Annotated in this window: 41 protein-coding genes and 1 pseudogene; 22 read left to right on the forward strand and 20 right to left on the reverse strand. The window is 70.5% G+C overall.

The genetic code is table 11. The annotated features are described in order from the left end of the window. Positions 1-404 precede the first annotated feature (404 nt). Positions 405-1,361 carry a hypothetical protein gene (locus KBX37_RS17205; protein ID WP_210776961.1) on the forward strand — a complete coding sequence of 319 codons (957 nt, stop codon included), beginning with the start codon at positions 405-407 and terminating at the stop codon, positions 1,359-1,361. Positions 1,362-1,987: 626 nt separating this feature from the next. Here the strand turns inward: KBX37_RS17205 and KBX37_RS17210 are convergent. From KBX37_RS17210 to KBX37_RS17230, 5 genes are all read right to left on the reverse strand, one after another. Further along, the gene (locus KBX37_RS17210) at positions 1,988-2,398 is read right to left on the reverse strand and encodes a hypothetical protein (RefSeq protein WP_210776962.1); all 411 of its coding nucleotides are present in this window, start codon (positions 2,396-2,398) and stop codon (positions 1,988-1,990) included. A 354-nt stretch (positions 2,399-2,752) separates the two neighbouring features. Further along, positions 2,753-4,219 (reverse strand): carboxyl transferase domain-containing protein, encoded by a 1,467-nt coding sequence (locus tag KBX37_RS17215; RefSeq protein WP_210776963.1) that lies wholly within the window; start codon positions 4,217-4,219, stop codon positions 2,753-2,755. Beyond that, a complete protein-coding gene (locus KBX37_RS17220; protein WP_210776964.1) occupies positions 4,216-4,368 on the reverse strand; it encodes a hypothetical protein in 153 nt (50 codons plus the stop codon). Before KBX37_RS17220 ends, KBX37_RS17215 begins: the two co-directional genes overlap by 4 nt. Positions 4,369-4,485: 117 nt before the next feature. Then, positions 4,486-5,511 (reverse strand): LLM class F420-dependent oxidoreductase, encoded by a 1,026-nt coding sequence (locus KBX37_RS17225; RefSeq protein WP_210776965.1) that lies wholly within the window; start codon positions 5,509-5,511, stop codon positions 4,486-4,488. Positions 5,512-5,527: 16 nt separating this feature from the next. Then, positions 5,528-5,944, reverse strand: a complete 417-nt coding sequence (locus KBX37_RS17230; protein WP_210776966.1) for a nuclear transport factor 2 family protein — start codon at positions 5,942-5,944, stop codon at positions 5,528-5,530. Between the two features lie 77 nt (positions 5,945-6,021). Here KBX37_RS17230 and KBX37_RS17235 point away from each other — a divergent pair, with 77 nt between their 5' ends. Continuing rightward, entirely contained in the window at positions 6,022-6,585 is a 564-nt protein-coding gene (locus KBX37_RS17235; protein WP_210776967.1) for a PadR family transcriptional regulator, read from the forward strand. 104 nt (positions 6,586-6,689) lie between these two features. On the opposite strand, the gene KBX37_RS17240 is transcribed toward KBX37_RS17235, so the two are convergent. The 7 genes from KBX37_RS17240 to KBX37_RS17270 form a co-directional block, all read right to left on the reverse strand. Beyond that, the gene (locus KBX37_RS17240; protein ID WP_210776968.1) at positions 6,690-7,376 is read right to left on the reverse strand and encodes a DNA alkylation repair protein; all 687 of its coding nucleotides are present in this window, start codon (positions 7,374-7,376) and stop codon (positions 6,690-6,692) included. A gap of 199 nt (positions 7,377-7,575) precedes the next feature. After that, positions 7,576-9,318, reverse strand: a complete 1,743-nt coding sequence (locus tag KBX37_RS17245; RefSeq protein WP_210776969.1) for a peptidoglycan recognition protein — start codon at positions 9,316-9,318, stop codon at positions 7,576-7,578. 300 nt (positions 9,319-9,618) lie between these two features. Continuing rightward, positions 9,619-10,026: an arsenate reductase ArsC gene (locus tag KBX37_RS17250; protein WP_210776970.1), complete on the reverse strand. Its 408-nt coding sequence runs from the start codon at positions 10,024-10,026 to the stop codon at positions 9,619-9,621. A 181-nt stretch (positions 10,027-10,207) separates the two neighbouring features. Further along, positions 10,208-10,954, reverse strand: coding sequence for an MIP/aquaporin family protein (locus KBX37_RS17255; protein ID WP_210776971.1), 747 nt, complete (start codon positions 10,952-10,954; stop codon positions 10,208-10,210). 58 nt (positions 10,955-11,012) lie between these two features. Next, a complete protein-coding gene (locus KBX37_RS17260; RefSeq protein WP_210776972.1) occupies positions 11,013-11,183 on the reverse strand; it encodes a hypothetical protein in 171 nt (56 codons plus the stop codon). After that, entirely contained in the window at positions 11,176-11,877 is a 702-nt protein-coding gene (locus KBX37_RS17265; RefSeq protein WP_210776973.1) for a helix-turn-helix domain-containing protein, read from the reverse strand. Before KBX37_RS17265 ends, KBX37_RS17260 begins: the two co-directional genes overlap by 8 nt. 219 nt (positions 11,878-12,096) lie before the next feature. Next, positions 12,097-12,426 (reverse strand): helix-turn-helix transcriptional regulator, encoded by a 330-nt coding sequence (locus KBX37_RS17270; RefSeq protein WP_210776974.1) that lies wholly within the window; start codon positions 12,424-12,426, stop codon positions 12,097-12,099. 63 nt (positions 12,427-12,489) lie between these two features. Between KBX37_RS17270 and KBX37_RS17275 the strand changes: the two genes are divergently transcribed. Next, positions 12,490-13,599 carry an NAD(P)/FAD-dependent oxidoreductase gene (locus KBX37_RS17275; protein WP_210776975.1) on the forward strand — a complete coding sequence of 370 codons (1,110 nt, stop codon included), beginning with the start codon at positions 12,490-12,492 and terminating at the stop codon, positions 13,597-13,599. Here KBX37_RS17275 and KBX37_RS17280 read toward each other — a convergent pair. Next, the gene (locus tag KBX37_RS17280; protein ID WP_210776976.1) at positions 13,571-13,948 is read right to left on the reverse strand and encodes a metalloregulator ArsR/SmtB family transcription factor; all 378 of its coding nucleotides are present in this window, start codon (positions 13,946-13,948) and stop codon (positions 13,571-13,573) included. The two genes, KBX37_RS17275 and KBX37_RS17280, sit on opposite strands and share 29 nt — an antisense overlap. A 115-nt stretch (positions 13,949-14,063) precedes the next feature. Between KBX37_RS17280 and KBX37_RS17285 the strand changes: the two genes are divergently transcribed. From KBX37_RS17285 to KBX37_RS17315, 7 genes are all read left to right on the forward strand, one after another. Continuing rightward, positions 14,064-14,408, forward strand: a complete 345-nt coding sequence (locus tag KBX37_RS17285; protein ID WP_374103776.1) for an ArsR/SmtB family transcription factor — start codon at positions 14,064-14,066, stop codon at positions 14,406-14,408. Continuing rightward, entirely contained in the window at positions 14,408-14,905 is a 498-nt protein-coding gene (locus KBX37_RS17290) for a GNAT family N-acetyltransferase (protein ID WP_210776977.1), read from the forward strand. The genes KBX37_RS17285 and KBX37_RS17290 overlap by 1 nt, the downstream gene beginning before the upstream one ends. Before the next feature lie 76 nt (positions 14,906-14,981). Beyond that, positions 14,982-16,400, forward strand: a complete 1,419-nt coding sequence (locus tag KBX37_RS17295) for an FAD-dependent oxidoreductase (RefSeq protein WP_210776978.1) — start codon at positions 14,982-14,984, stop codon at positions 16,398-16,400. Continuing rightward, positions 16,400-17,668 (forward strand): MFS transporter, encoded by a 1,269-nt coding sequence (locus tag KBX37_RS17300; protein WP_210776979.1) that lies wholly within the window; start codon positions 16,400-16,402, stop codon positions 17,666-17,668. The genes KBX37_RS17295 and KBX37_RS17300 overlap by 1 nt, the downstream gene beginning before the upstream one ends. Positions 17,669-17,715: 47 nt before the next feature. After that, on the forward strand, positions 17,716-17,922 hold the full coding sequence (locus tag KBX37_RS17305; RefSeq protein ID WP_210776980.1) for a hypothetical protein: 207 nt from the start codon (positions 17,716-17,718) through the stop codon (positions 17,920-17,922). Between the two features lie 373 nt (positions 17,923-18,295). Beyond that, a complete protein-coding gene (locus KBX37_RS17310; protein ID WP_210776981.1) occupies positions 18,296-19,930 on the forward strand; it encodes a hypothetical protein in 1,635 nt (544 codons plus the stop codon). Positions 19,931-20,200: 270 nt separating this feature from the next. Then, positions 20,201-21,811: an FAD-binding oxidoreductase gene (locus tag KBX37_RS17315; protein WP_210776982.1), complete on the forward strand. Its 1,611-nt coding sequence runs from the start codon at positions 20,201-20,203 to the stop codon at positions 21,809-21,811. Between the two features lie 85 nt (positions 21,812-21,896). Here the strand turns inward: KBX37_RS17315 and KBX37_RS17320 are convergent, their stop codons facing one another. Next, positions 21,897-23,042, reverse strand: a complete 1,146-nt coding sequence (locus KBX37_RS17320; protein WP_210776983.1) for an RNA polymerase sigma factor — start codon at positions 23,040-23,042, stop codon at positions 21,897-21,899. 4 nt (positions 23,043-23,046) lie between these two features. Further along, positions 23,047-23,454, reverse strand: a complete 408-nt coding sequence (locus KBX37_RS17325; RefSeq protein ID WP_210776984.1) for a YciI family protein — start codon at positions 23,452-23,454, stop codon at positions 23,047-23,049. A gap of 268 nt (positions 23,455-23,722) precedes the next feature. On the opposite strand from KBX37_RS17325, the gene KBX37_RS17330 reads away from it, so the two are divergent. The 4 genes and pseudogenes from KBX37_RS17330 to katG all read left to right on the forward strand — a co-directional run bounded on the left by KBX37_RS17330 (position 23,723) and on the right by katG (position 27,737). Further along, entirely contained in the window at positions 23,723-24,127 is a 405-nt protein-coding gene (locus KBX37_RS17330) for a hypothetical protein (RefSeq protein WP_210776985.1), read from the forward strand. A gap of 119 nt (positions 24,128-24,246) precedes the next feature. After that, positions 24,247-24,820: pseudogene (locus KBX37_RS35640) on the forward strand (DUF6766 family protein). Positions 24,821-25,008: 188 nt separating this feature from the next. Further along, positions 25,009-25,437: a Fur family transcriptional regulator gene (locus KBX37_RS17340; RefSeq protein WP_210776986.1), complete on the forward strand. Its 429-nt coding sequence runs from the start codon at positions 25,009-25,011 to the stop codon at positions 25,435-25,437. A 23-nt stretch (positions 25,438-25,460) separates the two neighbouring features. Further along, a complete protein-coding gene (katG, locus tag KBX37_RS17345; RefSeq protein ID WP_210776987.1) occupies positions 25,461-27,737 on the forward strand; it encodes a catalase/peroxidase HPI in 2,277 nt (758 codons plus the stop codon). A gap of 109 nt (positions 27,738-27,846) precedes the next feature. Here katG and KBX37_RS17350 read toward each other — a convergent pair whose 3' ends face one another. Then, entirely contained in the window at positions 27,847-28,440 is a 594-nt protein-coding gene (locus KBX37_RS17350; RefSeq protein ID WP_210776988.1) for an NADPH-dependent FMN reductase, read from the reverse strand. A 113-nt stretch (positions 28,441-28,553) separates the two neighbouring features. On the opposite strand from KBX37_RS17350, the gene KBX37_RS17355 reads away from it, so the two are divergent. The 5 genes from KBX37_RS17355 to KBX37_RS17375 all read left to right on the forward strand — a co-directional run bounded on the left by KBX37_RS17355 (position 28,554) and on the right by KBX37_RS17375 (position 33,847). Beyond that, positions 28,554-29,393 (forward strand): helix-turn-helix transcriptional regulator, encoded by an 840-nt coding sequence (locus KBX37_RS17355; protein WP_210776989.1) that lies wholly within the window; start codon positions 28,554-28,556, stop codon positions 29,391-29,393. A gap of 364 nt (positions 29,394-29,757) precedes the next feature. Continuing rightward, positions 29,758-30,981 carry a macrolide family glycosyltransferase gene (locus tag KBX37_RS17360; protein ID WP_210776990.1) on the forward strand — a complete coding sequence of 408 codons (1,224 nt, stop codon included), beginning with the start codon at positions 29,758-29,760 and terminating at the stop codon, positions 30,979-30,981. A gap of 3 nt (positions 30,982-30,984) precedes the next feature. Then, a complete protein-coding gene (locus tag KBX37_RS17365) occupies positions 30,985-31,476 on the forward strand; it encodes a hypothetical protein (RefSeq protein ID WP_210776991.1) in 492 nt (163 codons plus the stop codon). After that, positions 31,473-32,417: a hypothetical protein gene (locus KBX37_RS17370; RefSeq protein ID WP_210776992.1), complete on the forward strand. Its 945-nt coding sequence runs from the start codon at positions 31,473-31,475 to the stop codon at positions 32,415-32,417. Before KBX37_RS17365 ends, KBX37_RS17370 begins: the two co-directional genes overlap by 4 nt. 308 nt (positions 32,418-32,725) lie before the next feature. Next, positions 32,726-33,847, forward strand: coding sequence for an FUSC family protein (locus KBX37_RS17375; protein ID WP_307849101.1), 1,122 nt, complete (start codon positions 32,726-32,728; stop codon positions 33,845-33,847). Positions 33,848-33,956: 109 nt separating this feature from the next. On the opposite strand, the gene KBX37_RS17380 is transcribed toward KBX37_RS17375, so the two are convergent. Next, positions 33,957-36,206, reverse strand: coding sequence for a hypothetical protein (locus KBX37_RS17380; protein ID WP_307849102.1), 2,250 nt, complete (start codon positions 36,204-36,206; stop codon positions 33,957-33,959). A 460-nt stretch (positions 36,207-36,666) separates the two neighbouring features. Here KBX37_RS17380 and KBX37_RS17385 point away from each other — a divergent pair, with 460 nt between their 5' ends. Together KBX37_RS17385 and KBX37_RS17390 are read left to right on the forward strand one after the other, a co-directional pair. Next, a complete protein-coding gene (locus KBX37_RS17385) occupies positions 36,667-38,292 on the forward strand; it encodes a right-handed parallel beta-helix repeat-containing protein (RefSeq protein ID WP_210776995.1) in 1,626 nt (541 codons plus the stop codon). Positions 38,293-38,421: 129 nt separating this feature from the next. After that, positions 38,422-39,009, forward strand: coding sequence for a DinB family protein (locus KBX37_RS17390; RefSeq protein ID WP_210776996.1), 588 nt, complete (start codon positions 38,422-38,424; stop codon positions 39,007-39,009). Positions 39,010-39,046: 37 nt separating this feature from the next. Here KBX37_RS17390 and galE read toward each other — a convergent pair whose 3' ends face one another. The 3 genes from galE to KBX37_RS17405 all read right to left on the reverse strand — a co-directional run bounded on the left by galE (position 39,047) and on the right by KBX37_RS17405 (position 43,531). Then, positions 39,047-40,159, reverse strand: coding sequence for a UDP-glucose 4-epimerase GalE (gene galE / locus KBX37_RS17395; RefSeq protein WP_210776997.1), 1,113 nt, complete (start codon positions 40,157-40,159; stop codon positions 39,047-39,049). Positions 40,160-40,195: 36 nt separating this feature from the next. Continuing rightward, positions 40,196-41,875, reverse strand: a complete 1,680-nt coding sequence (locus KBX37_RS17400; RefSeq protein WP_210776998.1) for a glycosyltransferase family 2 protein — start codon at positions 41,873-41,875, stop codon at positions 40,196-40,198. Between the two features lie 672 nt (positions 41,876-42,547). Then, positions 42,548-43,531, reverse strand: coding sequence for a 2-dehydropantoate 2-reductase (locus tag KBX37_RS17405; protein WP_210776999.1), 984 nt, complete (start codon positions 43,529-43,531; stop codon positions 42,548-42,550). Positions 43,532-43,677: 146 nt separating this feature from the next. On the opposite strand from KBX37_RS17405, the gene KBX37_RS17410 reads away from it, so the two are divergent. Next, positions 43,678-44,907: a serine protease gene (locus KBX37_RS17410; protein WP_210777000.1), complete on the forward strand. Its 1,230-nt coding sequence runs from the start codon at positions 43,678-43,680 to the stop codon at positions 44,905-44,907. Positions 44,908-44,943 lie beyond the last annotated feature (36 nt).

Below are 44,943 nucleotides of genomic sequence, written 5' to 3' on the forward strand. Positions count from 1 at the left end.
CGGCCCAGACCGAAAGCGCTGCACCTGCCCGACGCCGTCTGGATCAACCCACCCGAACCGGCAACCGATCAACCACTACCCCAAGCGGCGTAACACCCACTGGTCCCACCGACCTTGACAAGTTCCGGAGCGTCGGCAGCCGGCAACGCTCAGCCCTGCGGCCCCTACGCTCTCGCCTCGACTGGGAACAGTTCAATGGCTAGCCAACAAAATCTCTCCGGTCCGAGCGCACCTCTCCTGCGGCGGGATGGGCACGTATCGCTGGTCGGCGGTCTACCCAAGACCAAGTGCACACATCTGCGGGTCGCACGGCCATGGCCTGGCGATCGGGTAGCAGGCCGCCGCCGCTACGAGTTGGAGGGCGGCGACCCCAGCCGGGAAGATCAGTGGCTGTGGGTGGCCTGATGGAGGTGTCGAGTCCGATCGACGTGCTGCGGCTCCGGGCCGAGCTCGACACGGTTGCGAGGGTTCAGTTCCAGGTGCCGCTCTCCGAGGCGGACTACCGTACGCTCGCCGCGATTCTGGCGGAGCATCCGTCCGTCACCCTGCGCGCGTATGGCTTTGATGCCGAGTTGTCCACGCTGCGGTTCCTGCGGTGGTTCCCCCACCTTCGCCGCCTCAGCGTGGCCGGCCTGTTCCACCTGACCGACCTGACCCCACTGCACCAGCTGGATGCCGACGTCGAGTTCCTCGACCTTGGCGAGACCCGCAAACCCCTCGACCTCACCCCGGCCACCGCGTTCCGGGGCCTGCGTGAACTCAGGATCGCATCACATCGCCGCGGCCTCGCGGACCTACTCCACACCAACCCCAACCTGCAGGGCCTCGCAATGTGGAGACTTCCGGTCGACCGAATCCTCCCAGCCGTCACGCTGCCGCACCTGCAGTCGCTGTCACTCACCCTCGGCTCCCTGACCGACGCCGAATGGCTCACCCAGATCCCCACCCTGCGCTACCTCGCGCTCCGCGACGTCCGCCGGCTCACCAACCTCGAACCGGTGACGCGCCTAACCGCGCTGCAATGGCTCATCCTGCACGCCCTGACCATCGACCAACTGCCCGACTTCAGCCCCAGCACCGCGCTGCTCCGCGTCGACCTCAATGGCATGCGGCGCCTACGCCAGCCCAACGCACTTGACAGGCTCGCCGCCGCACCCCGACTCCAAGACCTCAGGGTCACCCAGTCGTCGCTACCGGTCGAGGCGTTCATCCCGTTTACCAGCCACCCCACCCTGGCCCATGTTGGCGTCGGCCTCGGCAGCGAACGCCGCAACCTTGCCGCCGAACACCTGCTCGGACGGACACCACCACGCGGCGACGAATACTTCGCCGCGACCCACAATCTCCTGTACATCCTGTAAGCCAACGCGGCCGACGACAGCCGCGACCGCCGCCGCCCGGTCAACACCCCCCCGTTCGCGCTCACCGTCGAATCGGTCGGTTACCTATGTCTCGGCGACACTGGTGCCGCTCCGCATCTAAGATCGACGTACTCTCATGGCTGCAATCAGCGCGCCGAGGTGTCGATCAGCTGGCGGACGAATATCGCGCATCAGTCAACGGACAGGGCTTGCCGCGTTGCGTTGGCGAATTGACCTCTTAGGGATCAAGGCGGCCCGCAACGCGGGCCGCGCCGGTCCGGCCCCGGCCTGCTGGCGACCTCCGGCCGGCATCGGCCGGGCCGGCCGGCCACACTTCGGGCAACCAGTACCTAGAAGACCTCGGGGCTCCGCCCCGAACCCCGATCCTCCTCGGAGATCAGCCGCGGATCACCTCGCCGGGCACCACAAGGGCTACCAGCTTCCCCGGACGGGGACCAGGTCGTACGTCCGGCAGGGCGCTCCACCTGGTCCCCGTCCGGGGAGGCTGGACGGTCTGGCGACTGCCCGACGAAGAGATCTGCTCCAACTTACGAATCGCTGATCCACCCATCCGGCTCAGTAGCCGTTCACGTGAGTGGCTGCGGGATCGACAGACACGAAGCCAGCTAGATCAGGCCTGAGTCAAGTAGCTCGTACGCCCACGTCACCCGATGCTGGATCTCTGGCGGGCCCCCGGCGCGCAGCTCGTCGAGGACGATGCGGACCTGCTGCTTGTTAGTCGACATCAGCTCAAGGATTGTGGACTGGAGCCCATCTTGGTCGTCGCCAAGGTTCCGAGCGGATGCCGCGATCAACAGCGGCAGGACATCAATCCCGCCAAGACCCGCCAAGATGTCGGCGATGACATCGCGGCCATAGGAATGACCCGTGTTTAAAAAGCTGTCGAGTTCGGCCGCCAGCAGGGGTATCAGAGCCTTGTCGCCACTCGCCGTGATCTCGTCCACAAGCTGGTAGGCCAGCGTGCTGTCATCGTCGGGGTCGTCGATGCAGTGGAGCAGCTCTGCCATGGTTGCCACGGGCAGAAGATACAGACCGCTCCGCTCCAGCCCAGCCCCCTACCCACCCGCAGTACAGCCATCCGTACAGCCAAGTCCCCCAGCGGGACACCGACGCGAGCCGACATCGATGGACGGCCAGACCAGGAGCGAGAGGCCTCGACCAGCCATCGGCGATCTTCTTCTTATCCCAGGGCCGCCGCCTGGTCGTGGTAGTCCGACGGTGGATAGGCCGGTTGAACCAGGACCTGGTCACCATCGGTTTGCGGGCAGGGAACCGTGCCGGCCGTGTCAGCGGCCGGATGAGCGAGTGTCGGCCCCCCGGGCCGACGGGTGACCGGCGGACGGGCAGCCGAATGAACGGGTTCCATTCGGTCAGAGTTGGCGGTAACGGACCCGGCGGGTCTGGAGCCGCTCCGCCGGGTCGACGTCGAGCAGGGTGGCCAGCTCGTGCGCCAGTACCGCCCCCAGCCGGTCGAGGAACGCCGCGGGCTCCTCGGCGGCGTCGGGTCGCTCGGCCACGATCCGGTCCACAATGCCCCTTGCCCGCAGGTCCTGCGCGCGGATGCCCTGCGCGGCGGCGACCTGCGGCGCCCGCTCGACGGTGCGATGGAGGATCGCCGACGCGCCCTCCGGCGGCAGCGGCGAGAGCCAGCCGTGCGCTGCGGCGATGACCCGGTCGGCCGGCAGCAGGGCCAAGGCGGCGCCGCCGCTGCCCTGACCCAACAACACGCACAGGGTCGGCACCGGCAGGGTGACCAGATCGGCAAGGCACTGGGCGATCTCTCCGGCCAGGCCGCCCTCCTCGGCCTGTGGCGACAGGGCGGCGCCCGGCGTGTCGACGACGGTGACGACGGGCAGCCCCAACTCTGCGGCGAGCTTGAACCCCCGCCGGACGGCCCGCAGGCCGGCGGGGTCAGGCGGGCTGTCGCGCCGGTCGTGTCCGACGACCATGGCGGGGGCTTCCCCGAAGCGGGCCAGCGCCACGATCACACCGGCGCCGGTTTCGCCGCTCTGCGTCCCGTGCAACGGCACGACATCCCGGCCGGCGTGTCTCAGCAGTCGGCGGATTCCGGGACGGTCGGCCCGGCGGGATCGCCGGACGGCGTCCCAGGCGGTGCGTTCGCCGGGCGGGTCCTCCACCGGGCTCGGCGGACGGGGGAGACGGCGCGGCGCGCTGAGAGTGGCCAGCGCTCGGTCGGCCAGCGCCGCCACCTGCTCCGGCGCAACGACCGCGTCGATCAGACCGTGTTTGTGGAGGTTCTCGGCGACCTGCACGCCGGCCGGGAACGGCGAGCCGGTCAGCGCCTCGTGCACCTTCGGCCCGAGGAAGCCGATCAGCGCGCCCGGCTCGGCGACTGTCAGGTGCCCGAGGGACCCCCAGGACGCGTACACGCCGCCGGTTGTCGGGTGCCGCAGATAGACGAGGTATGGCAGCCCCGCGGCCTTGTGCGCGGTGATCGCCTGGCTGATCTTCACCATCTGCAGGAACGCGATCGAGCCTTCCTGCATCCGGGTGCCGCCGCTCGCGGGCGCGGCGAGCAACGGAATCCGCGCGGCGGTCGCCCGCTCGACGGCCCGGGTGAGCCGCTCGGCCGCCGCGACGCCAATCGAGCCGCCGAGAAATGCGAACTCGCCGGCGATGACGGCGACCCGCCGCCCGCCGAGCCGGCCCGCGCCGGTGATGACCGCCTCGTCGACGCCGGTAGTCCGGCGCGCGGCGGCCAGGGCAGCCGCATAGTCTGCGTCGAGCGGGGCCGGATCGGCCACCGCCTCATCCCACGACACCCATGTGCCGGGGTCGATGACCAGTTCGATCAGGTCCCGTGCCGATCTCCTCACCCCCGGTCGACCTCCGGGTACGGGCGGCCGCCGGAGAGCCGTGCATGGTCCGGACCGCGGTCGAAGGATGACTCCTCACCGGTGCGCCGGCTCCACAGCGTCGGGCAGAGTGCTTCCGAGGCGGCCTCGTCAACCTCGTCGCCAGCCATGATCACACCATAGTCGTCGCGGGCCGCGGCAATGGAGAGAGAAGAAGACCTCGGAAGATTGGTTCTCGTCAAGGGGACTCCGCGCAGGGGAGGTGCCTTGCAGGTCGACCCGTGTCGTCAGTCGACCAGCTCGGCGATCTGGCGCAGCTGCCGTGGGCCGCCCGAAACCAGCAGAGTGGTGATCACGCACTCGCGCCACCGCTGTAGCTCGTCCTTGATCTTCGCGGTCGGCCCGATCAGCGCGATGTCCTCGACCAGTGCGGTCGGCACGGCCGCGATCGCCTCCTGCTTGTTGCCCGCAAGGTACGCCTCGGTGATGACGTCGCACTCCCGCTCATAGCCGAGGCGGGCGATGACGTCCCGGTGAAAGTTGGCCGACTTGGCACCCATGCCGCCGACGTACAGCGCGATGAAGGGCCGGATCCGATCGGCCGCCCGCTCCACGTCGTTGTCGATGACGATCGGCACTGTCGCGGCGATCTCGAACTCGTCCGGGCCGCGGCGGGCGCCCGGTCGGGCGAAGCCCTCGGCCAGCGCGCTGCGGTAGAAGCCGTCCGCCTTGGGGGAGAAGAACAACGGCAGCCAGCCGTCGGCGATCTCGGCGGCCAGCGCCACGTTCTTCGGCCCCTCGGCGGCGAGGAAGATCGGGATGTCGGTGCGCAGCGGGTGGACCGTGGACTTCAGTGGCTTGCCGAGGCCGGTGCCGCCGCGCTGCGGCAGCTGGTAGAAGTCACCGTCGTACTGGACCGGGCCGGTGCGGGCGAGGACGGTGCGGATGATCTCGATGTACTCCCGGGTGCGGGCCAGCGGCCGCGGGTACGGCTGGCCGTACCATCCCTCCACGACCTGCGGGCCGGAGGCGCCGAGCCCGAGGATGAACCGACCGCCGGACAGGTGGTCGAGGGTGAGCGCCGCCATCGCGGCGGCGGTCGGCGTACGGGCCGAGATCTGCATGATGTTGGTACCCAGCCGCACCCGGGAGGTGCTGGCGCCCCACCAGGCGAGCGGGGTCAGGCAGTCCGACCCGTACGCCTCGGCGGCCCAGACCGAGTCGAAGCCGAGGCGGTCGGCCTCCGCGATGGCTTCCGTGACGCCCGCGGGTGGGCCGGAGGACCAGTAGCCGGTGGTGTACCCGAGTTTCATTGCGCGACCTTCCGTGTCACGGGGCGATGCCGTCGGCGGCGAGACCGGCGACGACCGCCTCGCTCAACGTGTTGACGGCGGACAGGGGGCGGACCATGACCGTGAACTCCTCGATCAGACCGTCGTCGCCGAGCTGGAGCAGGTCGAGGCCGTGGATCTGCTTGCCGCGCACGGTCGCGCGGAAGATGAGGATGTGCGACTCCACCGGCCGGCCCGCCGTGCCGATCTCGGCCTCGCCGGCCAGCTGTCCGACGTACCGAAAGTCCTCGAAGGTGCGCAGGAGGACGCCGAGGAGCCCGTGAACGGCCTGCGCCCCCTGAAACGGGGTGAACTTCACTGGGCTGTAGAAGCGCACGTCCGGGCTGAACAGCCCGTCGAACGCGGCGAGGTCCCGGTCCTCCACGGCGGCCCGGAACCGCTCGACGGTCGTCACGGCTGCCTCCTCTATAGTCAACGATAGGAGTAGTCATATCACTGACTATGCGACGAGGGAAGCGGGAGGTTGCGCCGATGGCGCTGCGCCACGCGGTGCTGGCGGCACTGCTCGACGGCGAGTACAGCGGATATCAGCTGGCCAAGGTCTTCGACGTGTCGCTGGCGAACTTCTGGTACGCGGTGCCCCAGCAGCTCTACGGCGAACTGGCCAAGCTGGAGCGCGAGGGGCTGATCGCCGGCCGGAAGGTCATCCAGCACGACCGGCCCAACAAGCGACTGTTCACGGTCACCGACGCCGGCCTCGCGGAGCTGGCCGCGTTCACCGCGGCGCCGTCGAAACCGACGTCCATCCGGGAGGACCTGCTCGTCATGGTCCAGGCCGTCGACCGGCTGGACCCGGCCCCGGTCATCGCCCAGCTCGAGGAGCGGGCGGTCGCGGCCGCGGCGAAGGTGGAGATCTTCGACCGGATGCTCCGGCGGTTGCGTGGCGAGCTGGACGAGGAGACGTTCCTGCGCGAAGGCGACCGGATCGGGCCGTACCTGACGTGTCTGCGCGGCCGCCGGTTCGAGCAGGAGAACCGCGAGTGGTGCGAGCAGGCCGCGGCGCTGCTGCGCGCCCGGGCGACGCTGCCGGCCTGACCCCGCTGTCAGTGCCATCAGCGCAGGGTGGGGCGCTACGAACCAACGTGGCTCGGATCGGGTGCCGCGTTCTGGGGGAGTAGCGGCACGAGTGTGAGACCTTCCTACTTGTCGTGCTGTCGGCGCACCATCTCGGTGATCCAGGTGGGCGCGAACGGAGATGTGCAGCCCGGGGAGGTCGGGTAGTCCTTGAGCACCTCCAGGCGCTCGCCGATGTCGATTGCGCGGGCACGGTGCGCGGCGTGCTCGATCCCGATCTGAGCCAGGCAGTGGTTCATCGCCCACTGCAGGCGATCCGGGGCGTCTTTCATCTCCGCCTCGATGACGTCGAGCAGTCCTGCGAGATCCAGTTCCTCGGGCTTCTTCGCCACGCGTTCGGTGGTCAACGCCCAGCCGGCACTCGCGACCACCGGATCCGGATCGGCGGACCAGGCCAGGCGCAGCTCCTCGGAGTGCGGGTTCTTCTTCACCACGTAGTTCACGAGCCAGTCGTGCACCTTGGGTGCGCGCGCCTCGCGCAACATGACGTCCAACTCGTCACGCTCGAACGCCTTCGGGCGGCAGATCAGGATCGCCAGCAGTCTCGCCGCGGTGTCACCCGTCGCCCAGAGCTGGCACGCGAGTTCCTGCTGCGTCTTCAGCCGCTTCGCGACCGCGCGCAGCTTGCTGAGGTGCACACCGTGATCGTCACCGTGTCTCTCGTTCACCTCGCGGATCTTCGGGTCATCGAGCTCGGCCAGCTCGGCCATCACCTCGGCCACCCTCGCCTCGGTCGGCGTCGTCTCGGCCACCTCGGCCTCCTGTCCATCACGTGCGGAATGCAGCCTACGACGGAAAGTCGGCCTCCTGTCGTCCACGCCGGTTCGGCGACAGCCACCGACGGCCCTCTGACCTTGTGGAGTTGGCAGGCTGACCGTCCGCGACCGGTACGCGCGTGCCTGAGCCGCGCGTACCGGTGCCGACTCGTCGCCGACGTCGCCCACGCGTCGGTCAGCGAGTCTTCCTCTCCGTCCCGATGGTCGGCTGGGCGGTGTCGCCGATGACGGACTGTGCGGTGGTGGTGTCGGTCCACCCCAGGCGGTGCACGGCACGGATCTGCAGGGTGTGCGCGCCGGGCGTGACCGTGACCGTGGCCGAGCGGGCGGTGCCCGCCGTGGTGAGCAGCACCTTCCCGTCCACCAGCACCTCGAAGCTCTTGATGAGGTGACTCGCCGTGCCCACCGACCAGGAGGCGGTGAACGTGCCCCGGGTGTGGTAGGTGGTGCCGGACTTGCGGCCGGTGAGGCCGGCGAGTGCCAGCCCGGAAATCTTGGCCGCCCTGGTCCGGATTCCGCTCAGCTGGGCGTAGAGCGAGTCGCCCGGGCACTCCGTCGCCACCGCGTCGCGGTGACCGGAGATGCGGTTCATCACCACGGACTCACCGAGGTCGTACTTGCCGTCGACCCCGGACACCAGGGTCACCTTGCCGTACGGGTCGTTGCCGTACTGGCCGAGCTTGTACGCCGCGACCTGCGCGACGGCGTCCTGGACGACGGTGGGCGCGCCGGAGGTGATGTACGTCCCGAGCACGGCGATCGCGGCGGTGTTCGTGTTGAAGCCGTAGGTGTGCGCCCCGGTCACTGGCTTGTCGATGCCGCCCTTGCGGCCTTCGAAGATCACGCCGCACTTGTCGACGAGGAAGTTGTAGCCGATGTCGTTCCAGCCGTTGCTCTTGACGTGGTAGACCTCGATGCCGCGGACGATGGCGGCCGAGTCGGTGCAGCTGTAGGTGCTGGTGCCGGCAGTGTGGTGCACGAAGAACGCCTTGACCGTGGTCCCGTACGTCGGTGGGTCCAGCACGATCGACTCGTCGGCCTTCCACCCCGCGCGGGTGACCACCTTCGGGGCGGGGATCGGGTTCGGGGGCGTGCTGGGGCTGGGCGACACGGTGGGTGAGCTGGTGGTGGGCGCCGGCGCGGAGGTGGTGGTCGGCGCGGGCGCGGTGGTGTCGGCCGGCGCCGGGGCGGTGGTCTCGACCGGCGCCGTCGTGGTGGCGGTGTCGGTGGGCGCGGGCGCGGTTGTCGTGGTGTCGGTCGGCGCCGGCTCGGTCGTCGTGGTGTCGGTCGGTGCCGGGTCGGTGGAGGTGGGCTCCAGTGCCTGTACCTCGGCGACCGGCTGGAGGCGCTCGGGGCGGACGTGCACGGCACCAGCCCCGGCGGCCTTGCGGCGCTTCGGCTGGCCCGGGTCAACAAGCTCCAGGCGCAGTCCGGCAGGCAGCCGGTGGCTGCCGTTGCCGCCAGCGGTTCTGGCGCGCACCTCGACTGCGTCGGAGGGACCGACCCACAGCGGGTCCGTGCCGCCGCGCGCCTTTCCGGAGGTCGCCTCGGCACCCGGCTCCGGTCCGAAGTGGTTGTCCAGATCCAGCGGCAGCCAGCCCGACCAGCCGCCGCCGACCGCCCGAGTCCGGACGGAGATGGTGCCCTCGAAATCGATCTTCGGGTTCGCCCAGGTCACCCCGACCATGGCGAAGCGGTCGGTCTCCCGCTGCGCGATGGCCACCTCCCGGTCGTCAGCGGTCGGGAAGTCCACGGTATGCAGCGCCGTGGTGACCGGCCCCTCCGCGGCTGCCCACTCGGCACCGTCCTCGCCGAGGCCGACCACGACCAGGCCGACCGTTCCGGCCACAGCGGTGGCCACCAGGCCGGCCCCGACGCCGGCCGTCCGGCGGCTCCAGCGGATCCCCGTCAATCTCACAGCTGAGTCCCTCCGTAATGATCTACCGGAGGGCTCAGCGCCGGTAATGTCCGGAGCGTTACGCGCTCAAGCTGATACGGCGAATCGAGATGTGCCTCCATCGAGCTGGCGGTGCGACCGCACGCCATCTCCTCGCCGTCCGGCTTCCTTGGATCCGCTGCACCGAATGGACCGTCTGGCGGCGGATCCGGCGGATCCGGAGCCGAAGATGATCAAGCGGTGCGGGTCGGACCCGAGGGACTCCTGCTCAGTGTGCAGCCGCCCGCCGACGGTGGTCGGCGGGCGGCGAGGGGGACGGGGTCAGGCGGTGCGGCGCAGGTCGGTGAGCAGCTGCTCCACTCGGCTGCGGATCTCGTCGCGGATGGGGCGTACGGCCTCGATGCCCTTGCCGGCCGGGTCCTCGAGCTTCCAGTCCTCGTACCGCTTGCCCGGGAAGATGGGGCAGGCGTCACCGCAGCCCATGGTCACGATGACGTCCGAGGATTCGGCCGTGGCGTACTCGAGGAGCTTGGGGGTCTGATCGGTGATGTCGATGCCGACCTCCCGCATGGCCTGCACGGCGGCGGGGTTGACCGTCTCGGCGGGGGCGGAGCCGGCGGAGCGAACCTCGACGGCCTCGCCGGCGAGGTGGCGCAGCCAGCCGGCGGCCATCTGGGAGCGGCCGGCGTTGTGCACGCACACGAAAAGGACGCTGGGCTTGTCGGACATCAGGAGCCTTCCTTGCAGTACGGGTCGCAGGGCCGGTTCACCGGCGCCTCCGAGTGGGCTGTGGGCAGGGGCCGGTCAGGGTCGCTGTTGCGGTCGAGCAGCCGGTGACGGCCGGCCGGACGCGGCGGATTGACCAGGGCGCGATACGAGTTGTCTGCGCCACCGTGCGCCGGGTTGGTGCTCATGGGCGGTGGTCGAGCGCCCGGTCGCGCTCGTCGGTAGGCACGACCACCTGGTCTGCGGCCTGCCCGGCGTCGGGGTAGAGCGCGGCCAGGAGACCGATGCCCACGGCGAGGCCGACGAGTTGGGCGATGATGAAGCCGGGCACGGACGCGGGGGCGATGCCGGCGAAGGTGTCGGTGAACGCCCGCCCGATCGTGACCGCCGGGTTGGCGAACGAGGTCGACGAGGTGAACCAGTAGGCGGCACCGATGTAGGCGCCGACCGCGGCGGGGGCGACGGGGGAGCGCCCGGACCGGGCCAGGGCGAAGATCAGCAGGATCAGGCCGGTGGTGGCGACGACCTCGCCGAGCCAGAGGTGCCCGGCGGTGCGGTCCTTGGCGGAGAAGTCGACGGCGGCCAGGTCGAACATCAGGTTCGCCAGGATCGACCCGCCGACCGCTCCAGCGACCTGGGCGGCGACGTAGCCGCCGAGGTCCCGGCCGGTCAGCCCGGTGCCGGCGCGGCGGCCGAGGAACCAGTCGGCGGCGGAGATGACCGGGTTGAAGTGGGCCCCGGAGACCGGGCCGAAGATCAGGATCAGCGCGCCGAGGGCGAACGCGGTGGCGATCGAGTTCTCCAGCAGTTGGAGGCCGACGTCGCCGGGGGAGAGCGCGGTGGCCATGATGCCGGAGCCGACCACGGCGGTGACCAGCAGGGCGGTGCCGGTGAACTCTGCCAGCAGGCGCCGCCAAAGTGCGATGGTCATCAGTCTGTACTCTCCCGTTGCAGTGAGGTCCCGAGCCGCTTCTCGGCCGGGGCGAGGGCTATCGGCTGGCGGGGACGTGCAGCTCGTCGAGGAGCCGGCGGACGCGGCGTTCCGTCTCCGTGCCGGAGGTGCCGTCGAACTCGGCAGCGAGGCGGGTGGCGGCGGTGCGCAGGGCGAGCTGCTGGTCGACGGAGAGGTCCTCGCGCAGGTACGTGCTGGTGTCAGTCATGGCGATCTCCCGAACTCATGGCGGGGGTGACGACGGGGGCGACCCGGTCGACGCGTGCCGCCAGCTCGGCGAACGCCGCCTCGAACGCGGCATCGGTGTCCAGCCGGACCGGGTCGGGCACGGACCAGTGCAGCCGAGGCCGGACCGGTCCGGTGAGTTCCTCGTGGGCGTTGTCGCAAACAGCGATGACGAGGTCGTCATCGCGCACGATGTCCGCGACGTGAGAGGTGCCGGTCGGGTTCAGCGCCAGCCCATGTCGCCGGGCCACAGCCACCGCACGAGGATGAACCCGGTCTGCGGGCTTCGTCCCCGCGGACGTCGCCGAGGTGTGGGCGCGGTCGGACCAGATGGCGGCGGCGAGCTGCGAGCGGGCGGAGTTGCGGGTGCAGACGAACACCACCCGACCGACCCCGGCCAGCGGCGCCGGGGTCAGTGTCGCCAGGGCCGCCGGTCGCAACCGCAGGTAGGTACGACGACGGTCTCCCTCCGACCGGCCACGGACCACCAGGCCGGCCTCGGTGAGGACCTTGACGTGATGGGCAACCAGATTCGTCGGCATCTCCAGGTCGGAGGCGATCTCGCCAGGGGAAGCGTCACCCAGGGTGAGCGCGTCCACGATCGCCAGCCGCGCCGGGTCGCCGAGCGCGGCGTGAATCCGGGCGCGTCCCTGGAGCGAGGCAAGGTCAGTAGCCATTGACTCAATGATTACTGAGTAACTGAAGGAACGTCAAGCGGAAGAAGCGAGTGATCAGGTGGGTGCCCACCGACGCGCCCGGGCCGGGCGGAAGGTGCAGTCGGGTGAGGGCCCTCCTGAAGCCGGTCGGCCAACTCGTGCGCGCCCAACTCGCCCCAGAGAGGCGCCCATCCGGTGGGCAGGGGAGCTTTGGTTGCCGGCTCCGTCCTGAGGCCGCGGTCAGCAGCAGGTCTTCAGGTACGACTGCAGCTCGGCCAACGCCGCGACCGCCCCGTCGCGGTCGGCCCGGTAGTACACGGTCTTCCCGTCGCGCCGCGACGTCACCACGCGCCCGCGGCGCAGCAGGGTCAGCTGTTGCGACGCCGTGGCCTGACTGATCCCCGCGCGTTCGGCCACTTCCCCGACCGACAGCTCGGCACCTCCCGCGAACAGCAGCATGATCCGCTGGCGCGTCGGGCTGCCCAACGCCTTGAGAAACTCCTGCGTGTCCAGCGCCAGCCCGGGCAGTCCGGCGCTGGGCGCGACCGTGGCCGGCTCTGGCTCATCCATGTTTCCCACCTTTCCGTAGCATCGTCATATTGTCATTCAACGAAATAACAATATGATGGTGCGGTGACCCCCTCTTCCGAACCCGTGATCATCGTCGGCGGCGGCCAGTCGGGCCTCGCCGCCGCTCGCGCCGCGCTCTCCGTCGGCCTGCGCCCCGTCGTTCTGCAGGCGGGCGTCGAGACGGTCGGGTCCTGGCCCGACTACTACGACAGCCTCACTCTGTTCTCCCCGGCCCGATACAGTGCGCTGCCCGGCAAGGCGTTCGGCGGTGGAGACCCAGACCGCTACCCCACCCGCGACGAGGTTGTCGCCTACCTGCGCCGCTACGCCGGCAGCCTGGATGCCGACATCCGCACCGGCGTCCGCGTCACCGCCGTGCACCCGCGCCGGGGTGCCGGGTACCTGGTTCGCACGGACACCGGTGACGAGATCCCCGCGGCGGGTGTCGTCGCCGCCAGTGGCTCCTTCGGCAACCCGTATCTTCCGGTGCTTCCCGGTCGGGAGGACTACGCCGGCGAGGTGCGGCACGTCGCGCACTACCGCCGGCCCGAGCCGTACGCCGGCAAGCGGGTCATCGTCGTCGGCGCCGGCAACTCCGCCGTCCAGGTCGCCCACGAACTGGCGTCGCACGCGAGCGTCACGCTGGCCACCAGGGCGCCGATCCAGTTCGTGCCGCAACGTATTCGCGGCCGGGACCTGCATTACTGGCTCCACGTCACCGGCGCGGACCGCCTCCCACGGGCGGTGCTGACCCGCCTCGTCCGGCACTCCGCCGTGCTCGACACCGGCGTCTACCGCGACGCCATCGCCTCCGGACTCCTCGCCCGCCGGGAGATGTTCACCGCCTTCACTCCCGACGGGGTCGTCTGGGCCGACGGCAGCTTCGAGGTGGTCGACGCGGTGATCCTCGCTACCGGCTACCGCCCGAATCTCGACTATCTCGGACCGCTGGGAACCTTGGAGCGCGGGATGCCGCGGCAGGTGGCCGGCGTCTCCACCACCCACCCCGGGCTGGTCTACCTGGGGTTGGAGTTCCAACGCTCGTTCTCGTCGAACACCCTGCGCGGGGTCGGCCGCGACGCCGCCCACGTCGTCGCCGCCTTGGCTGAGCGCGTGTCCGGCGCAACGCCGCGGCGGCGGTGGCTTACCGAGCGGCTGCCGGTTCGACGGTGAGCAGCGCGGCGAGCTGGCGCAGGATGGCCGGCCGGGCCCGGTAGTACACCCAGGTGCCCCGGCGTTCGGCGTCGACCAGCCCTGCTTCGCGCAGCGTCTTGAGGTGATGCGAGATCGTCGGGCCGGTGAGATCGAAGGCGGGGGTGAGGTCGCAGACGCAGGCCTCACCGCCCTCGGCTGAAGCGATCATCGACATCAGCCGCAGCCGTACCGGGTCGCCGAGGGCTTTGAACGCGGGCGCGAGCACCGCGGCGGTCTCGGCCGGTACGCGCCGCTCCGCCAGGGGAGGGCAGCAGGGGGTGTCGGCGGTCAGGTCGACGAGGGTGAGAGGCACCGCTTGCTTCGACATGTCTCTAGGTTGACATCTCTCTAATCAACGTGCAAGTCTCTACTTCGACGGACGTCAAGACAGACAGCTGGCAAGGGGCGCCGTGGTAGGCTTCATCGCCCATCGGCGATAAACGATGAAGGACGTGGTGATGGCGGACGAGCTGCTGGATCGGACGACGGCGCAGACGTACGCGTCGTGGTTCCGCGCCCTCGCGGACCCGACCCGGGTGCAGATCGTGGAGTACCTGGCCCGCCATGCCCGGCCGATGAGCGTGCGGGAGATCGTCACGGCGGTCGGGTTGGCCCAGTCCACCGTCTCACAGCACCTCAAGATCCTCGCCGAGGTGCGGTTCGTGCTGGTGGAGCCGGCTGGAACGGCCCGCCACTACCGGATCAACGACGCGTGTGTCGGCGGCTTTCCCTCCGCCGCCGACGTCGTCATGGGCCGGCCCGCCCCCAGTCCGAACGGAATCTGCTGATGGCCGACAGCACCGTCCGTGCCATGGTCGCCAGCGACGCCGACCGGGTCCTGGCGATCTACCAGGCCGGACTCGACGCCGGCAACGCCAGCTTCGAGACCACCACGCCGACCTGGGCGGCGTTCGACGTCGCGAAACTGCCCGAGCACCGCTTCGTGGCCGTCGACGGCGACGACACCCTGCTCGGCTGGATTGCGGTCTCGCCGACCTCGAACCGGGCGGTCTACGCAGGGGTGGTGGAGCACTCCGTCTACGTGGACCCGGCCGCGCAGGGCCGGGGCGTCGCCCGGCTGCTGCTGCAGACCCTGATCGCCTCCACCGAGGCCGCCGGCATCTGGACGATCCAGTCCGGCGTCTTCCCGGAGAACACCGCCAGCCTCGCCCTGCATCAGCGCGCCGGGTTCCGGGTCATCGGCGTGCGGGAGCGGGTCGGACGGCACCACGGCCGCTGGCGGGACGTCGTCCTGCTGGAGCGCCGCAGTCCCGCCATCACCTGACCAGCACCGGCCCGCAGGACACGGGCCGCCGTCTACCTATTTGATTCGACAGCTCTCTACACAGAGGAGTCATCCGATGAGGGCCCTGGACAACCTTCCCGTCGTGGTCATCGGCGCCGGCCCGGTGGGGCTGGCCGCCGCCGCGAACCTGCACGAACGCCGCATCGCCTTCACCGTCCTGGAAGCCGGCGACTCCGCCGGCGCCGCCGTACGGCAGTGGGGACACGTGCGGGTGTTCTCCCCGTGGCGATACAACATCGACCCCGCTGCCCGCCGCCTCCTGGACGACGCCGGCTGGGTCGGCCCCGACCTCGAGGCGCTGCCCACCGGCGCGGAACTCGCCGCCGACTACCTGCAGCCCCTGGCCGAACTGCCGCAGCTCAAGCCGCACCTGCGCTACGGCGCGCGGGTGGAGGCGATCAGCCGCCTCGGCCTGGACCGGCTGCGCACCGCCGGCCGCGAGCACACGCCGTTCCTGATCCGCCTCGCCGACGGTGACGAGGTCCTGGCCCGGGCGGTGATCGACGCCTCCGGCACCTGGGGCACCCCCAACGTTCTCGGCGCCTCCGGCCTGCCCGCCCGCGGCGAGGCCACCGTCGCCGCGTTCCTGGAGCACGCGCTGCCGGACGTGCTCGGCACTGACCGGGACCGGTTCGCCGGCCGGCACACCCTGGTCGTGGGCGCCGGCCACTCGGCGGCCAACACCCTGCTGTCCCTGGCGGAACTGGCCGCCGGCGAGCCGGGCACCGAGGTGACCTGGGCGATCCGGACCGGCTCACCGGCGCGCACCTACGGCGGCGGAGACGCCGACGCCCTGCCGGCGCGCGGCGCGCTCGGCTCCCGGCTGCGCGCGCACGTCGACGCCGGCCGGATCCGGCTGCTCACCGGCTTCTCCGTGCACACCCTCGCCCCGACCGACGGCCGGGTGAGGGTGGTCGTGCGCCACACCGACGGCGGCGAGGAGTCGATCACGGTGGACCGCATCGTCGCGGCCACCGGCTTCCGCCCGGACCACTCGATCGCCTCCGAGCTGCGCCTGGACCTCGACCCCGTCATGGGCGCCACCCGGGCCCTCGCCCCGCTGATCGACCCCAACGAGCACTCCTGCGGCACCGTCCCCCCGCACGGGGTGGACGAGCTGTCCCACCCGGAGGTCGGCTACTACGCCGTGGGCATGAAGAGCTACGGCCGCGCGCCGACGTTCCTCATGGCCACCGGCTACGAGCAGGTCCGCTCCGTCGTCGCCGCCCTCGCCGGCGACTGGGACGCCGCCCGCGACGTCCAGCTCGACCTGCCCGAAACCGGCGTCTGCAACAGCGACCCTGCCGACTCCGCAACCGGCGACAGCTGCTGCGGACCGGCCCCGACCGGCGACCCGGCAGCGCGCGGGCTCGCCACCGGCATCACCGGTGGCCTGCTGGCGGCGCCGCTGAACCTGGTCACCCTCGACGCTGCCCCCGCAGGCGGCCAGACCGGTGGCTGCTGCGGCAGCTGATGCCCACCACCACGACGGTGCCCGCCGACCCTGCGGTCGGCGGGCACCACGCCCACGGCTGGCGGATCGTCGCCGCCCTCGCCGTCACCTCCACCGTCGGCTACGGCACTCTCTACTACGCCTACGCGGTCCTGCTGCGCCCGATGGCCGTCACCCTCGGTGCGTCCACCACCGCCGTGACCGGCGCGCTGACCGCCTCGGTCCTTGCTGGCGCGGTCATGGCCATCCCGGTGGGACGGTGGCTCGACCACCACGGCGGACGCGCGCTGATGACCGCCGGTTCGATCACCGCCACCGCCCTGCTCGTGGCCTGGTCGCAGGTGCACTCCATCGCCCAGCTCTACGCCGTCATGATCGGCATCGGGATCACCGGCGCGATGGTGCTCTACGAGCCCGCCTTCGCCGTCATCGTCTCCTGGTTCAGCCCGGACCGACGCGCCACCGCCCTGTTGGCTGTCACGATCGTGGCCGGGTTCGCCAGCACCATCTTCATGCCGCTGACCGGCCTGCTGGCCGAACACCTCGGCTGGCGCGGTGCGCTGCTCGTCCTCGCCGTCATCCACGGCATGATCACCGTGCCCCTGCACGCCCTCACCATCCGCCGGCGCCCGTCCTCGGCGACGACGGCCCTTGCCGGCCCGACAGCACCGGATCCCGCCCAGCGGCGTGCGATCGTCAAGGCCGCGATGCGCGATGCCAGGTTCTGGATCCTGGCCGGTACCTTCGTCGCCCAGGGTGCGGCGACAAGCACCATGACCGTTCACCTCGTCGGCTACCTGACCAGCCGCGGCCACCCCGCCACGTTCGCCGCCACCGCCGCCGGCCTGCTCGGTGTCCTGTCGGTCACCGGCAGGCTCATCCTCACCGGCGCCCGCCGACGCCTGCCCGTCACCACCATCGTGGCCGTCGTCTTCGCCACCCAGGCCGGCGCTGTCCTCGCGATGCCGCTGCTCGCCGGCACCCGCACCGGCGCCGTCATCACCGTCGTCGGCTTCGGACTCGGCTTCGGCATCACCAGCCTCGCCACCCCAGCTTTGCTCGCCGACCGCTACGGCACCACCGCCTACGCCACCATCGCCGGACGACTCGCCGCCCCCGTCACCATCGCCAGAGCCACCGCGCCCCTCGCGGCCGCGATCCTCCTGCACACTGCCGGCGGATACCCACCGCTGCTCACCGCCGTCGCCATCAGCTGCGCACTCGCCGTCGTCGGCATCACCACCCGAGCGAGGATCCCCGCGCCACAACCCTCCACTGCCCACACCTGAGAGCGTGACGCGCGTCCATGGACCGCCCGTTGAAGGCTGGGGGAGCCGTGGCCCGCCCGAAGCTGCAGGACCAGCAGCGCGCACACCTGGCGGCAGCGGCGCGACGCGCCATCATCACCCACGGCCTGGCCAACGTCCGGATCCGCGACATCGCCGGCACCACGGTCACCCGCGACCAGGCGCGCCAGTACCTCATCGGTTATGCCAGCTATGCGACCAACACCCAACTCGCGCCGTCGGTCCGCCCCACGTAACTCGACGAGCGCCCGGTGCCGTGACCACTGTGAGCGGCACCGTGTGTCACCTTGCTGAGGCTGCTGATGGTCGCCACGATCGCCCCCCTTCGGCATGGCGCGGGCCACGGCGGTGCCGGTCGGGTGAGCGCCGATGACCTGCGGTGCGGCGCGGGAGGGGCGATCTGATGCGCCCAGCGTGGTATCTGAGATCTCCAATTCGCTCCGCAACCTTGTAGCATGCGGCGGACGACGGCCGGCAGCCGAGCGCGGCTCTGGTACGACTCGGCGGGTGGTGGCACTGCCGGGTCGGGCGGCCGCGGCGCCGGTCAGGCCGGGGTCGAAGTGAGAGAGGAACCTGCTCGGCGTGTTCCAGGAACCGGACCGAACCCGGATGACCGGCGGAAACTCAATCGGCGGGGCGCCAGGCGCCCACCCGCCGGGGGCGTGGGACGCGGACCTGGCCAAGGCGGTGCGGCACGTCGCCGTGCTGCGCACCGGGTTCTACGTTGTCGTGCTGCTGATCGCGCTCGGCGGCCAGGTGTCCGGGGCGATGGAACGGCTCGGCATGCCGTGGTACGTCGCCCTTCCGGCCGTTGGGGCGTTGGAGCTGGGCGGCGTTGTGGTGCTGGCGAACGCCGACGTACGCCGTCGACTGGGCGAACCGGCGATCCTGTCCCGTGTGCTGTCGGCCGGTATCGCCGCCGCCGCGGTCGCCTTCAACTGGCTGGCTCACAGCAACCACCTCGAAGGCGGCTTCTACGCGGGCATGTCCCTGCTCGGCTATCTGGTGTGGCTGATGAACACCGAGAACCAGCGGCGGGACCGGCTGCGTGCCAGGCAGCAGCTGCCCCCCACGACGCCGGCGTACGAACCGGTCGGGCACTGGTTGCGACACCCGTGGCTGACCCGCCGTGCCCGCTCGCTGGCCAAGGCTGACCCCGGCCTCGGGCTGTACGGCTCGCTCGACGCGGCCCGCGCGCAGATACGCGCCGAGCGGCGGCAGGCGGCGCTGAGCAAGGTGTTGCACCGCAAGATCAGCCGAGCGCTGGACGCCACCACCGCGGACATCGCCGTGGCGGTGTACGACCTCGACGAGATCGCCCGGCGGCTGGCCGAGCAGGCGGACTACGACGGGCTCACCGCGCTGATCGCCGCCGATCTGGCACCTGCGCGCGTGCTGGCCGGGAACCTGCCGGCGGGCGGCCGCCGCCGGCGGTGGCGTCGGACCGGCCAACCCGACCCCGTCGCACTGGCCTCGGCCGCGCGGCTGCTCGCCGACGCGCCGGACCCGGTCACGGACGCGGCCCCCGTAGCCCCTGCGGCGGACGCGGCCTCCGGCGGCTCAGCTCGGCCAGAGTCGGCCGGGGACGCCGTTCAGCAGGCGGGCGCTACCGAGCAGGCCGGAGACGGTGCCGAGCGACTGGGATCGGAGCGGTCCCAGGGGGCAACGCCGGACCGTACCGACCGGCCGTTGGAGCGGTCCGAGAGCACGGGCCAGCTCACCTCGACCACGGATCAGCCCGACCCGCCCCGCGCCTCGGACTGGGCGGCGTTGCACGCGGAAATCGCCCCGCTCCTGCCGGCAGCCGCACCGCGCCGAACGCCGCGCAACACAGCAGGCCGGTCGGCCACCAGCCGGGCGGAGGCATTGTCGGCCACGGACGCGCCAGGCTCCGTCGAGGAGCCGGCCGACACCGCGCCGCCGGCAACGACCCGCAGCGCGGCGGCGATGCCGCGGACCGCGGCGGGACGGGCACGTGTCGCCCGCGCCGGCGAGCCGGCGGGCGAGCCGGGGCCGATCGCGTCAGTCACGCGAGAGCTACCTCTTGTGGCCGGGCGGGAGCTGCCGGACCTGGTGGACACCGCGGCCAGCCGTACCACACCACCCGTCGCGACCCCCGACGCCGTGGAAGGGGCCACCGGGCAACGCTCGGCTACGCGACCGCGGCAGCGCCCGGTGGGACGACGCAGCCCCGCGACCGGGCTCGGAGACCGTCCGGCGTCGGTCGAGCACCCGGTCGGCTGAGCCAGTCGGCCCTGACCGAGACATCCTCAACTGCCTGATCAAGGAATACTCCCCGGACCCGTAGCTGAAACCGAGCTTTCGAGCTTCAGCAACCGCCTGGTCGGCGATCCATCGATTCAGGGAGCCTTCTTCAACTGGCTTTGCGGTGGTGGGTGGGTTCGGGTGCCCCGGTAGCGGGTTGCGGCGAGGCTCACGGGAGGACAGCGGTGCCGGCCGTCGAGTACGTTACCGGCGAATCGATCTGGCGATGGTGGACGGCGGGGAGGCCGCATGGCCGGGAAACACCGTTCGTGGTGGGGCTGGGGGCACGTCGAGGATGCAGTGACCGGCGCGGAGGCCACGGCGTTGGCCGACCGGGTGCGTACCCTGCTGCCCGACGTCGACCTGACCGAGCACGTCGCGCCGCCGGTGGCCGAACTCGACCTGCGCCCGCCGCGGGTCGATCCGCCGACGTCGCTCGCCCGGCTGTGCTCGACGGACCCGGCCGACCGGGCGGCGCACACCCACGGCAAGGCGTTTCGGGACGTCGTCCGCAACTTGCACGGGGAGGTCCACGACCCGCCGGACCTGGTGGTCCGGCCGGCGACCGAGCAGGACGTCGTCGACGTGCTGGACTGGTGCGCGGGCCGGGACATCGCGGTGATCCCCTACGGCGGCGGCTCGTCAGTGGTGGGCGGCGTGGAGCCGCGGCTGGACGACGCGTATCCCGCGGCGGTCAGTCTCGACCTCGGGCACCTCGACCGGGTGCTGGAGGTGGACCCGACCAGCCGGGCGGCCCGCATCCAGGCCGGCGTGTTCGGCCCGGCGCTGGAGGACCAGCTCCGGCCGCACGACCTCACGCTGCGGCACTTCCCGCAGTCGTTCGAGTTCTCCACCCTGGGCGGCTGGTTGGCCACCCGTGCCGGCGGTCACTACGCCACCGTCCTGACCCATATCGACGACCTGGTGGAGTCGTTGCGGGTGGTCACCCCGGCGGGCACCAGCCAGTCGCGCCGGCTGCCCGGCTCCGGCGCCGGGCCGTCCCCGGACCGGCTGTTCCTCGGCTCGGAGGGCGCGCTCGGCGTCATCACCGAGGCGTGGATGCGGCTGCAGGACCGGCCGCGCTGGCGGGCGGGCGCCTCGGTGCACTTCACCGACTACGACCGGGCGGTCGAAGCCACCCGGGCCATCGCCCAGTCCGCGCTGCACCCGAGCAACTGCCGGCTGCTCGACCCCGCCGAGGCGCTCCTCAACGCCGGTGCCGCCACCACCGGCGGCGTGCTCGTCCTGGGATTCGAGTCCGCCGACCATCCGGTCACACCGTGGCTGGACCGCGCCGTCGAACTGTGCCGCGACCACGGGGGAACCCTGCCGGAGCCGCCCCGTGGCGACGACTCGGCCGGCCCACCGCAGCGGACCGCCGCCGACGCCTGGCGGTCAGCGTTCCTGCGGATGCCGTACCAGCGCGACGCACTCGCCGCCCGGTCGATGATCGTGGAGACGTTCGAGACCGCCTGCACCTGGGACCGATTCCCCGCCCTACGCGCCGCCGTGCTCGACGCGGCCGGCGACGCGCTCCGCGCCGTCAACGCGACCGGCGTGGTCACCTGCCGCTTCACCCATGTCTACCCGGACGGCCCCGCCCCCTACTTCGGCGTGTACGCCACCGGCCGCTGGGGCGCCACCGTCGACCAGTGGGACCAGATCAAGCATGCCGTCTCCGACGCGCTGCTCGCCGCCGGCGGCACCATCACCCACCACCACGCCGTCGGCCGCGACCACCGACCGTGGTACGACCAGCAGCGTCCGGACCCGGTCGCGCTCGCCATGCGCGCCGCCAAGAGCGCGCTCGACCCGTCCTGGATCCTCAACCCCGGTGTCCTCGTCGATCCCGCCGGCTGACGTGGGCCGGCTCCGCGACGCCTGACTTCCCGGCAAACCTTCGCTGGCGGTGTACGGGGGAGGCAAGCGCCCCGTGACGCAGCCGTCAGCGACACCGGCGGGCGTTGAGCCGGGCGGCCTGGCGCGTCAGGTGGTCGCGTTCGGCGAGGTTGGGGGCCTTGTGGGCTGCCTCGGCGTACAGCCGTGCCGCCGTCGCCAGGTCGCCGTCGCGCTCGTGGAGGTACGCCGCCACCGCCGCGTGGCGGGGCAGTGAGTCGTTCAGCGCCGCGAGCGCCGCCAGCCCGGCGCGCGGTCCGTCGGCCTCGCCGACGGCCACTGCGCGGTTGAGTCGGACGATCGGGCTGTCGGTCAGGCGCGCGAGTTCGTCGTACCACTCGACGATCTGCACCCAGTCGGTCTCCTCGGCGGTGGGCGCGTCAGCGTGCAGTGCCGCGATGGCGGCCTGAGCCTGGAACTCGCCCAGCCGGTCGCGGGCGAGGGCTGTTTGCAGGATCTGGACGCCCTCGGCGATCGACGTGGTGTCCCATCGGCTGCGGTCCTGCTCGGCGAGCGGCACCAGGCTGCCGTCGGGCGCGGTCCGGGTGGCGCGCCGGGCGTGGTGCAGCAGCATGAGGGCGAGCAGCCCCGCCACCTCGGGGTGGTCGATCGCGGCCGCGAGTTGCCGGGTGAGTCGGACGGCCTCGGCGGCGAGGTCGACATCGCCGGAGTAGCCCTCGTTGAAGACCAGGTAGAGGACGCGCAGCACGGTGGCGACGTCGCCGGGCTGGTCGAACCGCACTCCGGAGACGGTGCGCTTGGCCCGGCTGATGCGCTGCGCCATGGTCGCCTCGGGCACCAGGTAGGCGTGGGCGATCTGGCGGGTGGTCAGCCCGCCGACGGCGCGCAGCGTGAGCGCGACCGCGGATGACGGCGTCAGCGACGGGTGGGCGCACCGGAAGTAGAGCTGGAGCGTGTCGTCGACCGCGGGCACTGGACCGGGTGCCGGCTCCTCGTCGACGAGGTCCTCACGCCTGCGGCGGGCGGCGTCGGCCCGGGTCGCGTCGAGGAACCGGCGCCAGGCCACGGTGACCAGCCAGCCCTTCGGGTCCCGCGGCGGGTCGGCCGGCCAGACGCGGAGCGCCTCGACCAGCGCGTCCTGCACGGCGTCCTCGGCCGCCGCGAAGTCGGCTCCGCGGCGGACGAGGATGCCGAGCACCGTCGGCGTGAGGCTCCGGAGCAGGGCCTCGTCCATCAGGTCACTCCGTGATCGTGGGCGGCGCGGTCAGGAAGGGGCGCACCTCGAGCCATTCGTGGATCGGCTTCCCGCCCGCCCCAGGGGCGGCCGACAGCTCCCCGGCCAGCTCGAGGGCGCGCTCGTAGCTGTCGACGTCGATCACCATCCAGCCGGCGATGAGGTCCTTGGTCTCGGCGAACGGGCCGTCGGTGACCGGGGGGCGCCCCTCGCCGTCGTACCGGACGAACGTCCCCTCGGGGGCGAGCGCCTGACCGTCGACGAACTCGCCGGTCTGCTCGAGCCGGGCCGCGAAGTCGTGCATGTACTGCATGTGCGCCGAGATCTCCTCCGGCGTCCACTGGTCCATGGGCACGTCGTTGACCGGAGCCGGAGCGCCGCGGTAGTGCTTGAGCAGCAAGTACTTCGCCATCGTGTTTCTCCTCTGCTGGTGCGACCCATCTTGGTCACCTTCACCGCGGGGACGAAGCCAGCCACCAGTTCTCGACATGGCCGTCCCAAATCTTTGCTCCCTTGCCGCCGCCCGGCCGCCCGGGGCCCCTTTCCCGGCGTACTGACCGACTCGCGAGTCCGTCTGTGCGACGAGTCGACCATCGGCGGCCTGCTGCCTTGGGCCGCCGACTTCGGTGAGTCGGTGATGAATTCGGATTGGAGCGCATCGAGCGGGGGATGATCCCTCCATGCGGGTGGTATGGGTGGCGGTGGGCGCAGCCCTGGCCGTGGTGGCCGTGGCAGGCTGCGGCTCGGCGACCGACCGCGGTGACGCGGCGGTTGCCGTCACCGTGCGGATGGCGGACGCCGTCACCGCGAAGGACGGGTTCGCCGCCTGCGCCCTGCTGGCGCCGGACACCGCGGCCGAGCTTGAGCAGACCGCCGACAAGCCGTGTGCGGAAGCGGTCCTGGAGGCGGACCTGCCCGGGCCGGGCGCGGTCTCGGACAGCCGCGTGTACGGCCAGTGGGCGCAGGTCCGGCTCAACGGCGACACGGTCTTCCTCGCCGTCTTCCCCGGTGGTTGGCGGGTGGTCGCCGCCGGGTGCACCGCTCGCGGCGACGAGCCCTACGACTGCGTGCTGCAGGGCGGCTGAGTCGTGCGAATCCAGTTCGTTCTGTTGCTGCTCGTGGTCGTGGCCGGCCTCGTCTACTTCTCCGCGCTGGGGGTGCTGCACCGGTGAGGAAATTCCTGCGCGACAACTCGCTCGGTCTGGTGTTCGGGCTGCTGTTCCTCATCACGCTGGTCGGTCAGGCGTTCGCCGGGCACGCCGACTTCAACCAGCAGCAACTCAGCGAGGGTCTGCAGCCGGTCTCGTTCGGCCGGTACGTCACGTCGGCAAGCTTCGCCGTCGACGTGACCGAGAACTGGCAGTCGGAGTACCTGCAGTTCTTCCTCTACATCTACCTGACCGTCTGGCTGCTGCAGAAGGGCTCCCCGGAGTCCAAAGAACTCGACAAGGCCGGCCGCGAATCGGATGAGGACCAGATGGTCGGCGCCCACGTTGGGCCTGGTCATGGGCGCGATCTTCGTGCTGTCGTGGCTGGCCCAGTCGGTCAGCGGGGTGGCCGCGTACAACGAGGAGCAACTCGGGAACCGCCAAGACCCGGTGTCCTGGGGCCAGTACCTGCTCCAGCCCGACTTCTGGAACCGCACTCTGCAGAACTGGCAGTCGGAACTGCTGGCCGTCACGTCGATGGTCGTCCTGTCGATCTACCTGCGACAGCGGGGATCCTCGCAATCCAAGCCGGTCGGGGCGGCGCATGCTGCCACCGGAGTGGAAGGCTGAGCGTCTCCACCGGGTCACCCGACCACCATCACGAATCTTCCGGATGACTCCGGCCCGGACGTTGATCCACCAGGCGCGGCTGCCCCGCCTGCTCTACCAGCTGGGCGACGAGGTCTGCGCCGAAAATGTGCGGGTTGGGGCCGAAGCTAAACTGGATTTGTTCCAGAACAGTGGGCTATGGTCAGCACGTGACGTCCGACTTCGTGACCCAGCTGCGGGCGGTCTCGTTGCGCGTGACCCGGCCCCGGTTGGCGGTGCTCGCAGCGCTGCGCGACCACCCGCACGTCGACACCGACACGGTGATCGCGCTGGTACGAGCGGATCAGCCCACGGTCTCCCACCAGGCGGTGTACGACGTGCTTCGGGCGCTCACCGACGCCGGTCTGGTGCGACGCATCCAGCCTGCCGGTGCGACCGCCCGGTATGAGTCGCGGGTGGGGGACAACCACCACCATGTCGTGTGCCGCTCGTGCGGTGCGATCGCCGATGTCGATTGCGCTGTCGGCCATGCTCCCTGTCTCACCGCCTCGGATGACCACGGTTTCGTGGTCGACGAGGCGGAGGTTGTGTATTGGGGCACCTGCCCCGACTGTGCGACCGAACGCACCTCCCAGTGATCCGCCAGCTCGGAAGGAAGTAGATGAGCGACACCCAGGACTACACCCCCTCCAGCGCGCAGGGCGTGGACAAGAAGGAGGCGGCCGGCTGTCCGGTCGCGCACGACTCCGTGACCGCGCACGGCAGTGAGAGCGAGAACCCGGCGATCGACTCGCCGACCCCGAAGACCGGTGGTCGTCCGCGCACCAACCGGGACTGGTGGCCCAACCAGCTCGACCTCTCGGTGCTGCATGCCCATTCGTCCAAGGGCAACCCGCTGGGGGAGAGCTTCAGCTACGCCAAGGAGTTCGCCAAGCTCGACGTCGAGGCTCTTAAGCAGGACATCACCAAGGTCCTCACCACCTCGCAGGACTGGTGGCCGGCCGACTTCGGCCACTACGGCGGCCTGATGATCCGGATGAGCTGGCACGCCGCGGGCACCTACCGCATCCATGACGGCCGTGGCGGCGCCGGCGACGGTGGTCAGCGGTTCGCCCCGCTCAACAGCTGGCCGGACAACGCCAACCTGGACAAGGCCCGCCGGCTGCTCTGGCCGGTCAAGCAGAAGTACGGCCAGAAGATCTCCTGGGCCGACCTGCTGGTGCTCGCCGGCAACGTGGCCCTGGAGTCGATGGGCTTCAAGACCTTCGGTTTCGGCTTCGGCCGGGAGGACGTCTGGGAGCCCGAGGAGATCTTCTGGGGTCCGGAGGACACCTGGCTCGGCGACGAGCGCTACGTGTCCGAGAAGGAGATGTCGCCGGAGGTCGGGGCGACGGAGATGGGTCTCATCTACGTCAACCCGGAGGGCCCCCGCGGCAACGCGGACCCGGCCGCGGCGGCGCACTTCATCCGCGAGACCTTCGCTCGGATGGCGATGAACGACGAGGAGACCGTCGCCCTCATCGCCGGTGGCCACACTTTCGGCAAGACCCACGGCGCCGGTGTCGCCGACGACCACGTGGGCCCCGAGCCCGAGGCCGCCCCGCTGGAGGCGCAGGGCCTCGGCTGGCTGAGCACCTACGGCAGCGGCAAGGGCGGGGACACGATCACCAGCGGTCTCGAGGTGACGTGGACCGACCGGCCGACGCAGTGGAGCAACCGCTTCTTCGAGATCCTCTTCGGCAACGAGTGGGAACTCACCACAAGCCCCGGCGGTGCGAAGCAGTGGGTCGCCAAGGATGCCGAGGCGATCGTCCCGGACGCCCACGACCCGTCGAAGAAGCACAAGCCGACGATGCTCACGACCGACCTGGCGCTCCGCGTCGACCCGACGTACGAGAAGATCTCGCGCCGCTTCCTGGAGAACCCCGACGAGTTCGCGCTGGCGTTCGCCAAGGCCTGGTACAAGCTGCTGCATCGGGACATGGGTCCGGTCAGCCGCTTCCTCGGGCCGTGGGTGCCGGAGCCCCAGCTGTGGCAGGACCCGGTGCCGGCCGTCGACCACGAGCTCGTGGGTGACGCCGACGTCGCCGCCCTCAAGGCGAAGGTCCTGGAATCCGGCCTCACGACCGCCCAGCTGGTCTCCACCGCCTGGGCCTCCGCCGCCAGCTTCCGGTCCACCGACAAGCGCGGCGGCGCCAACGGCGCGCGGATTCGTCTCGAGCCGCAGCGCAGCTGGGAGGTCAACCAGCCCGAGCAGCTCGCGACGGTGCTGCAGACCCTCGAGGGCATCCAGCGGGAGTTCAACGCCGCCGGCGGCGCGAAGATCTCGCTGGCGGACCTGATCGTGCTGGCCGGCTCGGCCGCCGTCGAGAAGGCGGCGCACGACGCCGGCGTCGAGGTGACCGTGCCGTTCCGCCCGGGCCGCACCGACGCCAGTCAGGAGCAGACCGACGTCGAGTCGTTCCGGGTCCTCGAGCCCCGCGCCGACGGGTTCCGCAACTACCTGCGTCCCGGCGAGAAGACCCAGCCGGAGGTGTTGCTTCTCGACCGTGCCTACCTGCTCAACCTGACCGCGCCCGAGATGACCGCCCTCATCGGCGGCCTGCGCTCCCTCGGGGCCAACGTCGGCGGCACGCGGCACGGCGTCCTCACCGACCGGCCCGGCGTGCTCACCAACGACTTCTTCGCCAACCTGCTCTCCCCGGGCACCCGGTGGAAGGCGTCGGAGTCGGACGAGCACGTGTACGAGATCCGGGACCTGGCCACCGATGAGGTGAAGTGGACCGCCACCGCGGTCGACCTCATCTTCGGCTCCAACTCCCAGCTGCGGGCCCTCGCCGAGGTCTACGCCAGCCAGGACGCGCGCGACAAGTTCGTCGCCGACTTCGTCGCAGCCTGGACCAAGGTCATGGAGCTCGACCGGTTCGACCTCGCCTGACCCGGCTCAAGCCGACGAGCCCCGGTCGATCCATCAGCGATCGACCGGGGCTCGCCTGGCACTGGATTCGGTCATCTGGGTCGGGCACGCAGCTGGCCCGGTGAGCCCTTCAGGCCGGGTACGGGACCGAGTTGCGTGCCGCACGCAGGGCGGCAGCCCACCAGGTGAGCTGGTCCAGCAGGGTTTTGGCATATCCGGGCGCCTGGGGGTCCAGCGGCCGGCCGTCTTCCCACGCTGTGCGGTAGTTCGGGAACGCCAGGCCATCGCGGATTGTCACGGCGTGCAGTTCGGTGAGCACGTTCTCCAGGTGGAGGACAGCGTGGCGCCCGCCAGCCGCACCCCCGTAGCTGACGAAAGCGACGGGCTTGGCCGTCCAGTGGGTGAAATGCCAGTCGATGGCGGCCTTCAGGGACGCGGGGTAGCTGTGGTTGTACTCCGGCGTGACCATGATGAATGCGTCCGCGTCCTTGAGGTGGGACGTCAAGGACGCCATTCCGTCGGGGCGCGGGTAGGAGTCGCCGGCGAACTTCGGTGAGGCTGCCGGCAACGACAGCGGGATCTCGGCGTCGGCGAGATCGACGACGTCGATGTCGAACCCGCCGTGCTCGCGCGCTTGGTCGGCGACCCAGGAGGCGACGACAGGCCCGAACCGGCCCTCTCGAACGCTCCCGATGATGATGACCAACTTGTGCTTCTCGCTCATGGCTCCACGGTCCATCGTCCGGACGTCGGCAACCAGACCGGGCGCAGGCTGGCCCTCGTGGGGCCACCCTGCGGGGTTCGATGCGCTGGGGAGACCGCGCTAGGCTCCCGAACATGAGCACGCCGCTGGGCGACTTCATCCGCGCCAAGCGCGACACCATCCAGCCGGAATCGTTCGGACTGCCTGATCGTGGCCGCCGTCGGTCCCCTGGGCTACGACGCTCGGACCTCGCCACGCGTGCCAGGATCAGCGTCGAATACCTCACCCGCATCGAGCAGGGACGAGACCGTAACCCGTCCCCTGCGGTCGTCAATGCTCTTGCGGACGCCTTGAGCCTCGATGCCGCCGAGCGCAATCACCTGCGCCACCTCGCCAAGATCACCGGCGGAGGGTGCGCAGGGCGCGGGCGTCCGGCGCCGCCCAACCGCCAGGTCCGGCCCACCGTGTTGGAGACCCTCCGACTCCTTGAGCCCGGCATCGCATTCGTCACCAACCGCCTGGGAGACGTGCTCGCATACACGCGTCAGTTCGAGCTGCTGATGCGTGGGATCGGGCTGCTCGAGAGCGGGACGCCGAACCTGACGCGCTACGTGTTCACCAATCCGCACGCCCGGACCTTCTTCCCGGACTGGGGCCAGGTGGCCGACGAACGAGCGTTCGAACTGTGGCTCGGGCCGTCTGCGGAGACCTCCGAATGGTTCAGAGCCGAGCTCGCCCCCCTGGCCGGAACGGAGTTCACCCGACGACTCAACCGCCACCTGCCCCCACCGCACGTCCCGCTTCGGGTGAACCACCCCATTGCGCACGAGCTTCGGTGGCAGCGAGAGAAGCTCGAGTTGCCGAAAAACGACGCACAGGAGCTGGTCGTTCTCCTGCCGGCTGATGACGCGACGGCGCGGGCCATGGAGCGGCTGCGTCACCAACCCGACCGTATTCTTCGCGCGGTTATCTAGCTCATGGCATTGGCCCTTTCGCCCATTACCCGCTACCGACAGGCGCTTGCCGCAAAAGGTGAGGACAGGCGCGGCCCGTCAGTCGCGGACCGCGTCGGCGTCCCGCACCGCCCGTTGCAGCGGTGTTGCATCGCATCCGGGCGGCATGTCCGGCCTGTTGAGTGAGCTGCCGAAACGTCGTGACCTCAAGATCGATCCTGGGTGTGGTGCGACTCGACCCGCTTGAACCTGCCCCCAAAATGAGGCGAGTACCTTGTCCCCGGCCCTGTCCCGTCCGGCGGCGTCTACGCTGTTACCGAGAAGGGCGGATCATGATCGTTACATGGTGCCGGGCAGTGACTCCTTCCTTGTCCGGGGTCGGCCGATGAGCGCAATCGCATTCCTCAACATCGCCATGCACGGGCACATCAACCCGACGCTGCCGATCGTGGCCGAGCTTGTTCGTCGTGGCCACTCCGTCACCTACCACACGACGCCCGCCTATTCGGAAAAGATCGCGGCCACCGGCGCGCGAGTGCTCCTCTACTCCGGGGATGACATACCGCTTTCCGGCCCGCCGACGCCGGTCACGCTGATGGAGCAGCTTGCGCGCACCGCCGTACGCGTGCTGCCCGCCGTCCTCACCGATCTGCGCGGCGCCCCGCCCGACCTGATCGTGCACGACTCCGCCTGCCTGTGGGGGCCGGTGGCCGCCCGGGAACTCGACGTGCCCGCAGCGTCGTCGTTCACCACGTTCGCGTTCAGCCGGCACGTGCCCAGCCCCACCCGCGGTTCCTGGGCGTTGCTCGCCGCGGCGGCGGCCCTGCCCCGCCCCGCCGGGGGCTACCTGAGGTCGCGCTGGGAGCTGCGCCGCCGGTACGACACGCGTGCGGTACCCCTGGTCGACCTGGCGAACATCCGTCAGCCGCTCAACCTGGTCTACACCTCGCGGGCGTTCCACCCCGAGGCCGACAGCTTCGACCACTCCTACCGGTTCGTCGGACCGAGCACCGGCGCCCGCCCAGCCGACTCGTCGTTCCCGGTCGACCGGCTGCGGGACCCGGTGCTCTACGCCTCGCTGGGCACGGTGTTCGGCGCCGACCCCCGGTTGCTGCGCAGCTTTGCCGACGCGCTCGCCCCGCTGGATGGCACCGTGATCGTCGCCACCGGACCCACCGATCCCGCCGCGCTCGGTCCGCTGCCGGCGAACGTGATCGCCCACCGCTCCGTGCCGCAGCTGGAGGTGCTGTCCCGCGCCGCGCTGTTCATCACCCACGGCGGGGTGAACAGTGTCAACGAGGCTCTCTCCGCTGGCGTCCCGATGCTGGTGGTCCCGCAGGGCGCCGACCAGTCGTTGGTGGCTTCCCGCATCGTCGAGCTCGATGCCGGCCTCGCGATCCGCACCGAGGACGTCAAGGTGGAGGTCGTGCGCGCCCTCGCCCAGCGACTGCTCGACGAGCCCCGATTCCGGGCCGCCGCGAGCACCCTGCGGGTCGCCCAGCGCGAGGCAGGCGGGTATTCGCGCGCCGCCGACGAACTCGAGCGCTATGTGCAGCAGACCGGCCGGGTCACTCAGCCGGTCTCTGCCGATCTGCCACCGCAGGGCTGACCGATGTCCCCCCTCGTCGTCATCCTGCTGCTGTTCGCCGGGCTGTCCGAGGCCGCCGGGCGTCTCCTGCCCGTGGTGGCACGCCTGTCTGGCGCGTCGCGCACCCGGGTGATCGGGTTGATAATGGCCGGCGCCGTGGTCGACGGCGCGGTATTCGCGCTCTGGCCACTGTCGGCGTGGACCGTTGCCGAGCTGCTGCTGCCCACCTCATCGTCCGGCGAGGCCGCGCTGGTCTGGACACCAGCCCTGGCCGCCCCCTTGCTGCTTGCCGCAGTCCTCGCGTTCCCGCTGCTCGGGCCGCTGCTGCACCTGCTCCTCATGGTGGGAGTGGGGACCGGCCTCGCCACTGCGCTCGCCACGGTGGCCGGTATCGGCTGGTGGGATGCCGCCGGCTGCGTAGCCGTCGCGGGAGTCGGGCTCGGCGTCGCCGTCGAGGGCATCCGCCGCCTGGTCGTGAGGCTCAATACGCCAAGAGCACCGGAGCCACAGACATGATCGAGTTTGCGCTCCTGCTGCTGCTCGGCGGGATCGGACTGGTCCTGCTCGCCGAAGCTCTGCTCGCCCGCTACGAGGTGCTGGTCTATGCCGCAGGCTGGCGGACTCCCACCGTCGCACGCCCCAAGGGCATGCCCCCCGCCCGGGGCGCGGACCCGGACCGCCCCCCGGACGCATACCTGGTCTATCTGGACGGTATCGGGAAACGCCGCTTCCACGACACCCGCGACGGCGGCCGACTGGTCAAGTCCCTGATCGACGGGGCGCCGGAGCTCAGGGTGCTGGGCCAGGTGCAGCCCTACTCCCCGCTGGCCCTTCCGCTCGCCGACCGGCCGGTGTGGGTGTGGCTGCGCCGCCACATCGGGCTGGTGCTGTTCCTGCACAACGTGATGCAGATCTTCGTCGCCGCCGACCGCCGGTACCGTCCCCTGTACAACCGCGCCGTCGGCTCGCAGATCGCCACGCAGCTCCGGCTCGCCGGTTACCGGCGTGACAGCGGGATCCCCGTGGTGATGCTCAGTTACAGCGGCGGCGCCCAGGTCGCCACCGGCGCGGTGCACGAATTGTGGGCCCAGCTCCACTCCCCGCTCTGGCTGATCACTCTGGGCGGGTTCCACAACGGCGCGAACGACATCAGCCACGCCCAGCACCTCGACCGGCTCACCAGTGCCGGCGACCGGATCGAGCGAGTCAGCACGTGGATGTTCCCGCAGCGGTGGCGGCTGTTCCGGTGGAGCGGTTGGAACCGGGCTGACCGGGCAGGGAAGATCACGGTGCACTGGCTCGACCCGGCCACCCACGTCGGTCCGCGCAGCTACATCAGCCCGCAGGCCCGGCTACCCGATGGCCGCAGTTACCTCGACCGCACGGCCGACACCGTGATCGCGCTGATCCGGGATCGCCTCAGCGCGACTGCGAAAACCGACGACCCGCTGTCATGAACGGACGAGGCCGGTGACCTGAAGTAGGACTCCCACCCGGTCGGGGTGCAACGGCAGTACGTCGGCAGCCGTTATTCGTACGGTCGGGGTATTCCGCGCGCAGATCGCCGTTGGCCGTGTGTGGCGCGCAGTCACGGGTAAAGCGCAGCATGCGTCAACAGGTGCCACGGCGCCGAGACCTGAAGCGGAGTCCCGGCTCGCGCTGGGAACGGTTCGTGCGGGCGGGTGGAGGGGGTGCCGCCGAGGACCGGCTCGTCCAACGGCTCAAGGTGCGAGAGCGGGCGGTCCGGGTGTACGGCGGAGGCATCGTGGCCCTACAGGCGGGCATCGCCGCGGTAACCGCCTGGCTGCTGTCGCACGAACTGACCGGCAATCCCAGTCCCGTCTTCGCTCCGCTCGCTGCGGTCGGGACTTTGGCCGTGTCGGTAGGGCAGCGGGTACGGCGGATCGTCGAGCTGGTCGTGGGCGTGGCGCTGGGGGTGCTGGTGGGGGATGCGCTGCTGTCTCTCATAGGCATCGGGCCCTGGCAGCTCGGCCTGGTTGTCGTGATGTCGATCCTCGCAGCCTTTGCCCTCAGCAGTCGGGCGGCGGTGGTGATCCAGACGGCGAGCACCGCAGTACTGATCACCACGTTGAGCCCGCAGGCCCCGAACGTGGAGTTTTCCCGGTTCGTTGACGCGCTGCTCGGCGGTGGTGTCGCACTGGCCACGGCGATCCTCTTGCCGGTCAACCCGTTGAGAGTGGTCAGGCGTGCTGCCGGACCGGCACTGCGAACGCTGGTCGAACAACTGACGGAAACGGCAGCGGCGTTGTGCGAGCGTGATATCGAGCGGGCGATCCGTGCCCGGGACCGACTGCGCGGTAACCAGGAGGAACTCAGGGTATTGCGGGAGGCGGTGGCGGGCGCACGGGAGGTTACCCGACTGTCTCCGTTGTCATGGCGGCACCGGCACGGCGTGCTCAGTCACTACGCCCGAACCGCCGAACCGTTGGAGCGGGCGATGGGCAACAGCGGGACAATGATCCGTCGAGCCGTCACTGTCATTGAGGACAAGGAGCCGGTCCCGGCGGCAATGATCAACGCGATGCTCGCTCTTGCCGGGACGGTGCGGATACTTCGGGACGAGTTTGCGGCTCGACGTGAGCCGCACGATGCGCGGGCGAAAGCCCTGCACGCCGTTCAACATGCCGGCGCAGCGTACGGGGATGACATTGGTTTCTCCGGGACCGTCGTCCTCGCCCAGATACGCACCACGGCCAGCGACCTGCTCGTCGCGTCCGGTCTCGCTCAGGCGGAAGCCAACAGGCGGGTCCGGTGCGCCTTCGGCAGGCTGCCGGATCCGTCGCAACAAGCCCGGCGAAGCGGGCCTACCGGCAATGGCGCTGATCATCCGCGCCTGACGCCGGATGCGTCGGCCGGGCGGCTGTGATCCGGTAGCCCGCCACCGGCCTGGAGCAGCCCGCCACCGGCGTGGAAAGCAGACCCCGACGCCTGGGCGTCAGGGACCGGGCCTGACCGGGGAGGCCGGGGCATCGACTTCATCGTCCGGCCGGTGGGTCGGCCGGATGAGGCTCTGGATCCATCGGCTTGCGGAGGCGCTCGACCAGATCGCGTGCCGCCTCGATGTACGGCTCGTCGGACTCGCGGGGCCCGTGTCCCTTGATCGGTGGTGGGACGCTGTCGCTGGGTGGGACGACCACGTCGCTCGGGTCTCGGAGGCGGCGGTCCACCGTTGCCGCGGGGCCGGTGACGGTGAGCGGCCCGTCTTGCCGGTGGGCGGAGAAGACCCATCCGCCGATCGGGTCGGTGTCGCGCCACAGATTCAACCATCGCCAGCCGACTCGACCACCCACCTCGTGCAGCATGTCGTCGTCGATGTAGGCGGGGAAGAGCCGGGCGTAGAGCCGGCGCAGTGGTGAGCCGTAGGTGAGTAGGGCGACCCGGCCGCTGACGTGCGGCGGCAGTTGGAGGACGGTGGCGGTGACCAGTACGGAGCCGTGGCTGTACCCGGCGATCAGGACGGCGTTGCCGCTTTCGACCAGGTAGGTGATGCGTCGTACCAGCTCCGGCACGGCCCGTTCGGCGTAGCAGGGCGGTGCGAAGGGGTGGGCGGCGCGAGGCCAGAAGGTGGCCAGGTCCCAGAGAACGCCGACGTGGCGCCGGAACCCGGCGGTCCGGTAGGCGAAGATTCCGCCGATGACCAGACTGAGCATGGTCGCCGCGATCAGGTAGCTGCCCATCGCGATGCCGAAGTTGACCAGGCCGGCCGGCACCCCTGCATACCGCTCGATTGCGTCGCCTGGATACAGCCCGAGCAGGTCCAGTGCGGTGGTTGCCGCGCTGAGTCCGGCGAGGCAGGCGTAGACCACGGCCAGCGGTATCAGCCATTCGGTGAACCGGGCCCGGACGATCGCCTGCTGCACCTGCCGCAGCCGGGGCGCGGCCTCCGTCGGCGGGTCCGGGAAGTCGCGGGCGACGATCGCGGCCGCCGCGCGGGAGCGGTTCCGTCGGGAGATCAGGGTCACCACGCCGGCGACGACCAGCGTGATCAGCGCTGCCCGGAAGAAGCCGTAGATCGCCCAGGTGTACGCAGCTGGTGGGCGGGGGATCAGGTCCTGTGGGGCTGATGCGGTGCGGTCCAGGTAGTCGGCCACCCGGTGGACGAGTTCGGCGGAGAACGCCACCGCGAGACCCGCGGCTGCGGTCGCGGTCGCCAGCGCGCCCAGCCCGAGTAGCGGCGGGTGATCCGGCTGTCGGTCCGGGCGCCACAGCAGCGCGGAGGCCAGGGCGGCCAGCAGCCCGGCATGAGCGACGAACAGCCAGGTGAGGGTCGAGCCGTAGCCGGGCAGGCCACCCCCCTCCTGCCAGCGCGTGGGGCTGGTCAGGGCGTGGGCGCAGACCGCGACGGTGAGACCGACGGCGATCGTCCGCAGCAGGCGGGCGGCACCGTCGAGCCGCCGGTTCGCGGGGGCCCGGTCGATCAGCGGGGGGGTGCAGAGCAGGGCCACACAGGTGGCCAGGACGCCTCCCGTTGCTACCGCCAACACGATGGTGATGGCTGAGGCGCCCTGTGCGGCCCGGGCGGCGAGCAGGCTGCCGTCCAGCGTCGCGAACGCCGCAGCGATGTGGATCGAGCGCAGCCGTCCCACCAGTGGCTCGGCGTCCCACTGGCCGATCGTGCTGAGCGGGTGCCCGGACACCGTGCTGTCCGGCGCGCGGAACGCCTTGAACGACCGTCCCGGGCGTGTGCTGGCGAACCAGATCAGGCCGATGGCGGCGGCCGGCACCAGCGCGAGCACCACCAGCCGCAACCCGGTGGGACGTTCAGCCAGCCAGGACAGCCAGCTACGACCGGACAGACAGGCCGAGGAGGACATGCACTGCCAGGCGACCAGGTCCAGCGCGACACCGACGGCGGCAAGTACGTAAAGCGCGGTCAGGGTGAGGCCCAGCACCCGGCACAGAGATCTGACGACCGCGTCGGAAGCCGGGTTCTCCGCGCGCATCCAGACCGCCAGGTTGAGCAGCAGGAACGGCAGCAGGAACAGCAGCGCGAGGCTCCGAACCGCGGTGCCGGAGGGCAGGTCACTCCACCGGTACGCCTCCAGGGTCGCCCCGCTCGGGCCGCTGGCCTCCGAGCAGCCGGGTCGTGGCCGGTAGAAGCCCGCGCTGCGATCCCCCGCGACCTGCTGCACGTTCGGTCGGTCCAACACCTCGGCGGCACCTGCGGCGGCGATCCCGTGCACTCGCAACTCCACCACGTCGTTCGGCGTCGCCGGCCCGCTCACTCGCGCTGGTCCATCTGACATCGACCCTCCGAGACATCCCGGCAGCCCCACCGCAGGTGGCGGGCTGGGGATGGTCCCGCCGGCCGAGTGGAAGGCGGATCTACCCCACCCGAGGGGCTCTAACCCCGGGACGCGGGACTGGTGCCGCCCGGCACGATCACCGTGCCCGCCGACCCCAGGCGGTCAGCGACGGGCAACCCCGGCGCCTGCCTCGCCCGCGGCGCGCCGCGCAGCCAGGAGCCCGTACGTGAATCCGGCGGAGTCCGGGCGGATGACGACTACAAGTACCAGAGTGGCCTAAAATGCCGATACAAGGCGTTTGTTGCGGTATGCAGGGGTTACCGAAGGGCGGTAGGAGTTCTTGCTGGCCGGTACAGATAGGCAACTGAGTGAGGTTGATCTGCGGGCGGACCTGTCCGGCCCGTCAGCCACCCGGCGTTCACGTCGGCGAATCGGCGCGGTGCTGGTGCTGGCGCTGGCGGTGTTCCTTCCCCTGGTTGCGCACGTTCTCGAGCTCAGGTCGAATCGGGGAGTCGCTCCGCCCGTGATCCACACGTTCCATCTCAGCCCGACCGGGGACGATGCCCTCGACGGCTCCTCGCCCGCCACAGCGTGGCGATCGCTGGACAAGGCCGCCGCCTTCGCCTTCAAGCCGGGAGACAAACTCCTGCTCGAAGGAGGTGCGCACTTTCGCGGGAGCCTGACCTTCGGGTCCGGCGAGGGGGGTGACGCGGCAAAACCGGTCGTCGTCAGCACATACGGCGCCGGCCGTGCCACGATCGAGGCCGTCGGCGGCGCGGGGATCAGGGTGCACAACACGGCCGGCATCGAGATCCGCGACTTGGTGATCGTCGGCGGCGGGGCGGACAACAGGACCACCGGCGGGATCGAGCTCTACTCCGATCTGACCGACGGCCGGACACTCGACCACGTGCATATCACCGGGGTCGAGGTGAGCGGATTCAAGAACGGAATCCAGATCGCCGCCGGCCCGAACTCCACCGGCTTCCGTGGCGTACGGATCCGTGCTGCCAACCTGCACGGCAACACGGAGAATGGGCTGAAGAGCTTCGGGCCTCGCTTTGACGCCGCGGCGCCGCGCTACGCGCACGAAGACGTCGTCGTGTCGGAGGTCGAGGCGCACCACAACCCGGGCGACCCGACCAATCGCTTCAACAACACGGGCAGCGGAATCGCGCTCGGAAGTGTGCGAGGCGGGCGCATCGAGCGATCCAGCGCGCATGACAACGGGTGGTTGGCTGCGGCCCCCGAAGGACCGGTCGGCGTCTGGACCTGGGATTCGACCGCCGTGGTCATGGAGCGCAATGTCTCATTCCGCAACCACACAGGCGGCCAGAAGGACGGGGGTGGCTTCGACATGGACCAGAACGTGTCCTCGTCCGTCCTGCAGTACAACCTGTCCTACGAGAACGACGGCGCCGGGTACCTGCTCTACAGCGGCCAGTCCAATGCCGCGCACACCGACAACGTCGTCCGTTTCAACATCAGCATCAACGACGCCCGCAAGCTGCCGGAGTACGCGGGTATCCACCTGGCCGGGTCGGTCAACAACGCCGAGGTCTACCACAACACGGTGGTGATGGAGGCGAAGGGCTGGGCCCCCGCGGCCATCCGGTTGCAGAAGTTCTTTGGTGGCTTGTCCAACATCGTCCTGCGCAACAACCTGATCGTCTCGGGCGAAACCAACCTCGTGCTCGCCGATGAGTTCTCGACGGCCAACGTCCTGTTGCAGGGCAACAACTTCTTCGCCGAATCGGGAACCTGGGCCGTTTCGTGGGCTGGTACGTCCTATGCCGATCTGGAAGGTTGGCGCGCGGCGACCGGGCAGGAACGCCTCGGGGCGAGGGCCGGCGGATCGAGCGCAGACCCGCGCTTCGGCAGGGCCGATCGCTCCGGCTCGCCGGCCCAACGCGCGAAGGCGCTCACGCCGCGCCGCGATTCGCCGCTGGCCGGCCGCGCCCTCAACCTCCGGTCGCTCTTCGATGTCGATCCGGGACCGGTGGACTTCCTCGGCCGACCGCTCGTCGGGGCCGGCACCGTCGGGGCCATCCAGCCCGCCGCCTGAGCGAGGTTCCGCCACTCCGTATGACGCCGTTGCCGACGGCGCCTGGGGTCAGCCCATGGTGGCGGTCGGGGAACGACGGTCGGGCTTGGCGGTGGTGATCGCAGGTTGAGGTCGTCGGGCTCATGCCCCATGATCGATGACGTCGCGAAGACGCACCTGCACAGCGACCTGCGGGAGGTTCGCGACGCGATCCTGTGGAAGCTCGACGGGCTCGGCGAGTACGACATCCGCCGCCCCCTGACCGCGACCGGCACGAATCTTCTCGGCCTGGTGAAGCACCGGTCGGTCTGGGAGGCCAGGTACCTCGGCGAGGTCTTCGGGCGGCCGTTCCCCGAACCCCTGGCTCGCTGGGACGACGCCGAGGCGAGCGGCAGCGACATGTGGGCGACCGAGCACGAGACGCGTGAGGAGATCATCGACCGCTACCGTCGCGTGTGGAAGCACTCAGACGCGACGATCATCGCCCTGGACATCGACTCGCCCGGCTACGTGCCCTGGTGGCCGCGCCCACAGGTCACGCCGTTCGCCATCCTGGTCCACCTCCTCACCGAGACGAACCGGCACGCCGGACACGCCGACATCCTGCGCGAACAGCTCGACGGCTTGACCGGGACAGCAGCCCGATACGCCAGCCGGCAGCCCGACGCGGCCTTCTGGGAAGCCAGCCGCGCGCAGATCGAGCGGGCCGCCAGGGCAGCCGGTCCTACCATTGCCTGAGGCGCGGTCGTAAGCCGGTGATCGTCGCCGTCGAGCGTCAACGATGGTCGGGTGCAGGTGATCTGGGCATCGCGTCCGCATCGAGCGATCGCGCCGTCGGGATGGCGACCGCCCTCGTCAGGTCGTCGTCGAATCCGGCGGGATTCAGCAGCTGGAAGCGCCACGCGTCCCGGCACATCGCGGCGAGGTTCCGGGTCGTGCGCCAGCCCCACTTCCGGGCCGCCGCGCCAGGGTCGGCAACCAGTCTGGCTACGTCACCTTGCCGCCGTTCGACGATGTCGTACGGCAGGGATTTTCCACAGGTCGCACTGACCGCCCGGACGAGCTCAAGGACCGACGTCCCCACGCCGGTGCCGAGATTGAGGGTCTCCAGTCCCGTCACCTCGTCGAGCCGCTCCAGTGCGATGCGGTGCGCCTGGGCGACGTCCATGACATGGATGTAGTCGCGCACCGCCGTACCGTCCGCGGTGGCGTAGTCGCGGCCGAAGATGCTCAGCCGTTCGAGCCTGCCGATGGCGACCTGCATCAGATAGGGCATCACGTTCTGCGGGATGCCGCGGGGGTCCTCGCCGAGCAGCCCGCTGGGATGTGCGCCGACCGGGTTGAAGTATCGCAGCGCATAGGCCGCCAGCTCCCGGTGCTGCCGGCAGGCGTCGGCGATGATCTGTTCACACATCCATTTCGATCTGGCGTACGGGTTCGTCGGCCGTGGCGGGGCCTGCTCGTCGATCGGGATCCGGGCCGCCTCCCCGTAGATGGAACACGATGAGGAGAAGACCAGGCGGTGCACGCCGTTCTCCCGCATGGCTCGCAGCAGGCTCGTCGTGCCACCGACGTTCGTGTCGTAGTAGTCGACGGGGATCCACACCGATTCGCCGACCGCCTTCCGTCCGGCGAAGTGGATGACCGCATCGATGGGGTTCTCCGCAAAGATCGCCGAGAGCGCCCGACGATCACGTACGTCGGCCTCGTAGACGCTCAGCAGCGGGCGGCCCGCCACCTTCTCGACCCGGCTCGGCGCCGCCGGTGAGCTGTTGGAGTAGTTGTCGACAATGCACACCTCGTAGCCATGCTCGAGCAACTCGACGCAGGTGTGGCTCCCGATGAAGCCGGCCCCGCCGGTCACCAGGACAGTCTTCAAACCAGACATGAGAAATTCCTTCCTGTGCGTCCGCGCAGCGGGGCGTTATCGGATATGGAGCGGCACTGCGGCGTAGGAGTAGCCGGCGATGGCCGCCGCGAGCGGGAGGAGCGCCACCACGCCGACCAGCAGGGGTCCGGCGGCGGTCGGGACGACTGACCGCACGCGCAGCCCGGCGGCCCGGGCTGCCTCCACCACATGCAGAGCGGGTACGGCGAGGCCCGCCGCCGCGTAGCAGAGGGCGCCGAGAATGCAGAGGAAGACGTACCCCGGAGTGTGTGCCGACCGCTCGCCGAGCAGAGCCGCCGCGGACAGCACCACGGTGATCGCCGCATAGGGCAGGACGAGTCGGGTCGGGAGTGGCTCCAGGCCGGTGCGCGCCTTGGGGGTCACCTTGAACGAGACCTGCCTGGGCCGTGCGTTCAGCCGCGTCGCGGCCAGCACGCCCCACACGACGTACGGCCAGCGGGTCAGGGCGAACAGGACGCCTTCCCAGCTCAGGACGGGCACGGATCGGGGGCGTAACAGTCCGCGCCGGCGGAGCAGCAAGGTCAGTAGGGGCAGCCACAGTGCTACCGCAGCCAGGCGGGCCAGGAATTCCAGATAGTTGACGTTGACCCACGGAAGCCCGGTGACCGCGGCGAACGGGGGCAGGGCGAGGCCGACGACGGTCGCGATCGCCAGTAGCGGGTAGTAGGACAGCTGGAACGCGAAGCGCAGCCGCAACGCGGCGCCCATCCGCCGCAGGTGATCCGGCGCGAGGTCGTAGCGCAGCATGGTGAGGCTGCGCGACCACTGGAACTCCTGGATCAGCATGTCGGCGACCGTGAGCGGGCCGTCGCCGTGCGCCTCGGCGTCGATGGCAAAGGCACCCTGCCAGCCGGCGGAGGTGAGCAGGAACGTCGTGGAGAAGTCCTCGGCCAGTTCGGGGCCGAGACCGCCGATGTCGCGCAGCGCCTGCGTCCGTACGGCGTAGTGCGAGCCGATGCACAGGGGAGCCAGGCCGCGGTTGTGGCCCAGCTGCACCGGGCCGTGATAGGTCGCCTCGCGGTGCAGCCGTCCCCGCGCTGACCACGAGTTCGCGCTGTTGGCGTCACAGACGCTTGGTGCGGCGACGTAGCCGATGGCGGGATCGGCGAACGGTCGCGTGATCGCGGCGAGATAGGTCGGTTGGGGCACGTGGTCGCAGTCGAGCTGGGCGACCACGTTGTAGTCCCGGTAACCCCAGTGGTCGTAGAAGTAGGCGAGGTTGCCTTCCTTGCAGCGGGTACGGCGAGGCCAGGTGGCCCGGTGGTAGGCGGCGACGCCACGTCGACTGGACACCCCGACCCCGTTCGCGGCGCACCATCGCAGGGCCTGCTCGGACGGGTCCTCGTCGCAGAGCCAGACGTCGTACAGGTAGGGAAACTGCTGGGCCAGCATCGCGGTGAGGGTGCGGTGGGCGAGCGACCAGGGTTCTGACGGTGCGCGGGTCACCACGAAGGCCACCCGCAGCCGCGGCACCCCGAGCGCGGGATTGACCTGCCGCAACCGCGAGACGGCGAGGAGGTAGTAGGCGGGCAGCGCGGTCAGGTACAGCAGCAGCAGACTGTTCAGGGCCAGTCCCGCCCAGCCGACGCGGTGCGCGGGTTGCCACCACCACAACCAGAAGGCCACGAAGGCGGTCGCCCAGCCGGCGGTCAGCCCGGCGACGGCCACCCGGTCGCGCCAACGCAGGGCCGACACGAAGGTGGCTGCCCGGGTGGCGCGCAGGTGCCGGAAGGGCGCGAAGGTCGGTCCACCGGGCCCGGCGCGTAGGACGCGGCCGCCCGAGAGATTCCGGATCTCGGTTTCGAGTGTCTCGGGTGCTGGCCGAGCCGGTGCGCTCATGCCGTGGTCCGTGCCCGCTGTCCGGCCCAGATCTCCGGCGGTCTTCCCGATCGCCGGACGTCCTCGCCGAGACGGTAGCGCCGAACGGAGTGTTCCGTACCGGAGGCGTCCGCCCGGCGACGCCCGCCGGCTCGCCGATTCCCCGAAGTCTGCACGTGCACTTGCGGTCCCCGTATCAAGATCGATGATTGGCGATGCCGTGGCGCCCAGTGGGCCGGTTCTGTCCGACCGGGGCATCCTCGATCAGTGCAAGCCTGACCAAAGCGATGCTAGTAGCCGCAATCCGGCAAAAGCGGAGTATTGCCGTATAAGGGGCACCGCCAGGAAGCCCCGCAGCTCACGCGATGAGGAGCACGCCCGCCGGCACTGGCGGCCCGTCCACGCGGCGCCGGGCATGACGGAGCCGAGGGTGAGCGCCGCCCTCGACGCAGACGTTTCTGAGCTGCCGGTGGGACGGTGCCAGTGATGGCTGCTGCGGGATCCGGCACCTGCTGAGCCGCGAACGCGAGCGCTCGCCGCAGGCCTCGGTCAGTAGAGGCCGCGCTCGCGGGCCGCGAGGCGGGCGAGACCCAGTAACGCGTCCAGGTGCGGGGTGGGCGCGCCGGTCAGCGCGCCGATCTCACCGACCGCGGTGACCAAAGCGTCCAGCTCGATGGTGCGACCAGCCTCGGCGTCCTGGAGCATGGAGGTCTTGAAGGCGCCAAGCCGTCTGGTGGCCTGCGTGCGCTCCGCGATGCTCTGCGAGATCGGGCAGCCGATCCGCACACCGATCTCGGCCGCCTCCGTCATGACCCGCTGGACGAACGTGTTGACCAGCGCGTCGTCGAGGATGCGGTCGGCGGTGGCGCCGGTCAGCGCGGAGATCGGGTTCATGGTCATGTTGCCCCAGAGCTTGAACCAGACGTCCCGCTGGATCGACTCCGACACCGTCACCGTGAACCCGCCACGGCGCAGCAGTGCGGCCACCGCCGCCGCGCGCGGGGACGTCACGCCCGACGGCTCGCCGATGATCAGCTGGTCACCTGCGGTGTGCACGGCGTGCCCGGGCCGGAGGGTGCGGGCGGCGAGGTAGACCACGCAGCCGAGCACCTGCTCAGGTGGCAGCGCCTTCGAGACGACGCCGCCGGGATCGACCGCGTCCAGGACGGTGCCGGCCAGTGGACCGCCGAAGTCGTGGAAGAACCACCACGGCACCCCGTTCAGCGCCGGGACCAGCACGGTCTCCGGGGTGAGCAGCGGCACCAGCGCGGGCGCGAGCGCGGGCAGGTGGTGCGCCTTCACCGCGAGGATCACGACGTCCTGCGGGCCCAGTGCCGCGGCGTCGTCGGTGGCCGCGGCCACCGGGGCGGCCTGCGGCCGGCCGTCGCGCGAGCTCAACAACCAGCCGTGCGTACGCAGCGAGGCCAGCGTGTCGTTCCTGGCCAGGGCCGACACGGGGAGCCCGGCCAGGGCTAGGCGCGCGCCGATCATCCCACCGATCGCGCCCGCCCCGACCACGCAGACATTTCGCACGGAGCCGAAGCTACACCTACCTGGAGCCGGGCCGCCGTGGCCGCAGGCGCCGCGACGACAATATCGATGTACTTGCATTTCTCAATTGAGTTCCGGTATGAAGGTTCAAAGCCACGTCCGGATGCTGGTTCCGGGGAGGAGCGACGATGAAACATGCCCTACGCCGCCTGCGAACGGTGGCGGTCGCGCTCGGCGCCTGCACACTTGGGCTGAGCCTGCTGTCGGTGCCCGCCGCCGAGGCGTACTCGGTGCGACCTCTCGCACCACACTCCGAGCGGGCACCCGAATCGGATCAGTTCTCGGCCGAGGGCGTCACCACGGTCGGTGAACTCCGCACCGTCGACGGCTCCCTGTCCTACGCCCGGGGTGGCCGGACGCAGATCATTCGGCACCCCGGCGCGGCGTACGTCAAGGTGCACTTCAGCTCATTGCGACTGGCCCACGGCGACTACGTCACGGTGTCGAGCCCCGACGGCGAGGAGAACTACCGGTACGACCGCTACCTGAACCGGGCGACCGGCTCGGACTACACCATCGACGGGCAGCCGGGCTTCTGGGCGATGTCGGTGGAGGGTGACACCGCAGTGGTGACGCTGCACAGCAGCCGTCGCTCCCGTGACGGCGCCGCCACCATCGACCGGTTCTGGCGCGGCTACGACCGCACGGAGATCACCCAGCACAACTTCTCCACGCAGTCCGTCTGCAGCACGGACGCTCGCCGCGACGTGGTCTGCTACCAGAACAGCCACCCCAGCGAGTACGCCCGCGGCAACGCGGTGGCGCGGCTGCTGATCAGCGGCGGTGGGCTGTGCACCACCTGGCGGGTCGGCAACACCAACCGCATGCTGACCAACAAGCACTGCTTCTCGACGCAGTCCGCCGTCAGCGGCAGCGAGATGCAGTTCAACTACCAGTGCGCCACCTGTGGCGGCGCGAACCCTGGGCCCGGCACCAAGGTGAGCGGCGCCACCCTCTACAAGGTGAGCTCCGGCGGCTCCGGCGAACTGGACTACACCCTGTACTCGGTGAACAACTTCACCAACATCCAGGGCTTCGGCACGCTGTACCTGGCGACGACCGCCACCAGCACCGGCACGCGGATGTACATCCCGGGGCACGGCGACGGCAGCCCGAAGCGACTGTCGATCTACGAGAACACCCAAGGTGGCACGACGTGCACCGTGCGGAACGCGAACTACAACACCTGGAACATCAGCTACAGCTGTGACACCTCTGGCGGCAACTCGGGCTCGCCGGTGCTGAACGCCAGCCACCGGGTGATCGCCCTGCACCACCTCGGCGGCTGCCCTTCGAACCAGGGGGCGAAGGCGCACCTGATCTACAACCAGATCGCCAGCCTGATCGACAACGGCTGACGACTGCTGACAACGACGGGCCGTTGGGGCGCGATC

It is taken from the genome of Micromonospora sp. U56, from assembly GCF_018070095.1.
Taxonomy (GTDB): Bacteria; Actinomycetota; Actinomycetes; order Mycobacteriales; family Micromonosporaceae; genus Micromonospora; species Micromonospora purpureochromogenes.

What these genes read in the sequence shown, in the direction of transcription:
- KBX37_RS17205 (WP_210776961.1), top strand. Translation starts at nt 405, where the DNA reads ATGGAGGTGTCGAGTCCGATCGACGTGCTGCGGCTCCGGGCCGAGCTC.
- KBX37_RS17220 (WP_210776964.1), bottom strand. Translation starts at nt 4,368, where the DNA reads ATGGCTGGCGACGAGGTTGACGAGGCCGCCTCGGAAGCACTCTGCCCG.
- KBX37_RS17225 (WP_210776965.1), bottom strand. Translation starts at nt 5,511, where the DNA reads ATGAAACTCGGGTACACCACCGGCTACTGGTCCTCCGGCCCACCCGCG.
- KBX37_RS17235 (WP_210776967.1), top strand. Translation starts at nt 6,022, where the DNA reads ATGGCGCTGCGCCACGCGGTGCTGGCGGCACTGCTCGACGGCGAGTAC.
- KBX37_RS17250 (WP_210776970.1), bottom strand. Translation starts at nt 10,026, where the DNA reads ATGTCCGACAAGCCCAGCGTCCTTTTCGTGTGCGTGCACAACGCCGGC.
- KBX37_RS17255 (WP_210776971.1), bottom strand. Translation starts at nt 10,954, where the DNA reads ATGACCATCGCACTTTGGCGGCGCCTGCTGGCAGAGTTCACCGGCACC.
- KBX37_RS17260 (WP_210776972.1), bottom strand. Translation starts at nt 11,183, where the DNA reads ATGACTGACACCAGCACGTACCTGCGCGAGGACCTCTCCGTCGACCAG.
- KBX37_RS17265 (WP_210776973.1), bottom strand. Translation starts at nt 11,877, where the DNA reads ATGGCTACTGACCTTGCCTCGCTCCAGGGACGCGCCCGGATTCACGCC.
- KBX37_RS17270 (WP_210776974.1), bottom strand. Translation starts at nt 12,426, where the DNA reads ATGGATGAGCCAGAGCCGGCCACGGTCGCGCCCAGCGCCGGACTGCCC.
- KBX37_RS17280 (WP_210776976.1), bottom strand. Translation starts at nt 13,948, where the DNA reads ATGTCGAAGCAAGCGGTGCCTCTCACCCTCGTCGACCTGACCGCCGAC.
- KBX37_RS17285 (WP_374103776.1), top strand. Translation starts at nt 14,064, where the DNA reads ATGAAGGACGTGGTGATGGCGGACGAGCTGCTGGATCGGACGACGGCG.
- KBX37_RS17290 (WP_210776977.1), top strand. Translation starts at nt 14,408, where the DNA reads ATGGCCGACAGCACCGTCCGTGCCATGGTCGCCAGCGACGCCGACCGG.
- KBX37_RS17295 (WP_210776978.1), top strand. Translation starts at nt 14,982, where the DNA reads ATGAGGGCCCTGGACAACCTTCCCGTCGTGGTCATCGGCGCCGGCCCG.
- KBX37_RS17300 (WP_210776979.1), top strand. Translation starts at nt 16,400, where the DNA reads ATGCCCACCACCACGACGGTGCCCGCCGACCCTGCGGTCGGCGGGCAC.
- KBX37_RS17310 (WP_210776981.1), top strand. Translation starts at nt 18,296, where the DNA reads ATGACCGGCGGAAACTCAATCGGCGGGGCGCCAGGCGCCCACCCGCCG.
- KBX37_RS17315 (WP_210776982.1), top strand. Translation starts at nt 20,201, where the DNA reads ATGGCCGGGAAACACCGTTCGTGGTGGGGCTGGGGGCACGTCGAGGAT.
- KBX37_RS17320 (WP_210776983.1), bottom strand. Translation starts at nt 23,042, where the DNA reads ATGGACGAGGCCCTGCTCCGGAGCCTCACGCCGACGGTGCTCGGCATC.
- KBX37_RS17325 (WP_210776984.1), bottom strand. Translation starts at nt 23,454, where the DNA reads ATGGCGAAGTACTTGCTGCTCAAGCACTACCGCGGCGCTCCGGCTCCG.
- KBX37_RS17330 (WP_210776985.1), top strand. Translation starts at nt 23,723, where the DNA reads ATGCGGGTGGTATGGGTGGCGGTGGGCGCAGCCCTGGCCGTGGTGGCC.
- katG (WP_210776987.1), top strand. Translation starts at nt 25,461, where the DNA reads ATGAGCGACACCCAGGACTACACCCCCTCCAGCGCGCAGGGCGTGGAC.
- KBX37_RS17350 (WP_210776988.1), bottom strand. Translation starts at nt 28,440, where the DNA reads ATGAGCGAGAAGCACAAGTTGGTCATCATCATCGGGAGCGTTCGAGAG.
- KBX37_RS17355 (WP_210776989.1), top strand. Translation starts at nt 28,554, where the DNA reads ATGAGCACGCCGCTGGGCGACTTCATCCGCGCCAAGCGCGACACCATC.
- KBX37_RS17360 (WP_210776990.1), top strand. Translation starts at nt 29,758, where the DNA reads ATGAGCGCAATCGCATTCCTCAACATCGCCATGCACGGGCACATCAAC.
- KBX37_RS17365 (WP_210776991.1), top strand. Translation starts at nt 30,985, where the DNA reads ATGTCCCCCCTCGTCGTCATCCTGCTGCTGTTCGCCGGGCTGTCCGAG.
- KBX37_RS17370 (WP_210776992.1), top strand. Translation starts at nt 31,473, where the DNA reads ATGATCGAGTTTGCGCTCCTGCTGCTGCTCGGCGGGATCGGACTGGTC.
- KBX37_RS17390 (WP_210776996.1), top strand. Translation starts at nt 38,422, where the DNA reads ATGATCGATGACGTCGCGAAGACGCACCTGCACAGCGACCTGCGGGAG.
- galE (WP_210776997.1), bottom strand. Translation starts at nt 40,159, where the DNA reads ATGTCTGGTTTGAAGACTGTCCTGGTGACCGGCGGGGCCGGCTTCATC.
- KBX37_RS17410 (WP_210777000.1), top strand. Translation starts at nt 43,678, where the DNA reads ATGAAACATGCCCTACGCCGCCTGCGAACGGTGGCGGTCGCGCTCGGC.